The sequence below is a fragment of the Candidatus Poribacteria bacterium genome (assembly GCA_026706025.1).
Taxonomy (GTDB): Bacteria; Poribacteria; WGA-4E; order WGA-4E; family WGA-3G; genus WGA-3G.
In genome coordinates, this window is sequence record JAPOZO010000054.1 from 1 (window position 1) to 44223 (window position 44223).

Sequence of the window (44223 nt, forward strand, 5' to 3'; positions counted from 1 at the left end):
GCGGCATTCCAAAGTTCCGCCGTACAAGAGGCTGGGGGTAACTCAGGACGCTTTTGATCGAGAACGGGCTGTCCACTACCACGCGTGTATGACTGGCAAGCTCCACGATTACAGTAGCCTGCTGCGGGAAATCTGTCGCGCCTGCCAGGTTGTACCACCAGAAGATGAAATTTCTTTGATGCAGGCTGAGCGGTTAGCAGCAAAGGCGAGGCCCTTTGAACGAATTGATCCCCGGATTATTGAAATGCTGAAAACACTCAAAAGGACAGGCTATCGCATCGGGGTGATCTCTAATTGTACTTATGATGAAATTGCAGCATGGGAATCCTCGCCACTTTCCGAACAGGTTGATGTACCAATTTTCTCATGTATGGAAGGAATAGCGAAACCGGATCCCGCAATTTATCAACTCGCGTGTGATCGTCTGGACATCGAAACCGATGCTGTGATTTTCGTTGGTGACGGCGGGAGCGATGAGTTGAACGGCGCGGCTACAGCCGGGTTAAAGCCAATTTGGGCGACATGGTTTATTGAGACGTGGCCTTGGGATTGGGTGACAAAAGTAGCCGGAAGTGCCCATACATTTCCTCGATGCCGAAAGATTTTTGATTTATCCAGTCTTATTGATAGTATAATATGACCTATCAGTTTGGTTAAGGGAGGAAATGATGACACCATCGCCCAACAACTGTGAGGGTTATCTCAAAAATCACTCTATCCCAAGGGAAGTGACGGTGGAAGATTTGTCGACAGTGGAGATTGAGGGTATCACACAAACTGTATTTGTTACGTCTGATCTTCATCCAGCAGCCGATCTCCTATTCATCTTTGGAACTTCTACGATTGATGGTGAGGTTTTGGAATCCGTGGCGCGTGATTGTCAGCAGAAACGTTTTCCTAAAGTCATAGTCACCGGTTTGAGTGGACGACTCTATTCCGAAACAGGCAAACCTGTAGCACACATCATGCGCGATGAACTCATGGCACGCGGTGTTCCATCAGAGCTGATCTTCGTTCAAGACAGATCAACAAACACACTTGAAGATGTTGCCTTCAGTCTTGATGTCTTAGAAAAACATGATATTTCTCCTGAGAGTATCGCGTTTCTATGCAAGGCGCACCACAGTGGTCGCTGCCTGCGAACCTTGCGGAAATTCTTCCCTTCTCAAACGCTTTCGCCTGTTACATATCTTGCTGAATATGAAGGTGTCAAAGTATCCAAAGCGGATTGGTATCAGCACGAAGTATCCAGAGGTCGCGTGTATGGTGAATACCTGCGTATCATCGAATATACAAGGAGGGGCGACATTGCTAATCTATAATTTTAGTTTTCCCATCGTGGATTCTTTCTGCTATAAGCGACCTCCCAGTCGCGACACTCACTGACAACTGATAACTGAATACTCTAAATCTGATATTATGTCTATTGATTTTGTTGAAGCACTCTCCACAGATGATTTAACCGCTATAAAGGCATCTCCTAAAACGGATGTTCACTGTCATGCGTTCTTCAGTGCACGACGGGAAAGTGTAGAACGCTGGCTCGGACATCCGCTAACCAAACCGCCGCTGAAAATGAAAGGCGTTGAGGGGATGATGGAATACGCAGACGCTGTCTTAGCACCCCACATAAAACACCGTGAAGGTTTTGAGTTCGTCGCTGTGTCGGCAATGAATGATGCAATCCAAGATGGCATTGTGATGCTTGAGATGAGCTTTGACATCCGACTGGCAGAATTCTATTCCAATGGATTAACGGAACTTCGTACCTTTATTGAAGCGTTAGTTGAGCGGTATCAAGCGCAGGCAGACCTACGTCCAGAGCTTGGCTTTTCACGTGGAGATGCTGACGACCCCAAGCTAATGGCGTTAGCACACGAAGCGGTGGAATTAGGTTTTTTTCAGTCGATTGATTTGTATAGTCGTCAAGAGGTGTGTCCGCCAGAGGTTATGAAGTCGTTGTTTACAAAGGCACGCGCAGCCGGAATGAAGCTGAAAGCACATGTCGGAGAATTTGAAGACGCTGAGGAAATCCGACGGACGGTCGAAGTCCTTGACTTGGACGAGGTCCAACACGGTATTGCTGCTGCAGAATCGGTTGAAATCATGCGTTGGCTTTCCGAGCATCAAATTCAGTTGAACGTCTGTCCAACGAGCAACGTGATGTTGGACGGTGTCCCGGATCTCGCCTCACATCCCATCCGCGTCTTATTTGATAACGGTGTGCCGGTGACGATTAACACAGACGACCTGATGATATTCGGTCAGAGCGTTTCTGAAGAGTATCGGAATCTCTACCAAGCGGGTGTTTTCAGTGCTGAAGAGTTGAATGATGTTCGGCGCGCGTCCGTCCCTTGTCTCGGTTAATTAGGAACCTCGCCATTCCGTTGGTGTAAAGGTAATTATGAGCTTTACTACAAATGAAAATTTGACAATGCAAGGTAGATGTCGTATCATTAACATTAGTATCTAAAATCTAACGTGGATAAATCCAATATTTAGCGGTTATTAACCGTTGTTGAAAAACGAGAAAAATGACCCTTTTACGCTCACACTCCAGCTTGCATAGCATGTTTAAACGTTGGCATAATAAGCGACCTAATTGCTTGTGGGGGGTGTGCGCGCAAACGGATAACTGAACTATGGATTGAAAATCGTCATTTTTCATTTTAAATTCCGTTGAAGCCTTATGCACACCGATCCTGGTAGCATAAGGTCTTTTTTTTGCACAGTTCAGAAATTTCCAGAACTTACGACTGTATTCCAGAACGCAACCCTAACGTGCCCTTTTGTTTTGCCACAATACACGCGGGCGGCAATTTATTGTGTGCTGCGAACTTATCTCATGGAACGCTTCCAAAAAATCCAGATTTTTTCTTTTTTTTTATAATGCACGTTTTCCATCCCGAAATTTTGTCTTTAATAATTAAAGGCTTGATGGTGCAAACAGATTGTATTTTGAATTTCAGAAATTGACATCTGATGTATGGAGGCGCGACTCTATCTACCTGTGGAAGTTGAAAGAAATAGGGAGTCTAAAAAAATGTCAACAGAGAATCCGAAGGCTGTCGGAAAGCGATTTTTAAAAGGTGTTTTCCCATACTGGCCCCAAATTGTTAAGACCATGTTGTGCATGACTGCAATGGTGGGTTTCTCGCTGCTGATACCTCTTTTTACAAAATTAGTGATAGACAGAGCCATTACGCAACAAGACCAAAAATTGCTTTGGATCGTTTGCCTTGGAGGTGTTGGTTCTATCTGTGTGTATGTTCTACTTTCTCTAATACGGGACCGATTCTACATCTATACAACAAGGCGGATCCTACTTGATTTTCGGAATCGTTTTTTCCAACATCTCTTGCGTCTTCCGATGCCGAGTCTCACCAAAAGGCAAACAGGGGAATATGGTTCCATGATCATTAACGATGTAGATGCAATTCTGACGAGTGCAACATATAATGTCCTTCATTTCTTTACAGACACTTTGTCAGCAGTTGCCATAATCTCTATAATGTTTTACTTCAATTGGAGGTTGGCACTGATTGCACTGATCGTTGTGCCCCTTAATGGTCTCACTTACGTCTACTTTCGACCGCATTTTCATAAAGCAACCCTGAAGAGACAAGAAGCGACAGCGGCAACCCTTTCGTATGTGCAGCAGACATTGTCAGCGGTTCGACTGGTAAAGTGCTTTTCGGCGGAGAAACATCATAACCGTTCCTTCTTTCGGGAATCAAAGGGATTGCTTTTCGCGCAAGCGAAGGTTTCGGTTTTGGAATCGATTGCGGGTAACATTAGTCAGTTCGTGGTGAGAATTCAACCCATCGCGATTATCTGTTTTGGCGGTATGGAAGTCTTAAAGAGTCGATTGACGATTGGTGAGTTGGTCGCCTTCTCGGCGTATCTTGAGTACTTGTCTGCGCCTGTATATCGTATACTCCACTTCCACCTTGGACTCGCCGCTACCAAAGCGGTACTCCAGCGTCTTTTCCAAGTTCTTGATTTAACGGATGAACATGGCGAAGCACAAGATTTGGAAAAGAAAAAACTTGATGATGTAGCAGGGCACATTCAGTTTCAGTCTGTGCGTTTTGCCTATGAAGAGATTGAGGTTCTCAAAGACATCAATTTGGATGTCCCCCCAGGTTGCAATGTCGCGCTTGTTGGTCCTTCGGGTTCTGGCAAAACCACACTGACGAATCTAATTCCTCGCTTGTATGAACCTAATGCCGGGCATCTTCTGCTTGATGGACATGATTTGCAAACTTTAGACTTGAAATTCCTAAGACAGCAGATTGGAATTGTAGCACAAGAACCGGTTTTATTTGATGTGAGTATCAAAGATAATATCCGTTATGGGTGCTCCTCAGCAACAGACGAGGAAGTTTACGCCGCAGCTCGAGCGGCTAACATACATGAGTTCATTGTGTCTCTACCGGAGGGGTACGAGACACAGATCGGTGAACGCGGTTTTAAGTTGTCTGGTGGTCAAAAACAGCGTGTCGCCATTGCCATGGCAATCCTGAAAAATCCAAAAATTTTAATTTTAGATGAAGCGACAAGTGCACTGGACTCACAATCCGAGGCACTTATCCAAGAGGCACTCCAAAATGTCATGAAACAGCGGACGACCTTTGTCATTGCTCACCGCCTCTCTACAATTCGGGATGCAGACCAGATTGTCGTTATGGATCAGGGACAGATCGTTGAAGTTGGAAATCATTCTGACTTGTTAGCGTCCGGCAAACTCTATAGCCAATTATATCGTGAGCAATTCAAATCCGTCTTAGATTCAACAGAAACGGAAGTCGAGTAGAAAGTTCATGATACATCGACTATTGTAAGAAACACTTACAAAAATTAAAAACAGGACTTACGCAGCTCCCTCGCTGGCGAGGTGTTTTGCTTGGGGGTTTCCGATAGGAACCTCGCCAACGGCGTGTAGTAGTCGCTATTCCTAAGAAAATTGCGTAAGTCGTAAAAAAAACAAACTGGTTATATCCTGTGCAAAATATACGAAAAAGGAGCAGATATTCATGAGCGTTAATGTAAATATCATCATTCGATCGTGGACAGTTTTACTGAGTTCTATAGCTTTTTTCCTTGCAGTGAATCTCGCTGCCGAGTCTCAGACGATAGAAGCTATTAAATTCCACACCTCTCCCGCGATTGATGGTAAACTTGATGATGAGTGTTGGCAGCGCGTGACAGGAATCGACGCATTCAAAATCGCGGAGTTGGAAACAACTGTTCCTAACAGAACCGAGGTATTTCTGGGATTTGATGACGAAGCACTCTATGTCAGTTTTCGTTGTGTTCAGAAAGAAGCATCCATAATTGCAAATCAGACGCGAAGGGATGGGAGTTTTCAATATGAGGACCATGTTGCCGTATATCTTGATACACATCATGACCGCCGTCGTTCTTATTGCTTTGCTGTGAGTCCACTTGGCATACAACGGGACGAGAAACAAGATGACTTAGGTTGGGATGGCGAATGGTTTGCCGCTGCAATCGTAGAACCGTCTGTGTGGACAGTTGAGATGAAAATTCCGTTTGAGATGCTTGATTTGCCTCAGTCTGCCAAACAGACCTGGGGACTTAACCTCGTGCGCCGCCATCAAAGTCTTGATCGGACCAGTATTTGGGCGGACACGGGTGTTAACGTTTCTGACGCGAATCAATTCGGGACGTTGACGAACCTTGAATTCAATCCGAAGGACGCTGGAAGAAAATTTCAACTCGGCGGGTATTTCTCCGGTAAAGCCGAGGATTTTTCAACAACCGAAGACCTCTCAACGCGATTCGCAGCGGCTATCGGCGGTGATGTCGTCTATAAGCTGACAACCAGTACCTCTTTTATTGGCACAGTGAATCCCGACTTCAGCCACATTGAGTCAGAAGTTCAAGGGATCGTTTTATCTGATCTGGAGCAACGCTTAACTGACCGACGTCCCTTCTTTCAAGAAGACGGACGAATCTTTAGAGCACCCATCGCGCTTTTTTATAGTCGTCGTATTGGTGAAATGGCTTACGGGGCGAAACTCATCGGTAAAACTGGAAAAGCAACATACGGATTGATGAATGTCAAGGAGAAAAACGATGAGAGTCATAACGTTTTACTGCGCGGACTTTGGGACGCAGGCAACGCATCTTCGTTTGGGCTCTTTTTTGCCTCGAAAGAGATACCGGGGACATATAACAGATCCGTCGCCTTTGATGGCTCCATTCGTTTACCGAGGGCACTGAACTTTGTGACATCCTATGCCGGAAATTGGGAACCACATAAGGAGAACACTCGTGCTTTCATCGCGGAAGTAAAGCGTAAAGGTAATCCGATTCTAAGTCTCGCCTATCGCGATTTTTCGGGAGGCTTTAATCCTGTCAATGGATACGTTCGACTCACAGATGTCCGGCAACCCAGTTTTTGGGGCGTGTACCAGTGGCCCGTTGAGAAAGGGTTTTTGCGAGCTATCAAATTTGAATCTGTCCAATCTGTGACGTGGGATCAAGCTGGCGAAAAAACACGAGGTCACCATTTTCAACTGATCGGTTTTGATTTGGGAGAAAAGATAGAGACAGGGTTTTTCTACAGAAACTGGTCTTACGATATATACTCAAATTGGGTGGTTGCAGCGCAGACAACGTATAACCGTCAGAGACCTGACCGTATTTTTGTCGTCTACCAACATGGCGAGTTTGAGGGTGCCACGGCAACATTTGTCACGACGGCGATGAACTTAATCCCGTTCCGTTTTTTGTCGCTCGGTATTGAAGGTGAAAACCTCTGGCAGACTTTTCCAGACGGGCATAAGACTCGAAATTTTTCTCTCCGCGCAAGTATGAATCTTGAAATCGGAGCGGAAAGGTGGGTAACGGTTCGGCTGCGTTCAGCGCGTAAACATAAGCCAAATTTCAATGCCGTCTTTAAATATACTTTTGTCGAAAATCTTGTGTTATACATTGTCTACGGAGATCAACACGCCGAAGCGACAATCAACCAATTGTTTACAAAAATTGCCTTTAGTTGGTAGTTCACTTTATAAACCTTAAACCTATTATTCAATGCGGACACTCAAAGTTACATTTAGGAGGGTTTCCAGTGGAAAGAGGAAATGATGCTCAACTCATTCAGGATACGTTGGCAGGCGATGATGAAGCATTTGATGTTTTGGTACGAAAGTACCAAAAGAGTGTTCACGCCCTCGCTTGGCGGAAAATCCGTGATTTTCACTACGCTGAAGAGGTAACCCAAGACACGTTCCTTCGCGCATATCAAAACCTCTCGACGCTCAAGAAGCCTCACCAATTTGCTGGATGGCTGTATGTCATCGCAAACCGGCTTTGTATCAATTGGCTTCAAAAACAGAAATCTGCCATACAATCCTTAGAGGACACGCCCATGGAAGAAATCGAGGATGCCTCGTATACACATTATGAATCTGAACGACGTAAAACAGCAGCTAGCGAGCATCGCCTTGAACTCGCCAAAAAACTCCTCGCCAAACTTCCAGAGAGTGAGCAAACTGTCGCCACCCTCTATTACCTCGGTGAGATGACGACCAAAGAGATTGGCAGATTCTTAGGGGTGTCCGTGAACACGATTACGAGTCGGCTTCAGCGCGCCCGAAAGCGTTTACAAGATGACCAAGAACATCTTATCAAAGAGGTCCTCGGCGGCAGGCAGATACCAGCGCGTTTAAGTGAGAGCATCAAGCAGCAAATCGCTGATATGAAACCTACACCCTCGCCAGCTGGAAAACCGTTGCTGCCGTGGAGTGCCTTCGGCACAGCCGTGGTCGTGATTATATTGATGCTCGGGGTCAGCAGCCGATATCTTAACCGTTTTCAGAGACCCTATAACTTTGAGGCGCGATCTGAACCTACGATTGAAATCATTGAGGCACCTGTCGTTTTTGATGTTGACTCGAAACCCGATGTGCGAAATCAGGTCGGACGCGCCATGTCCTCAGACAAAAGCACGGGGGCAAGTTTGCAAACTTTTGAGAACGCTTCAACCTCTAATGCACAAGACGATTCCGCTAAGTTTTCCAGCGCACAATGGATACAAGGGAATGCACCACCAGGGGGACATGTCCGCAATATCTTCGCTGGCACTGAAGGTACCCTGTATGCTGTTTCACCAACAGGGCTGTACAGGTTTGCAGTAGGTGCGGCCGCATGGACACGCATCAACGCAAATATCCCGATTGACAAATCTTTCATGCCGATGGCAGCACATGAAGGTTCCCTTTATATTGTCTCGGTTGATGCGATATTTACTTCAGATGATAGAGGCGAGACATGGAATTCGGTGAGTTCTCGACCCAAAGGGTATGCTATTGGGCTCATCATCCCAGATGTGCCGCAGGCACCTATGACGATGTATCTTGCACTTCAAGATAAAGGGGTTTTCCGTTCTACAGATGGTGGCATAAAATGGGATCCCCTCACTGAGGGACTGAGAAACGAAAGGATTTCTACCATAGCGACTGTTGGAGAAATAGTGTTTGTTGGCACGAACCGCGGCCTCTACCATCTCGATTCAGATATTTGGAAAAAGTTGCCGGTGGGTGCGTCACAAGCTGTCTATTCCTTGGCAGTCTTTAATAATAATGTTTATGTTGCAACGGGACCCGATCTGCCCCATCTCGATTCAGATATTTGGAAAAAGTTGCCGGTGGGTGCGTCACAAGCTGTCTATTCCTTGGCAGTCTTTAATAATAATCTTCATACTGAAACGGGTCCCGATCTATTGGGATTCACGCCAATAGAGGTAGGGCAAGCGGTGCCGAAAAGCGAGTTACATTCAGTCAGGGTTTTTCATTCGGCTGACTTGGGAGCGTCATGGACCGAAATAATGCATATAGATAAACCTGACTCGAAGGCAAGTGCATCGGGTATAACGGTTTTAGCTGCCGGTGAAACGATCTTAGCTTTGGGAGTTACACAATCTCGTTCGACAGATGGTGGGCATACGTGGACAGAGTTCGGCATTGAAACGGATATGCCCATGATTAACAGCCTTCCAGCCGTAGCAGTGAACGAGACGACATTTTACAAAGCTGGGGCATCGGGCATTCATCGCACAACTGATAGCGGTAAATCGTGGCATCTATTTATGGATGGAATAGTCGGAACAAGGACAAACAACCTGGTTGTTTTCAATAACAGATTATACGCGCACACCGGCTATGAAGTTTATCAATCAACAGATGAAGGTGGGACTTGGAAAAAACTTTCGATTGCCGGGGAGTTTGCTACGGAGGGGGCTACGTCTGAACCCTTAAAACAGGACAGGTTACGTGTCTATGCTTCTTTCGATTCAAAGTTGATGGTTGACGGTAACATACTTTATTTCGTTTCGCCTGAAAGGCACATCTTGCGAATTTACCGTTTATCTGTAGATGGCAATATGCTCATTCCAGTTCAAAACTTTTCTACGTATGATCATGAATCGTTATCTCCTCTGCCTGAAAAAGAGGTGAAAATCAAAGCGATTGTCGTCTGTAATAATGTCCTCTATGCTGAATACGGACAAAGACTTTTCAAATGGAAATTAGGTGATCCCAAATGGATGGATACTGGATTGATGAACACAGATAAGCAACCTAACGCGGAAATAAAAAATGGTTTCGAGGTAGCAGTTTCAGAAGCAACCGTTTATGTCGGTAAGCGAGATGGTCAACTGTTTCAATCGCTGGATAGCGGAAAAAACTGGAAAGACATTACGCTAAGTCTGCCCCTTCGCTTTACGCATTTCAACGATATCCTCTTTGTAGGTTCAACGATTTATGTCGCAACAGACGCAGGGGTCTTGACTTCAAAAACCGGCGAACACTGGCGCGTGATAACTGATAACTTGGGAGAACGTTCCGTCATCAACAGATTTGCTATGGATGGTATAACAGTTTATGGTGCTGGTGATGCCGGGATCTACCGTTTGGATAACCTTGGCAAATGGAAGCAGATTTCTTCGGAAGTTTTAGGTGAAATTATTTCTCTCGCCGTCATTAACAATCGACTCTATACTGCCATTAATGAGCGAGGGATCTTTCATATCTCACTTGGCGAAGAATAGAGAACATCTATTTTCCTTCAGACGCAATGAAGATGCCCGTTATCCTGACACTTCGCAACTTTATTCATGACACACTCTCACTTAATTTGTATCACATATATGGAATTTGTTAAAGCACTCTCCACAGATAACTTAACCGCTATAAAAGCAGCCGCTAAAACGGATGTTCACTGCCATTCTTTCTTAAGCACGCGTCGAGAGAATGCAGTGCATTGGCTCGGACACCCCCTAACTAAACCGCCGCTCAAAATGGAAGGACTTGAGGGGATGCATGCGTACATAGACGAGGCCTTAGCACCTCACTTAGACCACCGCCAAGGTTTTGAGTTCATCGCGGTGTCAGCGATAAACGATGCGATCCAAGATGGTGTTGTTATACTTGAAATGAGTTTCGATATCCGGTTGCTTAAATTTTATCCAGGTGGGTTAACCGAACTTCGTTCATTTATTGAAGCGTTAGTTGAACAGTATAGAGAGAAGGTTGATTTGCGCCCAGAACTCGGCTTTGCGCGGGAGTGTGCTGACGACCCAAAATGGATGAAATCGGCACACGAAGCAATAGAATTAGACATATTTCAGTCGATGGATCTGTATAGCCATCAAGAGGCGTGTGCACCTGAAGCCGTGAAGTCCTTGTATGCCAAAGTACGCGCAGCAGGAATGAAACTAAAGGCACACGTTGGTGAGTTTGGCGGGGCAGAAGAGGTCCGGCGAACGGTCGAAGTCCTTGACTTAGACGAAGTCCAACACGGTATCGGTGCCGCGGAATCGGTTGAAGTCATGCGTTGGCTTTCCGAGAATCAGGTCCAATTGAATGTATGTCCAACAAGTAACGTGATGTTAGACGCTGTGCCCGATCTCGTCTCGCATCCCATCCGTATCTTATTTGACCACGGCGTGCCGGTGACGATTAACACAGATGACCTAATGATATTCGGTCAGAGCGTTTCTGAAGAATATCGGAACCTCTACCAAGCGGGTGTCTTCAGTGCCAAAGAGTTAAATGATATTCGGCGCGCATCCCTCGCGCCTGTAGGGGCGAGGTTACCTCGTCCTTACATAAAGGAGAGATGAACTGTGTCTAATACACAGAAATGGAAAATTCGACAAGCTTTACCGAGTGAAGTTGATCACTTGAGTGGACTTGCCTTCCGCTCCAAGTCATATTGGGGCTATTCCGATCAATTTATGAAAGCATGCCTTGAAGAGCTTACGATTGACGAGTGTTATATTGAGAACAACCCTACTTTTGTGATTGAAGCTGCAGAAAACACAGTAGGGTTCTATTCCTTAGAACGCATCTCTGCTGCCGAAGTAGAGTTGAGTCTTCTATTTGTTGAGCCGGATTTTATTGGAAGAGGCTACGGACGAAAGTTAATGATGCACGCCCAACAAGAAGCACGGCACCTCGGATATAGTAAAATGATTATTCAAGGGGATCCGAACGCTGAACGATTTTATCGCTCAGCGGGCGGCTTGTTGGTCAGCACAAGGAAGTCTGCCAGTATCCCCAACCGTGAACTTCCCATATTCTGTATCAATCTGAGAGAATCAGACGAAAATCTCCTCGGATAAGTGTATTGAAATGATTACTCTATCCGAGGTTGTCTTGCTGTCGGATTTCTTTGTAAACGGACTTTCGAGTCTTTCAACGGCAGGTCAATACGTGCGCCGTTGTGTAAATGTGATTCAATTATGCCAAAAATCAGTTCTGTGCTGGCATACGCGCACCGGACACCGCCGCGGGTCGGTTCCCCAGTATCTAACGCGTGAACAAGGTCTTTAACCAAATTTGCTGTGCTACTAGTGCGTTCAAATTCAGGGAAGGTTTCAGGGACCTGACATGTCCGCCACCCCGGTACATCTTGCCGTTTACGGAGATGCCACTGCCAACCGTTGTTCCAGCACGTAACGGTTCCGCCATCACAAATCGCTTCCCATTCACTACCCCGTGGCGTTAGCAGCGCATGTGCCATCACACCGTTTTCAAACTGGATTGTTCCGCCTCCGGAGGGATCGGATCGCAGTTCATTCCCATCAAAAACCGAATCGCCTTGTGGAAGATAACCTGTAACCCAACTCGCAGCCGCATCGCTATTCAGACGTAAAATTAGGTCAAGATGATGGCTGGCTGAGTTGAAAAGTGTAGCGTTTGAATAAATGATCAAGGTTCGGAGTTTACCGATTTCACCACTGTCGATAATCTCCTTCATCTTGTCAAAACCTGTATGCCATCGGCGATTTGTGCCAAGATTAAAGGCGACCCCGTTTTTTTCTACTGCAGATACCATTGCTGCGGCTTCATCCATAGAAGCTGCCATCGCCTTTTCCGCATAGATGGCTTTCACACCGTGCTCCGCTGCGTAAACAACAATTTCTGCGCGATGCTCGGGTTGTGTGGCAACACTGACGATATCCGGCTGTTCCTTTTCAAGCATCTCACGATAATCGGTGTATTGATTCGCTTTTGGGACGTTATATCGGTTGCCGAAATGTTCCATGACTTCTGGACGCAGATCAGCACACGCGACAAGGTCAGTTCGTTCTTCAGCAAAAAAGCCTGCAGCATGGGAATAAGGTAGCTTAATCGCTTCATAGTCGGGGACTTCGTTATCAATAAATGCACCCATCCGGCTGCAACCGATAACAGCGGCACGATACGTCTTCATCTGTATTCTCCTTGTCCTGAATAAAATGATTCAATAGGTCCTTTTACCGCATTCGCTCAATTGTTCACTCGGTAAAAGAATAACCAATTTCCTAAAACACGTCAAGAAAAATCAGTCTAATTTTTTCTTGACACACAGAGACGGATTGTGTATCCTTTGACTCTTTACAAAAGTCAGGTTCGTTGCAGCGAAAGAACCTTGAAACGTTCACGTAATGCCGCCTAAAGTGCATCCAAAATTGTATGTAGGTAAAAGATTACTACCTTTTATCAGAGTTTTAACGAACTTATCTTCAAACTATTCGCGAAAATTTGCGGTGATTTGGAGTAGGCAAAACAAAGGTAATTGAAACCTATGGCAATGTCTGTTTACGCAGGCACAACTTTAATAGAAGCACAAAAAATTGTTGAAGGTGATTACTCAGCTTTTGATTGGCGGGAGCGTGTCGCCTATCGCAAGGTGTATCTTGGCATGAATCCAGCGATTCGAGATGCGGAGAATGCACTTGATAACGACACGGACAAACCTGTCGTTGTCGCACTGCTACTCAAATCAGAGAAAATGCTTGTCAAAAATAGGGTCAAGCATCTCAGTGCCATCAAAACCGCTCGAATTATACCGGACGAGGAACTTCTCAAACGGACAGGCTATCTCTTTGATAACGAAAAATTGGTTGGACTTCCCGAAGGTGTTGTGATGCGTGCGAGCAATGGTGTTTATCTTGTACAGTGTGATGTGAATCAATATCAATGTTCGCTACGCGGAAAACGAGATGCGTTTAGCAGAAATCAGCAGGTCTATGTCGGGGATCGCGTCAAAATTCAAGTAATTGATGAAAGGCATGGTGTCATTGCAGCCGTTATGCGTCGCAAGCGTCAATATAAACGCAAGGGAACACAATCTAAAGGGGTCATTCTCATTCCGAATCTTGATGGACTTGTCATTGTTTCTTCCGTAAAAGAGCCACCGATCTGGCAGCGAATGCTGGACAAATTCCTTGTTATCGCCGAAGCATCGGGGATTGAGCCGCTTGTCTGTTTTAATAAAATTGATATGCTTGAAAACCGTTCAGAAGTGAACGCGATGGTCACACTTTACGAGAAAATCGGTTATCCAGCCATCGTTACGAGTGCAACAACCGGTGAAGGAATCGAGGGTTTGAAAGCGTGGATGAAAGGGAGGACTTCTGTGGTCTCTGGGTTGTCAGGCGTTGGAAAATCCTCGCTCTTGAATGCTATCCAGCCCGGTTTGAAATTGAAGACGAACACAGTGAATCCGAAACGAGGCGGAAGGCACACGACTGCTGCAACCCAACTTTACAGATTGGATTTTGGTGGTTTTATCGCCGATACGCCGGGGCTTCGCGAGTTGCACTTTTACGACATCGAGCCTCGCTTAATGGACCGCTATTTTCCAGAGATGAATTCGCTTCGAGAGCATTGTACAAAAGGTGCCTGCACGCATATTTATGAGAACGGTTGTGCAGTGGAGATAGCGTTGAAGAAAGGAGACATTTCACAGTCTCGATATGAAAGTTATTGTGAATTTCAAAAATAGAGCAATTAGTATGAAAACAAGAGGTTTGGGCTTCTCCCATGCTGGGCGAGGTGTTTTTGCTTGGGTATTTCTGTCCTAACTTCGCCAACTATAATTATAATTACGGAGCGAAATTCGTGAGCGTAAAACTATGTATCATGACAGCTTACGCCGATGAAACCTTGGCACTTCTCAACGTCTTGGGGCAGGGTGTTGGTGATTCAGTTGATTGGAACAGTAGACTGCAGTTTGAATGGATAGATGGAGACACAAAATGGGTCGTCATGCAGTCGGGCATGGGCAAAGTGCGTGCAGCGTCGATGTGCCAGATGATAATAGACATGTATCAAGTAGAGACCTTCTTTGAGTTCGGATTTGCAGGGGGTTTAGTCGATACCTTGAATATCGGAGACATTGTAGTAATTACCGGTGTCTCTGAACATGACGTGCCAAATAGACCTGAAATTCAGCGTGAACAAGAGACGTGGCGAGAACGTTTGTTTCAGACTTCTGCATCGTCAATAAGTAAATTTGCAACGACGCTATCAACCAATCCCAATGCTACGATTACAAAATCCTCTGTGATTTGCGGTGATATGGACATATATAATCGTGAGGTGAGGAACAGGATTGCCAAAGAGAGTGGAGCCGTCGCAGTCAATTGGGAGTCCTCGGCGATTGTAGATGTCTGTGCGATTAATAACGTCAAATATGTTGGCATCCGCATCATATCCGACCTGTGTGTTGAAGAGGATAGCGGACCTATTCCTGAAGAGAGAGTTGCACTCTTGCACAAATCCACAACTGCGTACGTAAAGACTTTAATGGACCTCATCCAGAAAACTTAATATTCCTGCCTACAAATCTTTTCCGATTGACACGCCCTAAATTTGTGATACAATTGTTGATCAATACGAATGATCCCGCAAATTGCTATCCGTTTTCAAGCCGTTAGGAGGAATAGCCCGTGCGACAGTTGATAAATCGTCAATATAAGACCATCATGGGAAAGAGAATAAGCAGCCAATTTCGTTGCCTGCTTATTGGTTGGATGTTGCTCTCAGTTTTTATTTCCGTAGGTTTCACCGATGAGTTGGGACTCGTCACTGAGGTGGAATTTCAACCTTTAGCAGCAGCAACACAGCGGCTTATTGAGGCGTTGGATTATCTCGGTTCACCGCTGTCTGAGGACGACCTTTCAGCAATTGAGAAAGCGTTGGTGTCGGAAGACCATAAACAAGCAGTTATTGACATTCAAAAAATTCTTGATCCGCACTGTTTGGCTGGTGTCAATATCAATCCTGAGAGTCGTGTGAAGGTTAAAGAAGGCCCCGTAAAGAAAGAACTGATGCAACAGGGTTGGCGGACCTTTTTAGTCAAGGCACACAATGAGGCGGGTGTGACGGCACCGTTAGCAGCAGAGAGTGAAAACGCCGCACCGCTTTATAAACGTTCCACTGGAAGTCCTGACCCGGAGATGACTGTCCCTAAAAGCGAAATTCCACATCGGTTTCTGGATATTGCAGTCTATTCCAATCCACCTTTGAAAGCTGGTCTATCGGGATTAGAACTGGAGTATCGTGTCATTCAACTCTACAGCCGTGATGCGGGCAAACGAGAAGCAACGTTGGGTTTCAACGTCGGTCAAGGGACGCAGGACATCGGCTTCCGCGGTGAAGTGCCGATCCTATTTGATTGTGTGCCAGCGGTAAAGGTAACCTTGGAAGTGTTTGACTTCGACGGAAAGTCTACAACCGCGGCTTTTATCATTCGCGACGAGTTGAACCGGGTGTATCCCTCGCGTGGACGCAGACTCGCACCGGATTTCTTCTTTCATAACCAAATCTATCGGCATAGTGGCGAATCCGTCCTCCTGCCACCGGGCAACTATACTGTCGAATACACGCGGGGACCGGAATATAAAGTAAAAACCCAAGCCGTTACCGTGCCGAATGCTGAGACGCATCAAGAGACCTTTCATCTCGAAAGATGGATCCATATTGCAGCAGAAGGTTGGCGTTCTGGCGACCATCATGTACACGCCGCGGGTTGCGCACACTACGAAAGTCCCACCGAAGGTGTTACGCCTGAAGATATGATGCGCCACATTCTCGGAGAAGACCTCAATGTAGGGTGTGTGCTCTCGTGGGGTCCCTGCTGGTATTTTCAGAAGCAGTTTTTTGATGGCAAGGTTCACGAACTCTCAACCGATGATTACGTGATGCGCTACGATGTAGAAGTTTCGGGGTTTCCCTCCTCACACGCTGGACATCTCTCATTACTGGGGTTGACTGAAGATGACTACAAAGGTGTTGAACGGATTGAAGAGTGGCCCAGTTGGGACCTCCCCGTCCTCCAGTGGGCAAAGGAACAGGGCGCGGTAACAGGCTTCAGCCACAGCGGTTGGGGTTTGAAAGTGGATGGCGACGAACTCCCCAATTACAACATGCCACCTTTCGATGGCATCGGTGCAAACGAATACATCGTCGATGTTGTTCATGATGCCGTTGATTTCATCTCTACGGTAGACACACCGTCTGTTTGGGAACTGAATATCTGGTATCACACACTGAATTGTGGGTTCCGTACGCGAATCAGTGGTGAGACGGATTTTCCCTGTATCTACGGCGAGCGCGTCGGGTTAGGTCGTATCTATGTGAAAATGCCTGCCGGTCCTCTCAATTTTGACGCGTGGGCAGCAGGATTGAAAGATGGGCGTTCCTATGTTGGAGATGGTAAAAGTCATCTGTTAGACTTTACCGTCGGTGGCGTACCCGTTGGGGAAAAGACACCCACTGGAGAGCTTAGCCAGTTGAATTTGGAAGCACCCAGCACGGTAACGATCACGGCTCGCGTCGCTGCACGACTTAACGAAACGCCTAACCTTGAGATAAAGAACCGCGCTTTGGATCAACAGCCGTATTGGGACGTTGAGCGTGCCCGCATTGCGGAAAGCCAGAAGGTGCCTGTTGAACTCATTGTCAACGGTCAGGCAGTTGAGACGCAAGAAATTGTCGCTGATGGTGAAGTCGTCCCCGTTCAATTTGAGACATCTATCGACAGATCGAGCTGGGTCGCGCTCCGTATCTTCCCATCGTCCCATACGAATCCGGTTTTTGTCATTGTAGACGGTAAACCGATCCGCGCAAGTCGCAGAAGTGCGCAATGGTGCTTGGAGGCTGTGGAGGTCTGCTGGAACCAGAAGGTCAATCGCATCCGAGAAGAAGAACGCGAGGCCGCTCGCGAAGCATACAACGTAGCATCGCGGACATATCAGAAAATTCTTGAAGAATCTGATGTAGATTGAAACTGAAGTCAGAACTGAATATATGAAATTCTTTGAGACAAGTAACCGTTCACCATGGAGATAAACCCGATGCAATACGACAAAAACAGATTCAAAATATGGGCACTACCTCACCCCTTTACTTTACTCTGGGTATTGTTCCCAGCATTTATGTTCAACGAGCTGATTTTCGGACAACGACTCCCAAAAGTCACCTTGATTGACAAAGAGAGTGATAAACCGCCGGAGGAACGCTCTTACGTTCCCTGCCCGCACTGTGAGACGCTGAATGACCGCCGTTTGTGGTCAACAAAAGGAAGTGCCTTTGGACATGGACGTTGGTTTGGCTTGGTTTGTCCAAGCTGTCATCAAATAATTCCTTGCCTATGGAACATTTTTAGTCTCGCCATATTGGCGATTACTTTCCCGCTGTGGTATTTTCCTGTTCGTTTTTTTCGCCATAAATGGATAGAGAAAGAAAAAGAGAGATTGGCGAAGGCCCTTGAACGTCCCCTGCTCCAAGCAACGTCCATAATAGATTCGCTTTCGATAGGTGTCGTTTGCGGTATATCTATGTGGGGGACGTGGGTGATTATCGAGGTTGTGTGGAACGTATGGGAATGGGATTTGAAAACGATGCTCAAAATTTTGCCATTTTGTTTGTTAGCAGGCTATTTCATGAACTGGCTTCAAAAAGAAATTGAAAAGGAAAAGGAAAGATTGGCAAATGTTCCTGAACGCCCCTTGATTCGAGCAATTCGAGCAAAGTCCATAAAGTCCACCATAAAGTCCATGAGGTGGTTTTTAAAAGGCACCTTCTACTTCGGTGGAGGCATGTGGGTGGCTTTCGCGGTGTGGGACGTTTGGAACGGAAGAGAATGGGGTTTACGGATGATGTTTGATATATTGCCGCTTTGGTTGTTATTTGGCTTTGTGATGGGCTGTTTCATGCATGTTTTGGTGAATCTGACGAATCTAAAGGGCAGAAGACCTGAATCTGACTGAAAATCTACTATAAGGAGCTGTGCTATGAAACTTACACCACAAGAGGTTGAACAATTCAGTAGGTGTTTTTGCTTGGGGTATTTGCTTGGGGTGTTTTTGCTTGGGTATTTCTGCGTATTGATAGGGTGTTTCTGCGGATTTCCCCCAGGTTGAACGGATACCACCAAAACCCTGCAAAACAATAAAAAAATCAAACTGAATATATGAAATCCCTTGAGACAAGCAACCATTTAACGTGGAGATGAACCCGATGCGATACGACAAAAACAGATTCAAAATACAGGCACTGCCTCACCCCCTTAATTTACTCTGGGTATTGTTCCCAGCATTTATGTTCAACGAACTAATTTTTGGACAACGAGTCCCCAAAGTCACCTTGATTGACAAAGAGAGTGATAAACCGCTGGAGGAACGCACTTACATTCCGTGTCCGCACTGTGAGACGCTGAATGACCGCCGTTTGTGGGCAACAAAAGGAAATGCCTTTGGACATTGGTTTGGCTTGGTTTGTCCAAGCTGTCATCAAATAATTCCTTGCCTATGGAATATTTTTAGTCTCGCTATATTGGCGATTACTTTCCCGCTGTGGTATTTCCCCGTTCGGTTTTTTCGCCATAGATGGATAGAAAAAGAAAAAGAAAGATTGGCGAAGGTCCTTGAACGTCCCCTGATCTCAGCAACGTCCATACATTCGATGGGTTGGATAGGCGATGTATCCGTGGGTGTATCCGTGGCGGTGACGGGGGTGATTTTAGAGGTTGTGCGGAACGTTTGGAGGGGAAGGGAATGGGATTTGAAAACGATGCTCGAAAGTTTGCCAATGTGGGTGTTTGCAGGCTTTGTATCGGCCTGTCTCATAGGATGGCTTGAAAAAGAGACTAAAAAACAAAAGGAAAGATTGGCAAATGTTCGTGAACGCCCCTTGATTCGAGCAATTCGAGCAAAGTCCATAAAGTCCACCATAAAGTCCATAAATTTGTTTTTAAAAGGCACCATCTACTTCGGTGGAGGCATGTGGGTGGCTTTCGCGGTGTGGGAGGCTTTGACAGAAAGAGAATGGGATTTGCGGATGATGTTTGATATGTTGCCACTTTCTTTGTTATTTGGCTTTATATTGGGCTGTTTTATGTATGTTTTGGTGAGTCTGACGAACCTAAAGGCAGAAAGACCTGAATCTGACTCAAGAAACGATTAGGTCTACAATCAAATTGCTGAATGTCTATGTATTTTTATAATCTACTATAAGGAGCAGTGTTATGAAACTTACGTCCCAAAAGGTTGAACAATTCAAACGCCAAGGCTATCTCAAAATCGACGGACGCGTCATTGATGACGAACACCTTACCGTGCTACGCGAACATTACGACACCCAATTTTCACAGAGACGCGGCACCATCGGCGAAGGGTTGCGGAACCTCGCAGTCGTCGGCGACTCGGAAAGCGATGAAGATGCCGATCGTGAAGAAGAAATGCTACAGATTATGGAGATGTGGCGACTCGATGAGGAATATCGGAAGTTGCTCTACCACGAACCGCTGTTAGATATCGTTGAGAGTTTAATCGGAGCCAATATCCAGTTATTTCATGATCAGGCGCTCTACAAACCCGCCCATCACGGCGGTGAAGTCTATTGGCATCAGGACAACGCATATTGGCAGTGTGTCCCGCCGGATCTTGTGAGCATCTGGTTAGCACTCGATGATGCCGACGAGGAGAACGGTTGTATGAACGTTATCCCCGGCAGTTATCTGGAAGGATTGGCAGCGCACGGACGTGCTGAGTCAGAGAAAGGTAAGTTGCCAGCGTTGTTGGAGGTGGATGCTGATGTGGATCGTGCTGTGCCAGTGCCAGTTAAAGCCGGATGCGTGATGGTCCATCACTGCATGACCCTCCACCAAACGAATCCGAACCGCTCACCCCGAGATCGTCGGGCGATGGCTATCCATTACATGCCATCTGGTACGCGGAATCGCGATGGCGAGGTGATGAAAGACAACCCGCTACTGCGCGGCAAATTGGCATAGAGCAGATTGCTATAGCTTTTTTTAGAGTCCTTCATTCCCTTTCTCGCGGTTATAGTAAAGCCCGAAAATATGTAAACAATTGTTCAGCGGAGCAAACCCTCATCGCTGTCAAGGCATCTAATCTCGCCCCTGTCAATGTCCAAGTAATTGCGGGTTTTACTATAAAATTCACTGAACACTAACAATATTGATAATTTTCTCTATCTTCCCACAATCCTCTCCTTTTCTGCAGAATTATGCAACCATTTTCCCTTAACGCGCGCCATTATATATTGATTTGAATCTCACTTTGAAAATCTACGCTTGGAGGTGCCTGATGAGAGGTAATGATGCCGAATTAATTCGCCGCACGCTTGCAGGCGACGAAACCGCCTTCACTATGCTCGTGAAAAAATATCGTAAACATGTGCACACACTTGCATGGCATAAAGTCGGCGATTTTCACATCGCTGAAGATATTACGCAGGAAACCTTTCTGCAAGTTTATAGAGATCTGGCAACCCTGAGAGAACCAGATCGGTTTCCAGGGTGGTTGTATGTGATTACACACCATCGCTGCATTGCATGGTCCCGCAAAAATCGATTGCATGTCCGATTAGTGGAGGGCATTAACATGGCAATGAAGGGAGAAGCAGCATATTCCCGATATGTAGCAGACGAACAAGCAAAAACCGAGACTGAGGCACAGCAAACATTGGTTAAACAGTTGCTTGCCAAGTTACAGGAGAGCGAACGCACTGTGATGACCCTGTATTACTTTGGAGAGATGACGTGTGAAGAAATTAGCAAATTTTTGGGAGTATCTGCAAATACGATTAAGAGTCGGCTGAGTCGGGCGCGCCAACGTTTGAAGAAGGAGGAGCCTATAATTCGAGAGGCATTAGACAGTTTCCAACTATCTGCCAATCTAACCCAGAACATCATGCGAAGAATTGCACATATCAGACCCATCGCACCGTCTAGTTATTGTGATAGTTTCCATATCGGTTTAAAAACCATGGAAGCAGAGCTTGGAATTAGCCTCATAGAGGTTAATGGAATGGAGAGTAACTCAGTAGTATCAGAAAGCGTCATAAGAGAATCTGCACGGAACTCGAACCTTGTTTTAGCATCGGGGTGCCAACTGCGAGAGCAGATTGCTCGCATTGCCACCGAATTTCCCGATGTCAAATTCGCAATCTTTGATGCTGTTCTTGATATTCCAAATGTCGTTTCTGTCAATTATAAGGCGAATGAAGGCTCATTTCTGGTCGGCGCAATTGCGGCATTGAAAACGAAAAGCGGCAAAATCGGCTTTGTTGGCGGTGCGGATATGCCTTTGATTCACGAATTTGAAGCTGGTTATGTCGCTGGGATTCAGGTTATCAATCCGGATGCCGATATCTCCATAGGATATATCAGCAAGAGTCCAACCGGGTTCAGTCAACCGGATAAGGCAAAGCAGATCGCGTTGGCGCAATATGAGAGTGGTGTTGATGTGATTTATGTCGCTGCGGGTGGATCCGGTCACGGAGTGCTTGAAGCCGCCCAAGCGAAACAAAAATATATCATTTGGGTTGATGCCAATGGTAATCATCTCGCTCCCGGCATCGTCCTGACGAGTATGGTTAAAGAACTCTCTGCTTCTGTGCAGAGAGTCATCCGTGAGACTGTTGAGGATAGATTTATGGCAGGCATCCGATACTTCGGACTCGAAGATGGTGGGGTCAGTTATACTGTTGATGAACACAACCAACCGCTGCTCTCAGACGATGTCGTAGCCACCGTTGAAGCGTTGAGGACAAAAATCATTGCTGGAGAGATTATTGTTCCCAACACAGTTTCGATCCCACGTGAATAGTGTTGGTAATAGCAAATAACTCGGCACTACACCGGCTAAGTTGAATGGGATATGAAATATCAAATGCATAGATCGGCAAGTTTCTACCGAACGTTATCAGGGTCTCATAGGTACACCAGAAACGGAGGTATAGTGAGAACATTCATGATGTATTAACTCTTGTAGAGGTTGCGAAACAGAGAGGTTTTGTCTAATAAAAATATTCGTAAAAGGATGAGCAAGTCCTCATGAGCATTGATGTAAGTATTATCACCCCAACCCACAATAATAAAGATGAACTTGAATTAACGCTGACTGTCTTGAATGGTCAGACATACCCTCTGATAGATACGAACTTATTATTCATAGATTAACCAGAGAACGAAGTTTCGGTGATCGATATCATTCCAAAAATATTAGATTACTTCCATCCGCGTGACATGAAAATTGTCGCGCCGACTTCAACGGAGGAAGGAAAATGAATAATGCAAGTTATAAAAATAAATGATCTATACAAAACGTTTAAAACTTATAAACGTAAAAAAGGCTTCATCGGCTCAATTCAGACCCTTTTTACAAAGGAATATACCACTGTAAATGCTGTAGATGGCGTATCCTTTGGTATTGATCAAGGAGAAATCGTCGGATACGTTGGACCTAATGGTGCGGGAAAGTCCACGACGATAAAAATGCTTACAGGCATTCTATACCCAACAAGCGGGGTAATTGAAGTATGTGGTCTTGTTCCGACAAAGGACAGGAGGCAGAACTTAATGCATATCGGCGTGGTCTTCGGACAGAGGACGCAACTCTGGTGGGATCTTCCACTTATAGAGTCCTTTGAACTTCTCAGGCACATATACAGAGTGCCAGAAAAAATATATAAGGACAACATTGCACTTTTCGCAGAACTTCTTGATATAGAGGAGTTTATTAACATCCCCGTCAGATTATTATCTTTAGGGCAGCGGATGCGGGGAGATATTGCAGCCTCACTTCTTCATAACCCCGACATACTCTATTTGGATGAGCCCACAATTGGGCTTGATGTTGTTGTCAAGGAAAGAATTAGACAATTTATCAAGGAGATAAACATCGAAAGAAAAACAACAGTTATTCTCACAACCCATGATCTGTCGGACATAGAAGCACTTTGCAACCGGATAATGATAATTGACTATGGCAAGGTCATCTACGATGGTTCCATAGATGAAATCAGAAGAAGGTTTGGGACGGAAAGCACACTTCTAATTGACTTTAAGGAACCACCTGATCAATTGGAAGTTGATGGAGCACTAGAAGTCCGATTAGAAGGGATCAGGGCATCTATAAAATTTGATAGAAAAAGATTTGCCGCCAACGATTTGATATCTGAAATCGCTGGCAAGTATCCAGTATTGGACCTCACAATAGAGGATATTTCTCTCGATGGGATCATCCGGGATGTATATGAGGAAGGAAAATTACATGAGAGCGTATCTTGAAGTTTGTAAGAAGTCATTTCAAGAACGGATAGCCTACAGAGGCGAACTTTTGATAAGGTTTGTGGGAATATTTATGAGTTTCTACCTCCTTTACATGTTTTGGAAGGCACTCTATGCTAACTCAACCGATGTACAAGGCATCTCATTCCAATCAATGATCACATACACCATAATGAGTGCCATCATGGGAGGTATCATAAATTTCATCGGCATTCTTAATGTATACTTGGCTCTCTGGATGTCAAATCGAGTGAGAACGGGTGAAATCGTAATGGACATGATGAAACCAACGGATTTCCAACTTTATCTCTTTTCGCATTCATTCGGGCGACTCCTTTTTAACGTGATTTTTGCAGTCCCTATCTTCATATTAGCTATCTTCATCTTTAATATTTCTCTCCCTGATAGTTCAGGGATGCTAGCTCTCTTTGCGGTTAGCCTGAGTCTAAGTTATCTTCTCACTTTTTTGGTAGACTTTATGGTATCCTTAGTTTCCTTCTGGACGACTCAAAATCAAAGTGTGAGTGGATTAACTCGGCTCATTATAGCTCTGCTTTCAGGGGCGTTTATACCGCTCTGGTTCTTCCCAGAGTGGGCAAGAAATGTTCTCTCTTATTTTCCCTTCGCGTCCATATACCATGTTCCCCTTTCTATATATATAGGAAAAATAAAAAGTATTGAGGGTTTGCGCGCAATCTCCCTACAACTAATCTGGATAGGAGTGCTGTATGTGGGGAGCCGCCTTTTATGGCTGAAATCAAGACGTAATCTTATGACACATGGAGGCTAGGGGATGATGTTTTACATAAAACTTTTCCTTAATTTTTTTAAACTTAACCTGAAAGCCCAGATGGAATACAGAATCAATTTTGTAATGAGTATATTCCACATTTCGATTCTTCAATTGGGAAATCTTGGGTTGATATGGATAGTTTTGAACAGATTTCAGACACTCATAGAATGGACATTTGGAGAGATTGCTTTTCTTGTAGGGTTAAGACTTCTCTCACATGGGCTCTTCACCCTATTCCTGCCGGAGATTCATTGGGGACTCAGCAATTACATAGTCCGAGGCGAATTTGATAGATTCCTGCTCAAACCTGTAAATCCGCTGTTTCTCCTTATTACCAACAGCATCCTCCTGAATGGGATTACGGATTTTTCAAGTGGTATTGTAATTCTATCGATCGCAACTAAATCTCTGGGGTTAAGTTGGACCTTCAGCAACCTACTGATGCTCCTCGTTGTTGTCTTTAGCGGGCTCCTGATAGAGCTTTCTGCCTACTTAGCAACTTCATCTGTTTCATTCTGGGTGCCTAATCTACAGGCATTAAATTTCATAACATTTCAATTTCATGAACAGTATATCCTTTATCCTGTCAGCATATACGGTAAACCTATACAGTACTTCCTTACCTTCATAATCCCATTTGCCTTTATCAACTTTTATCCCTCGGCTTATTTTCTTAATAAGTCATCGAGTTTGCTATTTCATCCATACTTCGCATATCTTACACCGATTGTTGCCCTCATATCCTTTGGGGTGGCTTATTTTATCTGGAAACGGGGAATTTTGGCTTACCAGAGCACAGGATCATAACGACAGACGCTACCGTTATACTTCGCGAACACATAAACTCTCACTTCAATCAGTAAAGGAACCCTTTATGACTAATTATTGCAATCTTTGGCATAGGATACGAATATGCTGTTTTTTTCAATTTATCTGCTGGTTGTTATTTTCACACTTTCTCTCGGCGGACACCGAACCGATAGAATATCGGATCAAAGCATATCGAACTTTCACAGACATCAAAATCGACGGTGAACTCGCCGAAGCAGATTGGCAAAAAGCACAACAAATTAATCATTTTGTCCAATATGAACCGGACGAAGGGGCACCAATGACGCAATCAACAGAAGTTAAAGTGCTTTATGATGATAAATACATCTACTTCGGCTTTATCTGTTATGACAACGACCTGTCTAAAATGGTAGCTAATGAAATGCGCCGTGACGCTCCCTTGTTTCGCAATGACTACGTATTTCTGTTTCTTGATACCTACAACGACCAACGAAGCGGATTTTTCTTTCGCGTCAACCCGTTAGGAGCGATGGAAGATATTGCCGTGATGGACAATGGAGACAGTCGAAACGAGAACTGGGATACTGTCTGGGAATGTCGCACCAAAATCAATGAGAGCGATTGGAGAGCGGAGATCGCTATTCCTTTCAGCCAACTCCGCTTTAAAAAGAGCAACGATATAGTTTGGGGGGTAAATTTTGGGCGGAACATCCAACGCAATTATGAAAAAGGAACTTGGGTTCCGGTGCCTAGTGCCTACAGATGGCGAGCAATTTATCGCACAGCCAACCTGGGTCGTTTGATTGGCTTAGAAAATATTGTGCCACAAACACATCTGGAACTACTGCCTTATGTCTTGCCAGGGGTGAGTCAAAGAAAGGCATACAATGAAACAAATGTTCTGTTTGATACCGGATTGGATATCAAGTACAGTTTGACCTCGAATCTAACAGCAGATGCCACCTTCAACACCGATTTTGTCCAAGTCGAAGCTGATCAGGAGCAAGTGAACTTAACACGTTTCAGTCTCTTCTTCCCCGAGAAGCGCCCCTTCTTCTTAGAAAGCGCAGCCTTGTTTGATTTCGGTATTCCACGCACTGGTTTTCGCCAGCCGCCTCCTTTGTTGCTTTTTTACAGTCGTCGCATCGGGATTCAAGATGGGCATGCTATTCCGATCCTTACCGGGGGCAAGATCACAGGAAAAATCGGGTCTTATGGGGTAGGTCTGCTAAACGTATTTACCGATAAATTTCAGGCAGAAGGAACTGATATACCACGCACAAACTACTCCGCGTTCCGTATGACACGGGATCTTTTTAAAGGCTCAACTGTTGGTATGATTGCTATCAATAAACAGGATGCCGATACTTACAACCGGGCAGGTGGATTTGATTTCGTGTATCGGCCCATCAATAGTCTAAGTCTTCGCGGGCTATGGGCACGCACCTTTGAAGAAGATGTGGCAGGAGAACAAGACGCTTTGTACTTCGGAGGCACATCGGAAACTAATAATTTTCGTGTTATCGGATCATATACAGACATAAGTAAGAACTTTAACCCAGAAACCGGATTCGTTTGGCGGAGAGGGATCCGGCGTATCCGCGGCGAAATCCTTTATACATTCCTACTCGGTAGATTCGGGATTCGTCGAATCTGGACAGGACCAGAGTCCAGTTTTATTCTCAATCGAAACAATGAATTAGAAACCAGAGACCTCAGATTCGTTACCGGAGGTGAATTTGAAAGCGGAAAGGTGTTTAAGCAGTTTACTTGCCAGATCCAGCGGACTTTTGACCGTCTCTGTGAGGATTTTGAGATCCGCGAGAGTATTATTATTCCGACTGGAAAGTATAATTTTACTGCCTTCAAGGCTCTTATATCTACTGATAACAGCAAAAAGATTTCTGGTTTGTTTGCTGTGAATTTTGGGGATTTTTTTAACGGCGAGAGACGTGGTTTTGAGATCGTCGCTGACTTTAGACCAAGTGGGCGTTTCCGTTTTCAACCGCAGTATGAATTTAACCGCGTCATACTCGAAAATAAAATATTTGATGCCAATGTTTTCGGAGCTCATGTTGCCTATTCCTTCTCCACCGCTCTTTTTGCCAGACTTTTCGCCCAATGGAACAGCGATCAAAACCTTATATCTACGAACTTTTTGTTAAACTATATCTACCGTCCGGGTAGCAACTTCTACCTCGTTTTCAACCAAGTATACGATACCCAAGGAGAAAGGGTAGACTTTGTAGATTCTACGCTTGTTGCTAAAATGACTTATTGGTGGAACCCATAAACCGCTCTCAACAAAATTCAAAAAACATTAGTGAAACCGGTCCTAGGGCACAGTATCCGGTGTTATCACCAAGCTGAAACCAAGTCCTTTATACACAGATTTCTACAGATCTTATGACTGGATATTAGCAATCGCATTCGGATGCAGTTAACGCATATGGAATCAAAAAAATCTTGGCAGCAATTGGTCTGAACTCGAAAACTAATCTTTAGAGTCTCATAATACCCTATTCCAAAATGCAATAAACGGAGGTAAACCATGAAAATCTGTTTGACTTAGGGACCCTAATTCTGCGCGTACTATCGGTTATTAATGCTACAAAGTTATCGTCAAGGAAAATTGGAACCGGATGCAGACAAATCCGGCATCCAGGTCCCTATGGGCATTTCTTACTTCGAATCCCCAGAGTTAATATGGATTTACTGAAGAATTCTGCTCTGTGTGGGTTAGTTTTTAGAGAAAAATAAGTTCTGACGTTAGCAACATTCGGTCAACACTACTAACTCTCAAAAACAATCAACTCCCATTCTGCCTAACTAGAAAGACATCTGATGTCTAAACAGAAATCTCCTTCAATAAAGTCCGCAGGAGAGAACGAGCCGGACACGGGAAAACCGGTTGGATATTTTGAACTCATCCACTGCAATCCTAACTTTCGGTATCTCTGGTACGGACAGGTGGTCAGTCTCCTCGGCGACTGGTTTAACCTCATCGCCTCAGCAACATTAGCTGCCCAACTCAGTGGTTCTGGATTCGCAGTAGGTATCTTATTCGCAATCCGAATGTTAGCACCTTTCGTCATTGCCCCTGTCGCCGGGATATGCACAGACCGCTACAACCGGAAACACATATTAATCATCACCGATGTTACACGCAGCTTCATCGTTTTCGGCTTTCTTTTCGTGCAAGAAGAGAGCGACATTTGGCTACTCTATACCCTCGCGACCCTTCTGTTCAGTGTTAGCGGTTTCTTCAGTCCTGCCCGTAGTGCAATCCTACCAGACATTACTTCCCCACGAGAACTTGGTACTGCCAACGCTTTCGGTGCTGCAACCTGGGCAGTCATGTATGCACTCGGAGCTGCCATCGGTGGTTTCACAACAGGAATCTTTGGTATTCATACCGCATTTATTATAGACGGATTAACCTTCCTCATTTCAGCCTTCGTTCTGCTTAAAATTAAACTATCCAATTCACCATCTACAACAAAGGGAAATTCTACCCAAGCAAAGTTATCGGCGTTGCGTTACATGCTTCGACATCCTGATGTCCTCTTCATCGCGATGCATAAAGCGGCAATAGTTCCAGGATTTCAAGTTCTACAGGTAGAAATCGCCAAAAACTACTTTACTATCGGTGTTGGCGGGGTATTGAGTTTAGGAATGATGTACTGTATGAATGGTATTGGTGGTGGGATCGGACCTATCCTTGCACGGCGTTGGACTAGGGATCAGAACACACGACTTTGAATCGGCATTACCTTCGGCTACATAATTACGATATTCGGACTTGCTCTTACCGCTCCTCTTTTTACTCTAACAACAGTACTGCTCGGCGGAGCTATTCGGAGCTTAGGGAACGGGATTGTATGGGTTTTCTCAACACAACTGCTGTTCAAATCCGTCCCAAACGAGATCCGAGGCAGAATCTTTGGTGCTGAACTCGCCCTCTATACCCTCATAGGAGGTGTCGGTACAGCAATTATCGGATTGCTGTTAGATCGATTTCAAATTCAAGTTATCTTATGGGCGATGGTAGCTCTACCCCTTATTCCAGCAGTGTTGTGGTGGTTATGGCAGACCGCACGAAACAAGGTAGACTAATATGACGCTTTATGGTATATTCGTTAATTGTAAAATCTGATATAATTGAATGTATAACCCTGATTCTATATAAAATCAAAAGGGGAGAATATGCTGGATACCAAATTTAGGACCACATTCAATACCACTGCACATCTCTACGCGGAGGTACGCCCAGGATACCCCAAGGAATTAGTTCAGGATGTAATCAATCTATCCGCTCTCACAGAACACAGCAGAATCCTTGAAGTCGGCTGTGGAACTGGAAAAGCGACCCGATCCTTTGCAGAACGCGGATACGAAATGGTCTGTTTGGACATCGGTGCTGACCTGATTGCCGTTGCGAGAGAAAAGTTAAGGGAATTTCCAAATGTTTCGTTTGTGGAACAAGCATTTGAGGCGTGGAAATCTGAAGGGATGTTTGATCTTGTTATTTCTGCCACCGCCTTTCATTGGGTGGATCCGAAAGTAAGATACCTGAGAGCGTCCGAGGCACTTGAATCAGGTGGTTCCCTCGCTGTTTTCTCAAACCAACATGTGCGGAAGGACGAAGGCTTCTTTGTGGAAACCCAGAGCTTGTATGATAGGTATTACCTACCACTAATCGCTGACCGCCCTACGTATGCTACGAGTTTTCCGGGTGTGGAAGCCTTTGAAGATCCAATTAAACGCGTCTATCCATGGACGCAAACGTATTCATCTGAGCAATACATCAAGCTCCTCAGCACCTATTCGGATCATATCGCATTACCGGACGAGAATAGAAATCTGCTGTTTGAAGGGATTGTTAATCTTATTGAGACGAGGTACAACGGGCAAGTAACCAAACATTATGAAGCCGTTCTTGACTTTCGGGAGACAGAATGAAAATCACAAAGATTGAGACATTCCAGATTGAGACCCCGCGTTATTACGGTCACATATCAGGGCATGTTATCGTCAAAGTCCATGTAGACGACGGTCCCGTCGGGTTAGGCGAAGCCTCGGACAGCAAGGCTGACGATTTAGGCGCAGTGACCAAACACTACAACGATTTACTCATCGGACGTGATGCCACCCGTATCACAGAGATCAACGAGTTCCTACGGGCACAGAATTTCGGTAGCACGGTTAGCAATCTACACCTCGCTTCCGCCATTGATCTCGCACTTTATGACCTGAACGGCAAGGTCCAGGGCGTACCCGCTTACCAAATGCTCGGCGGCAAAATGCGAGACAGCGTCTATTGCTGCTATCCAATCTTCGGATGGCAGGTAAAAGAGGATTTTGAGAAGACCGCGGGCTATCTGCAACGATTGATAGATCTCGGACACCATCTCTTCCGTTATTATATATCCGGCGATAGTGCCTTGGATGACCGGTTTCTGACTGAAATGAAGTCCAGATTTGGCGAGCAGATTAAACTCAAACAACTCGACTGTTCTGGTCGCTTCAATGACTGGGAGACCGCGCTGCGTTACGCCGATGTCCTTCGGCATCACACCCCCTACCATTTTGAACAGCCCTCACGAGACCTACAAGTGTGTGCAGAGTTCACCAAACGTATGGATTTACCTGTGAGTCTACACATTGGTAGTTTGGGATCTGGGTATGAAGCAGCCGAACGCGGTGCTTGCACTATCTTCAACGTAGCGTGTGTAGCCGGAGGTCCGACCCATATCCGTCGGCTGTTTGCGTTGGCGGAAGCGGCTGGAATCGAATGTCTGATCGGCACGGACCAAGAATCGACGCTTGGGACAGCCGCACAAATCCACGTTGGTGTTTCAATGCCGAACCTTACCCTACCATGCGACCCAATGGGACCCGTCCTCTATACGGCATCACCAGCGCAGGAACGCATCCGAGCAGAAGCCAGCCATCTCTATCCACCCGAAGGACCCGGACTCGGTGTCGAATTGGATGTAGATAAACTGAGGGCGTTGACGGTAGCCTCCGCATAAGATTCCAATTTTGAATTTGACAACTATCCCCTGTTATGATAGGCTGCGGCATTAAAAGGGGAATTGATCCCTAATGTCTAAAAAAGGAGAGAGATTATGTTTGTTATCATTGCACCGATTCAGATTAAAGAAGGTCATCGAGATGCGTTCATTGAAGCTATGATAGACGATGCAAAAGGTTCCGTTGCGGATGAACCCGGCTGTCTGAGATTTGATATAATTCAAGACGGTGCCGATCCGAATCGGATATGGCTTTATGAAGTCTATACAGACGAGGCAGCGTTCCAAGAGCATCTGAAAGCCCCACACTTCATTAAGTGGCGGGATACCGTCAAAGACTGGTTCGCTGAGAGCGATTTTAAAGGCGCAGGCGGCGGAAGTTCCAACATTTACCCGCCAGACGACGCTTGGCAGTAAGTCAGTTTTGATAGTTAATGCACTGTCCATCGTTTCACCATCCGTGCAGCGTATTGTTGCGGGGAAGAAGGTCGTCGAAATACGACGGTGGCTGCCGCCGAAGATTCCTTTTCTCAATCTCGTGCTTGTGGAAAATGAGATTTACTTGACCGAGGAAGGACAGGAAGACCCCAACGGGCTGGCACGCGCAATCGCCGACATTACCGGCGTTCACGAATGGACACGTGAAGAAGCCGAATCGCAAGGGATAGATTGGATCCCTGGCTATGTCTGTTGGGAACTGTCAAATGTGCGGCACATAGCACCGCCTATCCCGTGTGTCGCACGACGGAAAATCTATAAAATTGACATTGATGCGCCGCTACCTATTGGTGGTTGTTGACATTGGCTTGACGGTCAAAGTGTCAGTTGAAATACGACAGCGGAGTTTGCCAACATGATGCGGTTCACTGACACACTCGTTAAGACCTACGAAAAGTACGCCCATGAAAGAGCATTGCACTCGCCTGACGCATTCAAGGTACAAGAGCGATCCGAGTTTCTAAAGTTCTTGAAGGCTGAAAGACGGGAGACGCTCCTTGAAATCGGGTGTGGTCCCGGTCAGGATGCTCAGTTTTTTCAATCTCAAGGATTCAGAGTTTTGGCGGTGGACAACACACCAGCAATGGTGAAACTCACTGCTGAAAAGGGGGTGTCTGCGCAAGTCTTGGATTGCTATGATCTCGGTGAAATTAACGAATGTTTCGATGCAGTCTATACCATGAATTGCCTCCTGCATATACCGAAGCGCAATATTGATCAGGTTTTGCGTTTAATTTCAAGACGGCTCAATGAAAACGGCTTAATGTATCTCGGTCTATGGGGAGACCAAGACTTTGAGGGTATCTGGGAACACGATAGATATGAGCCGAAACGGTTTTTCTCCTTCTGGAAGACAGAGGCACTTCTTGAAGTCCTCCAGCGATCATTTAGGTTGGAGTATTATCGGCGATTAGAGCCTCGTGAAGGCTGGATATTCAATTCTTTTATTCTCCGTAAATATGGAGGTTCAAAGTGAGACGAACAGTTATTTATATTCTGAGCGTGGCATTCGTTTTCATATTTCCCTTTGTGAGCACCGCAATTGAGGACGATGCAATGGTCCTTTACTACTCGTTTGATGAAGGTAAGGGAAAAGAGGTTGAAGACCTGAGCGGCAAAGGGAATCACGGCACGCTCGAAGCCAATGCCAAATGGGAGAAAGACGGGAAGATCAATGCAGGTGTGTTTTTTGATGAGCAGATTCAGAAGGGTGTCGTCGCCGCTCCAGCATCTGATAGTCTGGCGATTACCAAGAATTTGACGATGGAGGTATGGGTATACCCAGAAAGTGTCGGCGATTATCGTAATGTCCGTGGTCAGGCGGGACCTCACACGTATTATCTCAGTATCCATCAAGGTAGACCGTCCGTGTGGATGGGATGCCCCGGTGCTGGCGGACGGACATGGAACAGTGCAAAGAACGAGATTCCGACCGATAAGTGGTCGCACGTCGCCGCAGTTTACGAGTTTGATAAGGAGCTTCGGCTTTATATCAACGGCAAACTTGATAATACGTATAAACTGGAAGGCGAAATTCCGGTTTCTCAATCAGATCACTGGTTCGGCAATCGCCTCGATGGTCCGTGGCCCTATGGCGGGAAGCTTGATGAATTTGTTATCTATAACCGTGTTCTGACTGAGGAGGAGATTCAGCAAGATATGGAGCAGGTCTTGAGTGTGTCGCCGTTAGATAAAGCTGCGACGACTTGGGGGCTACTCAAAAGAGATAGAGATGTTGACTAAACTGACCCCGCAGCTGTTTACTTGGGTGGAAGTTCACGGCGCGTCGCGGAATCAAGCGTACAACTGGAATAGTTTTTTAGTGCAAGACGAGAGCAACAGCATCCGGGCATTGATATATCCGCTTCCACTCTCAGCAAGTCAGATTCAACAAATTGACGAACTTGGCGGTCCAACGCATCTAATGCTAACCTGTGCCTATCACGCGAGAAGTTTGAGAGAATTCAAGCAAAAATGGGACTGCCAGGTTTTAGTCCATGAAAATCAGGTAGATGAGGTCGAATTTACTTTTGACGACACGTTCGCGGACAGAGATATGCTTTGGGATTTCCTTGAAGTTGTGCGTGTACCGAATGTCCGGCATCGCGAAGAGGTCTGTTTCTACTTAAAAAATCACAAAGGTGCACTGATCATCGGCGATCTCATCAGTGGTGGCAGAAAGGACAGCGGCATTCCGGATGGAAAAGTGGGATTTAACGCGCCTGAATATCTGGTGGATCTTGACAAAGCCCGCTTGTCTCTCAAAGTGCTGCTACATTTTGAATTTGACCTTATGTGCTTCGGTCACGGATCACCAGTTGTTCGTGGTGCCAAAGAGGTTTTGAAACATTTTATTCAATGTGATGCTACGTGGGAAGACTTCGCTCAAAGACGTGAGGCAGGATTTCGTTTAAATCCTGAACTCAGAAAGCTGCACGATAAAAAATAAAAGATGATACCTATTAATGCCTACAACTTCCTGAAATTTGAGGTGCCTCGTGAGGATGACAGTCTTATCAGCTGCTATCTACGCCGTGATAAAGCTGTAGAATTGCGAAAAAAACCGATCATCTTTCTCTTGCAAGGATCGGGTGCCAATTCATTTTTCTCAGAGAAAGATGGAAAGTGCTATACACCACTTCTGTTTGGCGCACTTGGGCATCTTGTAGAGGATTGGCATGTCATTGGCATAGAAAAACGAGGCGTTCAATTGGGAGATTTCAAGGGTTTCCACGGCTGCGCGGGAGTGAGTCAGGAATATATTGAACATGCAACGCTCTCCAGACGGGTCAATGATGTAGATCATGTCATCAGCTACTTGAAATCTGCGAACAACCTGTACGATGAAAATGAAATTGTTGTTATTGGACATTCGGAAGGTTCCGATGTCGCAGCAGGGGTCGCAGCCACAAACTCCAATGTGACTCATCTTGCGCTTCTGGGTTTTTCTGCTGCCCACGGTCTATTCGACGCATTCATTAGTCTACGAAGACAACTCAACTCTGGAAAAATCTCAAGGCAGGAGTTTGTTGAGAAATACGATTGGCTTATTTCAAAATATAGAGACATCCGTGCCAACCCAGAATCGTTTGAAGAGTTCTATGGACATACATATAAGCGTTGGGCATCGTATTGTTTCGACGCATCGCTTCAAAACTTGGCCACAATTACGATTCCTATTTTTCTCGGTATCGGCTCCTTAGACGAGAATGCAATTGGCTCCGATTATTTCGTTGCGGATTTGGTCAGACGAGGAAAAGATAATCTCACATATAAAAATTACCTTGACTGTGATCACGGGTTCTTCAAACATTGCGGCGATAAATCCGAGTCTATTCATAACGAAGTGGTTGACGATATAATGAAATGGGTAAAAAGTACATCCAAATGTTAGCCGATTAGAAAAACAGTGATCGATTAATGAAAAGTCGTTCCGGGAGGTGTTTGAATGAGTGAAGACATCTGTTTCAATCCAGAGGATCAACAGTTTGTTGATCGTGCTGTAGATTTTTGCCAACGAATGGGTGAGCGTGCTGTCCTTATGTTGATTGGGAGTCGTGCCGCTGGTTTCACCGATGGATGGTCGGATCTTGACCTGTGTATCATTGGCGATAAGCGTCACCTTTCCGATGAAGATCGAGAGACCTATGAACAAAGTTGGCAACTCTTCGTTGATCGAGGTGATTTTGAGGCACACTGGTCATTTTATGATGAAAGTGACCTGCGGGCGTGGTTGGAAATGTATCCAGATGAGATGATGTGGGTTATTGCGACTTCACGAACTCTCTACGGTTGTTCAAGTACTGCTGAGGAATTGAAGGATCGCTATTGCGTGTATCCGCCTGCGATCGCGGAGCGCAAGTTGAAGTGGATGTTCGGCAAGTATTACTTCTCGCAGCGCGGTCCCTTGGCTATGGCAGCTCGAAATAAGGTGGAAACGGCATTTGTTGCGGTTGGAAACGTTATTGAGTACCTCTGTAAAATATGCTGTGTTGCTGAGAGACAACCGTTTCCCTATGAAAAATGGGTGGTTGAAGCAGCTAAACAGACACGATTGGGTGCAATGGTGTATCCATCAATTCAACGCGCTGTGAATGGCATCGGAGACTTTCTTGATCCGCCAGCCGACCAGAACTGGCGTGACTGGACACCGGTGAAAGAATTACGGGGGACGTTACCAATTGTTCAAAATGGACTAAAGGAACTCGGTTGGGTTTGCGATTGGATTGACGATCCGAACGCAGCTTACTTTGATGAAACAGTCAGACGACCGGCACCCTGAATGCACCCATTGCATAATAACAAACACAAAAAGGATGACTATGGCACAATCGTCTCTCCAAGTCGGAAATATCGTTCAACCAATTGCGCGTGTTGACTTGCCTCAAAGGACGGACTATGAGGGTAAATTTATTTCACTATCACCAATCAATCCACAAACCGATGTTGCGGAACTCTATGAATGCTCTCACGGATCGGATGTAAAGGAGCAAATCTGGACCTACATGAGTTACGGTCCCTTTGATAGCACACACGACATGCATAAGTGGCTTGAAGAAGGAGCGAGATCGGAGGATCCCCTCTTCTTTACCGTCCATCATCTTGAATCGAAGCAACGGGTTGGTATGGTAAGTTTCCTGAACATCGTTTCAGACATGCGACGACTGGAACTCGGACATATTTGGTATTCACCGGATTCCCAGCGATCGAACGTGAATACAGAAGCCATATACCTAATGCTCTGTGAGGCTTTCGATAAACTGAAATACCGTCGTGTCGAATGGAAATGCGATTCTCTGAATGAAAAGTCTCGAGCAGCCGCACTGCGACTCGGCTTTAAGTTTGAAGGTATCTTCAGACAGCATATAATCGTAAAAGGTCGAAATAGGGATACTGCTTGGTATTCGATGTTGGACAGTGAATGGGTTGCTGTTAAGAAGAACATGGAGATGTGGTTGTATCAAAACCCCAACCAGCAGCTATCCTTAACAGCACTCAATAATAGTAGGTCTTGAAATAATAAGATTGATTCAATCTCACTGTTTAGAGTCATTCAATCCGATATAGTTCTTCTGACGTAAATTCAGGGCATGATTGGTTTCTACACTCCAGCGGAGTGTTATATCTATAGAGGATGGGATGCTCAATGTCTTGCACTCCAGCGGAGTGCTATGTATGGAAAGTCTGACATTTATCTACCAAAAAAACGATGAGCGATTTAAACCAGTATGTCCAAAAACGTAAAGCCAGAGACCCTGAATTTACCGAGAATTACGAAACTGGTTATTTGGAATTCAAGATCGGAGTTCTCCTTCGGCAAGCCAGAGAGGAGGCGGGTTTAACTCAGGAAGAGGTGGCGCAAAAGTTGAATACCAAGAAGTCTGCTATCTCAAGAATGGAGAACCATGCGGAAAATGTCAGATTGTCAACTTTAGGAAAGTACGCAAAAGTGCTTGGCAAGACATTATATTTATCAGTCGGATAAGTAAGGAGACATGTTGATGAGCAAATTGAAATTTGCTTGCCACCTCATCCAATTTGGTGGGGAGCAGCAAGAAAATCCAGAAAAAGTGTTACGAGAGGTAGCAGATGCCGGTTGGGAAGGCGTTGAAAGTGTTCCTTTTGAAGGCGCAGACGGCCTCGTTGAAATGGCGACGCTTGCCCGGAGTCTCGGACTTCATATCGTCAATGCCGGTGGTGCTGGACTCGACAGGGTTAAGTTCAACATCACCCTCGGCAACAATGCTGCTGAAGTGCCGTCGTTGAGGCGTTCAGAATGGGGTGGACCGGATCCAAGCGATGAGGATTTCGAGAATGCTGCCCGAACGTTAGATGACATGCTCGCGTATTGTGACGCTCACAATATCAAAGGCTTCCACCACGCACATCTTGGCACGATGCTTGAGACAGTTGATGATGCTGAACGCCTCTTGGCAGCAGCACCGAGTCTCTGGTTGCTGTTTGACACAGGACACATGCTCGCTGCGGGGAGCGATCCGATGCAAGTCTTTGAGAGCGAAAATTTACAGAATCGGATTGGGCATGTTCATCTCAAGGACTGCCACGCCGATGACCCAGGAACATGGGATTACAGAACGCAACGCTTCGGTGAGAAGGCACGTTTCGCGGAACTTGGTGCCGGAAACCTCGGACTTGATGTTAAAGCCGCACTTGAAGGACTCGAAGCCGTTGGTTATGACGGATGGGTTTCTGTCGAACTTGATCGTCCGTATCCGCCGCGTCCAGCAGCCGAAGCCGCAGTCGTAAACCGAGAATATCTGCGGGGTCTCGGATATTAAAAGGAGGCACATTCCTATGCTGAAGCGAATCAAAATTCAAGGGTATAAATCACTCGTGGATCTTGAGGTAAACTTTGAGCACCTTGCTGTACTCGTCGGTCCCAACGCTTCAGGAAAGAGCAATTTCCTTGATGCTTTACACCTCCTATCGCGCGTAGCCGCCAGCCGGACCCTGAAAGAAGCATTTGACCCGCCTTACCGAGGACACGCGCTGGAGTCGTTCACTTTTGGAAGGGAAGGCATCAAGAGCCTCTTGGAACAGGAAACAGTATCATTTAGTATAGAGGTAGATGTTCAACTTTCTCCCAAGATCGTTGAGAATGTCAATCAGCAAATTCAGAAGATGAGACCGGTACCACTGGATGAAGATGAATCTGTTTCAAGGCGGTCGCCACCTACCGTGCGTTCGCGAAATCTTCGGTATCGGATTGAGATTGAGATGCTCCCCAAGTTGGGGACATTGCGGGTCGCGAACGAGTATCTCGCTGCGCTTAATACCACAGGTGGCTTAAGTCAAAAACGCAAGCCGTTCTTAGAACGGGTTGGCAATCAGCTGCATCTGCGGATGGAAGGGCAAGCGCGTCCAGCCCACTATGAGCGAGGTCTCAATTATAGTATCCTTTCAATGGCGCATTATCCCCCTCATCATCCTCATTTGGTTGCGATGCGGCAGGAATTGGCGAGTTGGTTTACCTTCTATTTTGAACCGCGTGAACGCATGCGGCTCCCAAGTCCTGTTAAGGAAGTTCACCATATTGGGTTGATGGGGGAAGATCTCGCGGCCTTTCTTAATACTTTGCGAGGTCTCAATCCGCGACAGTTTGAATCCATTGAGAAATCTCTCCATGCTATGATTCCTTCTATAACAGGCATTGAGGTTGGTGTCAATGTGTCAGGCGAAGTGGAATTGAATCTGTGTGAAGGCGAAAAACGTGTTTCGGCACGGGGTTTATCGGAGGGGACACTCCGGATTTTAGGGTTTTTAGCACTCGTTGGTGCCGAAAAATCGCCAGCGTTGGTAGGCTTTGAGGAACCGGAAAACGGCGTTCATCCGCGTAGGATTCGGCGCATTGCTCGGTTTTTGGAAACTCGCATGCTTCTTGAAGATATCCAGTTCATTGTGACAACACATTCAACGCTTTTGCCGGATCTTATCCCTCCTGAGTCTGTGTACGTTTGTCGTAAAGTTGATGGCAAAACAGAAATTGAACCCTTTACTATGATGTATCTTGGACCGCTATGGAAGCGGGTGGATATTGAGGATGTGCTGGAGGATGAAAGCGTGCTATCTCCTTCTGAACGTATCTTACGGGGGGATTTTGATGCATAATATCAGTCTGTTCGTTGAGGATGCAGTCCATGAGGATTTTCTCGTGGCACTGGTTCAGCGGGTTGCTAATGCGGGCGACATCAAGATTAAAGTCTCCGGTGTCCGCGGTGGACATGAAGCCGTTATTACGGAATTGAAGCAGTATCAACAGGATTTGCAACACAACGGTGAGGATCTACCAGATCTCATCATCGTAGGTACGGATAGTAATAGCAAGGGATTTTTGCAGCGGGAAAAAGAAATCAATCAGGCAACCTCCAATTTGGCGGATCGCGTTATCAGTATGATTCCGAAACCGTATATCGAGCGATGGCTCCTTCTCGATGCGGAGGCGTTCAAGACGGTATTTGGTGGCGGCTGCTCGGTTCCTCAGCGGAAATGTGACCGTGATCGCTACAAGCGTCTTCTCCTACAAGCGATTCATGACGCAGGCGTGATCCCGCTTTTAGGGGGTATTGAACATATCGCAGATCTCGTCAATGCAATGGATCTCCAACATTTGGAGCAAAGCGATAGATCCTTCCGAAGGTTTTTCAGAGCGTTGCAGCAACGTTTTGAAAATTGGCAGCAGACAGAAGGTTGATGCTACACTGTCATTTATTAGGCCACTTTTTTAATACATATACCAGTAATAAAAGAAGTAGCAAAGTAATAAAAAGTTTCATGACAAAAAAAGATAGAAAACACTATCATTTTTACGCTAAACCCGCCGCGTGTCTTCCAGCAGCTGGATCACCAGCAGCATAGAATGTCCCACTATCTTTGTCAATATGGATCATGGAAGGCGCAGCAATGGCACCTCCATGTGCCCTAAGTTGATGCCCGCGATTACCAAGTTCTTCCCTGACGTTTTCACTCACACTGTCGTTGATAGTCAACGAACCCGCTTGCCCGAATGTTTGTGCACGGTTCGGGTTCGGATCGAACGAATCTTCGTGATGGGCAGTGGCGAAGCGTGGGGCTGTAACAGCATCTTCCGGTAGCATGCCGAACTCAACGAAATCGAGCAGTAAATTCATCGTCGCTTGATCTTGCAAGTCTCCGCCTGCAACGCTAATTGCTAAAATTGGAGCACCGTCCTTAAGAATCAGTGTCGGGGTGAGCGTAATTCTCGGACGCTTTCCGGGCTGGATACAGTTCGGATGCCCTGGCGTTGTGTTGAGACTTCGTAAGCGGTTACCATAACTGACACCTGTCGGTCCGACCATACCGCCTGCGTGATAGACATTAGCACTCGGTGTCGCAGCGACGACATTCCCCCACCGGTCAGCAACTGCACAGGTCGTTGTTCCACCTACGCCAGGTCGAAAGACACCGCCCGGTTTTAATGGCTCCATGTTATCCACATCACCGGGTCTGGCTTCGTGTGATGCCTTCTGCATATCAATCAATGGTCGGCGGATCTCAGTATAGGCATCCGAAAGCAGCTTGGATAACGGAACATCCACAAACTCCGGGTCGCCGTAATAGGCATCGCGATCAGCCATCGCCAGTTTGAGTGCTTCCGTAACCACATGCACATAGTCTGCCGAGGCGTTACCCATCGCTTTGAGATCGAAACCTTCCAATAAACGCAGTGCTTGGCAGAGATAAGGACCTTGCGTCCAAGTCCCGCACTTGTGCACCGTATACCCTCGGTAATCCACCGATACGGGGTCTTCAACAAGCGTAACATGGGCAGCGAGGTCTGACTTACGGAGAAACCCACCCTTGTCAATGTAAAAACCTTCCAAGGCATCGGCAATATCGGTATCAGCACCGTTCCGTCCGTAAAACCGATCGCTTGCGGCTTGGATTTTTTCTTCACGGCTCCCAGATGTTTTCTGTTCCGACTCGACCATCCGACGCAAAGTGACCGCCAAGTCAGAATGCCAGTCCGCCTCACTAGTATCAAGCAGTGCGAGTGTCGGTGTGACGATGTTTTCAAACGTCTTCGTGCCATACAACTTGAGGGTGGTTGTACACAAATCAACAACCGATGGCACGGGTGCCATTTTGATGTCGCCATTCGGGATACCGTTTTCCATATACCAATCAATGGCGGTTTGCGAGAGCGGTGCTCGCCCCTGTCCGGAGAGTGATTTCACTTCCCGCTTTTCCGCGTTGAAGATAAGGAGTGGGACCTCACCCCCGATAGAACAGGCACCGTGATCTGTGACATTGAGCGCGAGGATCGTCCCCGCCGCTGCGTCCGCCGCATTTCCGCCCGCTTCCAGAATTTCGATTCCTGCCGCAACGGCTTTTGCCCCACCGGCAGCAACGGCTCCAGTTTTACTAACAGCATTCCATCCAATTTCTTGAGTATTTGGCATCGGTTTCTCCTTTGCTTTAGCGTCAGAAGTTGATCTGATTTCCAATCCTCTTTTTTGCTATTGAAAGCATATCATAGAACTTCATCTTGTGCAACGTCTAAAATGATATAATTTCTGCAGTCAACAATAGCACTTGACAATTGCCATCAATTCGGCTTAAACTTTAACAAAAATCCTGAAGACTTAGTTTGTGAGGATTAAAATGTGTAGTAACACGCCGAGCGAAAATAGATTGATGAAAATTTATGGTTTATAGAAAGGAAAATATGGCTGAATACAAAATTGCGGTAATTCGAGGAGACGGAATCGGGATTGAAGTGATAGAGGAAGGCATCAAGGTCCTCAACGCTATCGCTGACAGGTATGACATCAAATGGGACTTTGTAGAATTCCCTTGGGGTTCAGACTACTATTTCAAGCATGGGCACATGATGCCAGCGGATGCTCTTGATACCCTTGCGGAGTTCGACCAGATTTATCTTGGGGCAGTCGGACACCCCGACATCCAAGACCACATTGCGCTCAATGGGCTCCTGTTGCCAATCCGACGTAGATTTGATCAGTACGTCTGTGAGCGACCGAGCGTTCTCTATCCCGGCATTAGTACACCGCTCAAGGACAAGGAGGCTTGGGAGATTGATCTCGTGGTGATAAGAGAGAACACAGAGGGGGAGTATGCCAACGTTGGTGGGTTTCAATACCAAGGATTCCCTGAAGAGATCGGCGTGCAGGTTGGCGTATTTACTCGCCACGGCTGCGAGCGGATTATCACTTATGCCTTCGAGCAAGCTCGGGCACGAGATAAGAAACGCAAAGTCACTTCGATCACCAAGTCGAACGCACAAGGCTACGGCATGATTGTATGGGATACAGCCTTCGAGCGAGTGGCTGGGGAGTATCCCGATATAGAGACGGAATCGTTGCTTGTGGACGCAGCCTGTATGGATTTCGTGCGGAGACCAGAGGACTTTGATGTGGTCGTCGCCAGTAATCTGTTTGGGGATATCCTCACGGACATCGGCGCGATTATTACCGGAAGCATGGGGCTGGCTCCGAGCGGCAATATCGACCCGCAACGTCGATTCCCATCAATGTTCGAGCCTGTTCACGGAAGTGCTCCGGACATCATGGGGATGGGCATCGCGAATCCATTGGCAGCAATTATCTCCGGTTCGATGATGTTGCGCTTCATCGGTGAGTTAAAAGCGGCAGAAACGATAGATGCAGCGGTCCTAAAGGTCGTCGAGGCAGGCAAAACCCTTCCACCGGATCTCGGTGGTCAAGCCACAACCTCACAGATCGGCGACGCTGTGGTAAACGCGCTCGGCTAATGTGCTTTGTCATGTTCCAATATGAAATGGGAATTTGGTGATATTGGATTGACTCATAAAACTGCGTATGCACGACATTCTCTATTTGAAAGGCTGTCAGTTAGATTAATACCTATCTCATGAATACCACTTGTGAACTTGGGAAAATTATCCTCATCAACGGCGCGTCTAGTTCCGGAAAATCAACACTTGCCCGTCAACTACAGCAAAAACTGCCAATCCCATTTTGGCACTTTTCGTTTGACCACCTCCGTGATTCCAATGTTCTACCAATGGCACGTATTCTCAGCCGTGAAATCGATTGGCAAACGATGAGACCTGCTGTTTTTGATGGATTCCATCGGTGTCTGCCAGTTTTGGTTGAGGCAGGTAACAATCTTATTGTCGATCATATTATTGAAAATGAGATGTGGATGTTGGATCTGGTGCAATTACTCGCCGGTTTGGATGTATTCTTTGTTGGCATACACTGCCCGCTTCCTGAGCTTGAGCGCAGGGAGCGTGAAAGGGGAGATCGGCGAATCGGGGAGGCTCGAACGGACTATCAAGTCATACACAGTTTTACCGAGTATGATCTGGAAATTGACTCAATGCAGCCGTGCCAAGCCAATGTAAATACAATAATGAATAATTGGAAAGTTCGCCAGCCTCCGAGTGCCTTTGACCGGATGGCTGCGCGAAAATGAAAACACAATTAACCTAACACATGGAGAATAAGTATGGAACTCGGTTCAATTCATGACGCGGCAGCCAACGGGGACCTCGATGTTGTAAAGAAAATCGTTGAGCAGGACCCTCGTCTGGTCAACCAAGACGACAAATACGAATGGCGTCCTATATTTCATGCCGGATTAAGATGCCATTATGACGTTGTTAAATATCTAATAGACTGTGGTGCTGATTTGGCAGCGCATGACGGTTACGCGATT

At 46.0% G+C, this 44223-nt stretch carries 39 protein-coding genes; 36 read left to right on the plus strand and 3 right to left on the minus strand.

The genetic code is table 11. The annotated features are described in order from the left end of the window. From OXH00_12335 to OXH00_12370, 8 genes are all read left to right on the plus strand, one after another. A partial coding sequence (locus tag OXH00_12335; protein MCY3741800.1) for an HAD-IA family hydrolase occupies positions 1-640 on the plus strand: 640 nt, incomplete at its 5' end. Positions 641-734: 94 nt separating this feature from the next. Continuing rightward, positions 735-1322: a YdcF family protein gene (locus OXH00_12340; protein MCY3741801.1), complete on the plus strand. Its 588-nt coding sequence runs from the start codon at positions 735-737 to the stop codon at positions 1320-1322. 97 nt (positions 1323-1419) lie between these two features. Then, the gene (locus tag OXH00_12345) at positions 1420-2367 is read left to right on the plus strand and encodes an adenosine deaminase (protein MCY3741802.1); all 948 of its coding nucleotides are present in this window, start codon (positions 1420-1422) and stop codon (positions 2365-2367) included. 676 nt (positions 2368-3043) lie between these two features. Then, a complete protein-coding gene (locus tag OXH00_12350) occupies positions 3044-4816 on the plus strand; it encodes an ABC transporter ATP-binding protein (protein MCY3741803.1) in 1773 nt (590 codons plus the stop codon). 220 nt (positions 4817-5036) lie between these two features. Further along, positions 5037-7034, plus strand: coding sequence for a DUF5916 domain-containing protein (locus OXH00_12355; GenBank protein MCY3741804.1), 1998 nt, complete (start codon positions 5037-5039; stop codon positions 7032-7034). Between the two features lie 68 nt (positions 7035-7102). Further along, positions 7103-10081, plus strand: a complete 2979-nt coding sequence (locus OXH00_12360; protein ID MCY3741805.1) for a sigma-70 family RNA polymerase sigma factor — start codon at positions 7103-7105, stop codon at positions 10079-10081. A 99-nt stretch (positions 10082-10180) separates the two neighbouring features. Then, on the plus strand, positions 10181-11155 hold the full coding sequence (locus tag OXH00_12365; GenBank protein ID MCY3741806.1) for a hypothetical protein: 975 nt from the start codon (positions 10181-10183) through the stop codon (positions 11153-11155). A gap of 3 nt (positions 11156-11158) precedes the next feature. Continuing rightward, positions 11159-11656, plus strand: a complete 498-nt coding sequence (locus tag OXH00_12370; protein ID MCY3741807.1) for a GNAT family N-acetyltransferase — start codon at positions 11159-11161, stop codon at positions 11654-11656. Between the two features lie 14 nt (positions 11657-11670). On the opposite strand, the gene OXH00_12375 is transcribed toward OXH00_12370, so the two are convergent. Beyond that, positions 11671-12750, minus strand: coding sequence for a Gfo/Idh/MocA family oxidoreductase (locus OXH00_12375; protein ID MCY3741808.1), 1080 nt, complete (start codon positions 12748-12750; stop codon positions 11671-11673). Positions 12751-13104: 354 nt separating this feature from the next. Between OXH00_12375 and rsgA the strand changes: the two genes are divergently transcribed. From rsgA to OXH00_12415, 8 genes are all read left to right on the plus strand, one after another. Continuing rightward, positions 13105-14307, plus strand: coding sequence for a ribosome small subunit-dependent GTPase A (gene rsgA, locus OXH00_12380; protein ID MCY3741809.1), 1203 nt, complete (start codon positions 13105-13107; stop codon positions 14305-14307). Between the two features lie 116 nt (positions 14308-14423). Then, on the plus strand, positions 14424-15134 hold the full coding sequence (locus OXH00_12385; protein ID MCY3741810.1) for a 5'-methylthioadenosine/S-adenosylhomocysteine nucleosidase: 711 nt from the start codon (positions 14424-14426) through the stop codon (positions 15132-15134). A gap of 203 nt (positions 15135-15337) precedes the next feature. After that, on the plus strand, positions 15338-17593 hold the full coding sequence (locus OXH00_12390; GenBank protein MCY3741811.1) for a CehA/McbA family metallohydrolase: 2256 nt from the start codon (positions 15338-15340) through the stop codon (positions 17591-17593). A gap of 69 nt (positions 17594-17662) precedes the next feature. Next, positions 17663-18577, plus strand: a complete 915-nt coding sequence (locus OXH00_12395; protein MCY3741812.1) for a hypothetical protein — start codon at positions 17663-17665, stop codon at positions 18575-18577. A gap of 250 nt (positions 18578-18827) precedes the next feature. Then, positions 18828-19772, plus strand: a complete 945-nt coding sequence (locus tag OXH00_12400) for a hypothetical protein (protein MCY3741813.1) — start codon at positions 18828-18830, stop codon at positions 19770-19772. Positions 19773-19833: 61 nt separating this feature from the next. Next, on the plus strand, positions 19834-20601 hold the full coding sequence (locus OXH00_12405) for a phytanoyl-CoA dioxygenase family protein (GenBank protein ID MCY3741814.1): 768 nt from the start codon (positions 19834-19836) through the stop codon (positions 20599-20601). Positions 20602-20917: 316 nt separating this feature from the next. After that, on the plus strand, positions 20918-22441 hold the full coding sequence (locus tag OXH00_12410; protein ID MCY3741815.1) for a sigma-70 family RNA polymerase sigma factor: 1524 nt from the start codon (positions 20918-20920) through the stop codon (positions 22439-22441). A gap of 464 nt (positions 22442-22905) precedes the next feature. Then, a complete protein-coding gene (locus OXH00_12415) occupies positions 22906-23904 on the plus strand; it encodes an ATP-binding cassette domain-containing protein (protein MCY3741816.1) in 999 nt (332 codons plus the stop codon). A 111-nt stretch (positions 23905-24015) separates the two neighbouring features. On the opposite strand, the gene OXH00_12420 is transcribed toward OXH00_12415, so the two are convergent. Beyond that, positions 24016-24183 carry a hypothetical protein gene (locus OXH00_12420; protein MCY3741817.1) on the minus strand — a complete coding sequence of 56 codons (168 nt, stop codon included), beginning with the start codon at positions 24181-24183 and terminating at the stop codon, positions 24016-24018. A 571-nt stretch (positions 24184-24754) separates the two neighbouring features. On the opposite strand from OXH00_12420, the gene OXH00_12425 reads away from it, so the two are divergent. The 17 genes from OXH00_12425 to OXH00_12505 all read left to right on the plus strand — a co-directional run bounded on the left by OXH00_12425 (position 24755) and on the right by OXH00_12505 (position 40234). Then, positions 24755-25504 carry an ABC-2 family transporter protein gene (locus OXH00_12425; protein MCY3741818.1) on the plus strand — a complete coding sequence of 250 codons (750 nt, stop codon included), beginning with the start codon at positions 24755-24757 and terminating at the stop codon, positions 25502-25504. Between the two features lie 67 nt (positions 25505-25571). After that, positions 25572-27782 (plus strand): DUF5916 domain-containing protein, encoded by a 2211-nt coding sequence (locus OXH00_12430; GenBank protein ID MCY3741819.1) that lies wholly within the window; start codon positions 25572-25574, stop codon positions 27780-27782. A gap of 551 nt (positions 27783-28333) precedes the next feature. Beyond that, complete coding sequence (locus OXH00_12435; protein MCY3741820.1) at positions 28334-29251, plus strand: MFS transporter; 918 nt, start codon at positions 28334-28336, stop codon at positions 29249-29251. Positions 29252-29695: 444 nt separating this feature from the next. Continuing rightward, on the plus strand, positions 29696-30451 hold the full coding sequence (locus OXH00_12440) for a class I SAM-dependent methyltransferase (GenBank protein ID MCY3741821.1): 756 nt from the start codon (positions 29696-29698) through the stop codon (positions 30449-30451). Beyond that, a complete protein-coding gene (locus OXH00_12445; protein ID MCY3741822.1) occupies positions 30448-31524 on the plus strand; it encodes a hypothetical protein in 1077 nt (358 codons plus the stop codon). Before OXH00_12440 ends, OXH00_12445 begins: the two co-directional genes overlap by 4 nt. Before the next feature lie 96 nt (positions 31525-31620). Continuing rightward, positions 31621-31941 (plus strand): putative quinol monooxygenase, encoded by a 321-nt coding sequence (locus OXH00_12450; protein ID MCY3741823.1) that lies wholly within the window; start codon positions 31621-31623, stop codon positions 31939-31941. 7 nt (positions 31942-31948) lie between these two features. Beyond that, positions 31949-32323, plus strand: coding sequence for an ASCH domain-containing protein (locus tag OXH00_12455; GenBank protein ID MCY3741824.1), 375 nt, complete (start codon positions 31949-31951; stop codon positions 32321-32323). 54 nt (positions 32324-32377) lie between these two features. Further along, entirely contained in the window at positions 32378-32998 is a 621-nt protein-coding gene (locus tag OXH00_12460; protein MCY3741825.1) for a class I SAM-dependent methyltransferase, read from the plus strand. Beyond that, positions 32995-33765 carry a LamG domain-containing protein gene (locus OXH00_12465; protein MCY3741826.1) on the plus strand — a complete coding sequence of 257 codons (771 nt, stop codon included), beginning with the start codon at positions 32995-32997 and terminating at the stop codon, positions 33763-33765. Before OXH00_12460 ends, OXH00_12465 begins: the two co-directional genes overlap by 4 nt. Then, positions 33755-34471, plus strand: a complete 717-nt coding sequence (locus tag OXH00_12470; protein ID MCY3741827.1) for a hypothetical protein — start codon at positions 33755-33757, stop codon at positions 34469-34471. The genes OXH00_12465 and OXH00_12470 overlap by 11 nt, the downstream gene beginning before the upstream one ends. Before the next feature lie 3 nt (positions 34472-34474). After that, positions 34475-35416, plus strand: coding sequence for a hypothetical protein (locus OXH00_12475; GenBank protein ID MCY3741828.1), 942 nt, complete (start codon positions 34475-34477; stop codon positions 35414-35416). Between the two features lie 54 nt (positions 35417-35470). Continuing rightward, entirely contained in the window at positions 35471-36304 is an 834-nt protein-coding gene (locus OXH00_12480; protein ID MCY3741829.1) for a nucleotidyltransferase domain-containing protein, read from the plus strand. 40 nt (positions 36305-36344) lie between these two features. Continuing rightward, on the plus strand, positions 36345-37037 hold the full coding sequence (locus OXH00_12485) for a GNAT family protein (protein MCY3741830.1): 693 nt from the start codon (positions 36345-36347) through the stop codon (positions 37035-37037). Between the two features lie 194 nt (positions 37038-37231). Further along, positions 37232-37507 carry a helix-turn-helix transcriptional regulator gene (locus OXH00_12490; protein ID MCY3741831.1) on the plus strand — a complete coding sequence of 92 codons (276 nt, stop codon included), beginning with the start codon at positions 37232-37234 and terminating at the stop codon, positions 37505-37507. Between the two features lie 16 nt (positions 37508-37523). Continuing rightward, complete coding sequence (locus OXH00_12495; protein MCY3741832.1) at positions 37524-38321, plus strand: sugar phosphate isomerase/epimerase; 798 nt, start codon at positions 37524-37526, stop codon at positions 38319-38321. A 16-nt stretch (positions 38322-38337) separates the two neighbouring features. Then, complete coding sequence (locus OXH00_12500) at positions 38338-39651, plus strand: AAA family ATPase (GenBank protein ID MCY3741833.1); 1314 nt, start codon at positions 38338-38340, stop codon at positions 39649-39651. Continuing rightward, positions 39644-40234 (plus strand): DUF4276 family protein, encoded by a 591-nt coding sequence (locus OXH00_12505; GenBank protein MCY3741834.1) that lies wholly within the window; start codon positions 39644-39646, stop codon positions 40232-40234. The genes OXH00_12500 and OXH00_12505 overlap by 8 nt, the downstream gene beginning before the upstream one ends. A 112-nt stretch (positions 40235-40346) precedes the next feature. Here the strand turns inward: OXH00_12505 and OXH00_12510 are convergent, their stop codons facing one another. Then, positions 40347-41963: a gamma-glutamyltransferase gene (locus OXH00_12510; protein ID MCY3741835.1), complete on the minus strand. Its 1617-nt coding sequence runs from the start codon at positions 41961-41963 to the stop codon at positions 40347-40349. Between the two features lie 266 nt (positions 41964-42229). Here OXH00_12510 and OXH00_12515 point away from each other — a divergent pair, with 266 nt between their 5' ends. From OXH00_12515 to OXH00_12525, 3 genes are all read left to right on the plus strand, one after another. Beyond that, on the plus strand, positions 42230-43294 hold the full coding sequence (locus OXH00_12515; GenBank protein ID MCY3741836.1) for a 3-isopropylmalate dehydrogenase: 1065 nt from the start codon (positions 42230-42232) through the stop codon (positions 43292-43294). A gap of 119 nt (positions 43295-43413) precedes the next feature. Beyond that, positions 43414-43980, plus strand: coding sequence for an AAA family ATPase (locus OXH00_12520; protein MCY3741837.1), 567 nt, complete (start codon positions 43414-43416; stop codon positions 43978-43980). A 33-nt stretch (positions 43981-44013) separates the two neighbouring features. Then, positions 44014-44223, plus strand: a 210-nt coding sequence (locus OXH00_12525; protein MCY3741838.1) for an ankyrin repeat domain-containing protein, incomplete at its 3' end; no start/stop codon positions are given.

Coding starts and splice junctions, on each gene's coding strand:
- OXH00_12460 (MCY3741825.1), top strand. CDS start 32,378: ATGATGCGGTTCACTGACACACTCGTTAAGACCTACGAAAAGTACGCC.
- OXH00_12485 (MCY3741830.1), top strand. CDS start 36,345: ATGGCACAATCGTCTCTCCAAGTCGGAAATATCGTTCAACCAATTGCG.
- OXH00_12350 (MCY3741803.1), top strand. CDS start 3,044: ATGTCAACAGAGAATCCGAAGGCTGTCGGAAAGCGATTTTTAAAAGGT.
- OXH00_12425 (MCY3741818.1), top strand. CDS start 24,755: ATGGAATACAGAATCAATTTTGTAATGAGTATATTCCACATTTCGATT.
- OXH00_12365 (MCY3741806.1), top strand. CDS start 10,181: ATGGAATTTGTTAAAGCACTCTCCACAGATAACTTAACCGCTATAAAA.
- OXH00_12500 (MCY3741833.1), top strand. CDS start 38,338: ATGCTGAAGCGAATCAAAATTCAAGGGTATAAATCACTCGTGGATCTT.
- OXH00_12400 (MCY3741813.1), top strand. CDS start 18,828: ATGCGATACGACAAAAACAGATTCAAAATACAGGCACTGCCTCACCCC.
- OXH00_12390 (MCY3741811.1), top strand. CDS start 15,338: ATGTTGCTCTCAGTTTTTATTTCCGTAGGTTTCACCGATGAGTTGGGA.
- OXH00_12345 (MCY3741802.1), top strand. CDS start 1,420: ATGTCTATTGATTTTGTTGAAGCACTCTCCACAGATGATTTAACCGCT.
- OXH00_12445 (MCY3741822.1), top strand. CDS start 30,448: ATGAAAATCACAAAGATTGAGACATTCCAGATTGAGACCCCGCGTTAT.
- OXH00_12450 (MCY3741823.1), top strand. CDS start 31,621: ATGTTTGTTATCATTGCACCGATTCAGATTAAAGAAGGTCATCGAGAT.
- OXH00_12415 (MCY3741816.1), top strand. CDS start 22,906: ATGCAAGTTATAAAAATAAATGATCTATACAAAACGTTTAAAACTTAT.
- rsgA (MCY3741809.1), top strand. CDS start 13,105: ATGGCAATGTCTGTTTACGCAGGCACAACTTTAATAGAAGCACAAAAA.
- OXH00_12515 (MCY3741836.1), top strand. CDS start 42,230: ATGGCTGAATACAAAATTGCGGTAATTCGAGGAGACGGAATCGGGATT.
- OXH00_12420 (MCY3741817.1), bottom strand. CDS start 24,183: ATGTCCATTACGATTTCACCCGTTCTCACTCGATTTGACATCCAGAGA.
- OXH00_12430 (MCY3741819.1), top strand. CDS start 25,572: ATGACTAATTATTGCAATCTTTGGCATAGGATACGAATATGCTGTTTT.
- OXH00_12395 (MCY3741812.1), top strand. CDS start 17,663: ATGCAATACGACAAAAACAGATTCAAAATATGGGCACTACCTCACCCC.
- OXH00_12520 (MCY3741837.1), top strand. CDS start 43,414: ATGAATACCACTTGTGAACTTGGGAAAATTATCCTCATCAACGGCGCG.
- OXH00_12495 (MCY3741832.1), top strand. CDS start 37,524: ATGAGCAAATTGAAATTTGCTTGCCACCTCATCCAATTTGGTGGGGAG.
- OXH00_12475 (MCY3741828.1), top strand. CDS start 34,475: ATGATACCTATTAATGCCTACAACTTCCTGAAATTTGAGGTGCCTCGT.
- OXH00_12480 (MCY3741829.1), top strand. CDS start 35,471: ATGAGTGAAGACATCTGTTTCAATCCAGAGGATCAACAGTTTGTTGAT.
- OXH00_12440 (MCY3741821.1), top strand. CDS start 29,696: ATGCTGGATACCAAATTTAGGACCACATTCAATACCACTGCACATCTC.
- OXH00_12490 (MCY3741831.1), top strand. CDS start 37,232: ATGAGCGATTTAAACCAGTATGTCCAAAAACGTAAAGCCAGAGACCCT.
- OXH00_12355 (MCY3741804.1), top strand. CDS start 5,037: ATGAGCGTTAATGTAAATATCATCATTCGATCGTGGACAGTTTTACTG.
- OXH00_12410 (MCY3741815.1), top strand. CDS start 20,918: ATGAGAGGTAATGATGCCGAATTAATTCGCCGCACGCTTGCAGGCGAC.
- OXH00_12375 (MCY3741808.1), bottom strand. CDS start 12,750: ATGAAGACGTATCGTGCCGCTGTTATCGGTTGCAGCCGGATGGGTGCA.
- OXH00_12435 (MCY3741820.1), top strand. CDS start 28,334: ATGTCTAAACAGAAATCTCCTTCAATAAAGTCCGCAGGAGAGAACGAG.
- OXH00_12405 (MCY3741814.1), top strand. CDS start 19,834: ATGAAACTTACGTCCCAAAAGGTTGAACAATTCAAACGCCAAGGCTAT.
- OXH00_12510 (MCY3741835.1), bottom strand. CDS start 41,963: ATGCCAAATACTCAAGAAATTGGATGGAATGCTGTTAGTAAAACTGGA.
- OXH00_12505 (MCY3741834.1), top strand. CDS start 39,644: ATGCATAATATCAGTCTGTTCGTTGAGGATGCAGTCCATGAGGATTTT.
- OXH00_12470 (MCY3741827.1), top strand. CDS start 33,755: ATGTTGACTAAACTGACCCCGCAGCTGTTTACTTGGGTGGAAGTTCAC.